Genomic DNA, 57,671 nt, shown 5'->3' with positions numbered 1-57,671 from the left:
ATTAAACCATTATCAAGTGGATTCAAAAATGACAATGTCGTCCACGAATACCCCATGAGCAAGCCAAAGCTGACCTGTAGCATAGGTAAGGAGATGGGTGTCCGCTTAAAAATAATAGGAAACAACGCCCCTAATAAAAAGGCGATGCCGCAGACCAATAAAAATAAGTTATAGTGTTCAATCATAACGTTCAATACGTCCCAATTATCTTGATCTAAAACAACCTGTATGAATGATAAACAGAGTCGCCATCACCAAGCCTTATCATGACGTTAAAATTTTTTTATTACCGCAAAAAAACGTTATTGAAACGTCTGCTACGTTGTTTTTTGGTGAAAAAAAAGCCTGCATCGCGCAGGCTTAGGATAATGCTAATAAATATGTCTTAAAAACGGGCCACTAAGATTTTTGGCTTAGCGCTCAACTTGACTCACATCGCGTACCGCACCCGTATCGGCACTGGTAGTCATGGCCGCATAAGCACGTAGGGCAGGAGAAACATGGCGCTCACGACTGACGGGTTTCCACGCATCGCGACCACGAGCTTCCATGACTTCGCGGCGAGCGGCTAATTCTGCATCGCTTACCTGCATATTGATAGTACGGTTAGGGATGTCAATATGGATAGTATCGCCTTCTTCAACCAGACCAATTGCACCGCCTTCAGCTGCTTCAGGGCTGGCATGACCGATCGAGAGTCCTGATGTGCCACCAGAGAAACGACCGTCAGTCAGTAGCGCACACTCTTTACCCAAGCCTTTAGACTTAAGATAAGTTGTTGGATAGAGCATCTCTTGCATACCAGGGCCACCTTTTGGACCTTCGTATCGAATGATGACCACATCGCCTGCAACGATATCGTCAGCCAATACCGCAGCGACGGCATCATCTTGTGACTCAAAGAGTCGTGCGCGACCAGTAAATACTAAAATACTGTCATCGACACCAGCGGTCTTGACCACACAGCCACGCTCAGCGATATTACCGTAGAGTACCGCAAGGCCGCCATCTGCTGAATAGGCATGTTGGGCACTGCGGATACAGCCTGACTCGCGGTTGACGTCAAGGTTTGACCATTCTTTTGACTGTGAGAAAGCTTCAGTGGTGCGTACGCCACCAGGTGCTGCTATATAGCGTGCGCGTGCCTCAAGATTGTCAGGATTCATGATATCCCATTTATCAATCGCTTCTTTCATCGTCGCACTATGAATGGTCGGCAAGTCAGTTTTCAGTAACCCTGCACGATCAAGCTCGGCCAACAAGGCAAAGACACCGCCAGCACGATGCACATCTTCCATATGGTATTTTTGCGAAGCAGGCGCGACTTTTGCAAGACAAGGCACACCGCGGCTTAAGCGGTCAATATCATGCATTTTAAAGTCAATTTCTGCCTCATTAGCAGCAGCCAACAGATGCAAAATAGTATTGGTCGAACCGCCCATGGCGATATCCAAGGTCATCGCATTTTCGAAAGCGGCTTTGCTGGCGATTGAGCGCGGCAATACGGAATCATCATCTTGCTCATAACGGCGCTTGGCAAGCGACACAATGGTGCGACCCGCTTCTAAGAATAGCTCGCGACGTAATGAGTGAGTCGCCAATAGCGAGCCATTACCAGGTAGTGCCAAGCCTAGCGCTTCGGTCAAGCAGTTCATCGAGTTTGCAGTGAACATACCAGAGCACGAGCCACAAGTGGGGCAAGCTGAGGCTTCAATCGCGGCGACATCTTCATCACTAATGCTGTCATCAGCGGCATCCATCATCGCATCGACAAGATCAAGCTTACGAACCGCACTGCCGTTACTGTCTTCATTATTGTGACTTTTACCAACCGTACTGGCTAGAATTTTGCCCGCTTCCATCGGGCCACCTGAAATAAATACCACTGGAATATTAAGGCGCATGGCAGCCATCAACATACCCGGAGTGATTTTGTCGCAGTTAGAGATACATACCAAGGCATCTGCACAGTGAGCATTGACCATGTATTCAACAGAATCCGCAATCAAGTCGCGACTCGGCAGTGAATACAACATACCGCTATGACCCATCGCAATACCGTCATCAACGGCAATAGTATTGAACTCTTTTGCCACGCCGCCTGCTTGCTCAATCTCGCGAGCGACCATTTGCCCCAAGTCTTTTAGATGCACATGACCAGGTACAAACTGGGTGAAGGAGTTGGCAATGGCAATAATTGGCTTGCCAAAATCGCCATCAGTCATACCTGTTGCACGCCATAGGGCACGTGCACCTGCCATATTACGACCACCAGTAGAGGTTTTTGAGCGATAATCCATGTGATATTCCTTACAAATAAGCGAGATTTATTAACGTGTGCAGCATCAGCTTTGATGCGGATAGTGTGCTTTTTATACAGAGTGAGTACTAGTGAATAATACTAATTCGTTACCATACCATTAGCTATGAATAACTAAAAATAATGCATAGACAATCATAAAGGAGTTGTGGTTAAAACACTACTCAAGGCGTTCTAAAATTGCCGTGTCAAACCATGGTAGCTCGGCTTTATCCGCTTCTAATTTGGCAATGACAGTTAATGCATGAGAGGCTAGTAGTTGTTGATAGTCAGCGCTAGCTTCAATAGTCAGTAGTGGCTCTTCAGTGTTGCCTTGCTCATCGATACTCATTAAAGTTTGCTTGTCGTTTTTATATAGAACATCAACGCGACCAAAAAACTGCCAGTCTTTAAAAGCGGCCGTCATCGCGTCTTCTGCATCTTTGGTATATATTTGCTGCGTCTCTTTGCCCGTATTGGTCCAATGTAGACGTACGGCTAACTGCAGTGCCTCACTAAAGACCACCAACGAGCCAATCACTTTGACATGCCAAGGACTGGACAATAAATCATTAGAAATATCTAAGAGAGTCGCGGCCTCAGCAGCAGTCATGGGTGTGTTAAATTGAGCGAGTAAGGTAGGTGTCAGCGGATGCGTCTGTTTAATAGCGTCATCCAAGCTATCATAGTGATATAAGAACGGCAATGGCAAGTCTTGCGTGACCGTCTTTTTGCTAATTTTGCAATTATGAATCCGCCAGCTAATGGTGGTATCTGTTAAAGCCTCTGCCAAGACAATCGTATTTGGATTTATCTTTAGGAGATTATTATTTTGAGTGTCACTTTGATCGCTACTGACAACAGCAATTTGTTCATCGCTTGCAGATGTAGGCGCATCTGTGTTGTCGTTGAGGTTATGAGTTAATAACGTATCTGTGTCATGCGATGTGGTGGTATTGTCTGATAATTGAGTCGGCAAGGCAGTCAAATTCATAACTCCAGCGTTAGCAAAATAGGGGGTTAATATAACATTTAATAGGGGATACTCGCCAATAAATTAGCGTGTTTGAATGGTCTGTCAGTACAAAAATAAATTTGATTTTTTCACTTATAGTCAGTGAAAAGTAATATCGATACATGACGCACTGCTGATATCAATTTTTCTTGCTTGCTGTGCCTGTGCAGACAGAGGCTACAAAAAATTAATATCAGCCGTATCGTCGCGTTTTTGGGGTATTTTGACTATATCTGCTGCTTGTACTTAACCTACATTTCGTCCACTATGTTGCAGATGGCATATTCACTACTCAAAATCATAAAATAACCAAAAGGAATGATAATGACTGAAGTTAAACAACAAGCTGATTATGACGATAACAACATTTTTGCCAAAATGCTAAACGGTGATATCCCATATCACAAGGTCTATGAAGATGATAAAACCCTCGCTTTTATGGATATCATGCCGCAAGCAGAAGGGCATGTATTGGTCATCCCTAAGCAAAAAGCCGTTGATTTGGCTGATCTTGAACCTGATTATGCCGCTGCAATACTAATGACATCCAAAAAGGTCATGCAAGCGCAGCGCCAAGTGTTTGATCGTGAGGGCGTTATTCAGATGCAGTTGAATGGATCACAAGCAGGTCAAACAGTGTTTCATTATCATGTGCACCTGATTCCATCGAGCATTCATGAGTTGGGTCGCCATGCAGTGACGCAAGCAGATCATGAAAAACTGGCGGAAATTGCCAAGCAACTTGCGGCAGTGATTGCTGCTCAATAATATATGTCTTTAACGAAGAATTTTTGAGAGTTCCAAAATAGATAAAAAGGTCGCTAGCAAGCGGCCTTTTTTGTTGCTTGGTAATAGTCATGTAACAATCGTTAAAGTCATGTTACAAGATAAGGGCTTAACTGGGGTTCAGGCAAAGAGTGTGATACAAATTATATTTTGTTAGGCATATCTGTTTCGTATTGCTTCTACGAATAACCTTTTCATAAAATAAAGCTGTATTAATTTGAGGATATCACTTTTTATGAGTAAATTACCTCGCTCTACTATCTTACTGCCAGTGTTTGTACCGGCTGCTGTCATCATGATTTTATTGGTGGTTGGCACTGCTGCAAATCCTGAAGCGGCGGGCGCACTATTCAGCACTGTTTTGACATTCACCACCAATACTTTTGGTTGGTTTTATATGTTGGCAGTCGCGCTGTTTTTAATGTTTATTATCGCGCTGGCATTTTCATCTTATGGCACTATCAAGCTTGGGCCTGATCATGCTGAGGCTGAATATAAATTCCTTGAATGGTTTGCCATGCTGTTTTCGGCAGGTTACGGCATTGCCTTATTATTCTTTGGTGTGGCCGAGCCAGTCATGCATTTTGCCAGCCCGCCATTGTCTGATCCGCAGACTATTGAGGCGGCAAAAGAAGCGATGCAGATTGCTTATTTCCATTGGGGTTTTCATATTTGGGCTATTTATGGGGTGGTAGGGCTATCGCTGGCGTATTTCTCTTTTCGTCATGGTTTACCGTTGTCGATGCGCTCCACGTTATATCCTTTAATTGGCGACAAGATTTACGGTCCTATTGGTCATACTGTCGATGTGTTTGCAATTGTGGGTACACTGTTTGGTATCGCCACCAGCTTAGGGTTGTCAGTCTCGCAAATTAACGCTGGCCTTAACTATCTGTTACCAGACCTCATTCCAGTTAATACCACCGTACAGGTCATTGCTATTGCATTGATTACCGCTGCTGCACTGGTCTCAGTGCTGGCGGGGATGGATAAAGGCGTCAAGCGGCTGTCTATATTGAATATGGTACTAGCGACTGCGCTGATGATTTTTGTGTTTGTTGTAGGGCCAACGGTCTTTATTCTAAATGCCTTTATGGAAAATACGGGCAGCTATTTGGGTAATATTGTCGAGCGCACCTTTAGCTTGCAAGCGTATGAAAATAGCGATTGGATCGGTAGTTGGACGTTATTTATCTTTGCTTGGACAATCGCATGGGCACCTTTTGTTGGTTTGTTTATTGCCAAAATTAGCCGTGGTCGTACCATTCGTGAGTTTGTACTTGGTGTCATGCTAGTACCAACGTTCTTCACTTTCTTTTGGTTTGCCGTATTTGGTGATACCGCATTGCACATGATTATGGTAGATGGTTATACCTCGTTAATTACTGAGGTACAAAACAACCAAGCGATTGCCTTGTTTAAACTGCTAGAAAACCTACCTTTCACTGAGTTTGTGTCTTCATTGACCATACTATTAATCATTACCTTTTTTGTGACGTCGTCAGATTCAGGTTCATTGGTTATTGATTCGTTAGCAGCAGGCGGTCGAAGTGATACGCCATGGTGGCAGCGTACGTTTTGGGTAGTGACCGAAGGGGCGGTGGCCGCTGCGTTATTGCTTGCCGGTGGCCTAACAGCACTCCAAACGGCTTCTATCGTTAGTGCCTTACCTTTCGCGATTATTATATTGATATCGATGTTTGGCATGTGGCGTGCGCTACGTATCGAAGGACATCGTAACCAGAGCTTGGGTAATGACAGCAAACTACCACCGCACCTGCTTAAGCCATCAGCATGGCGCGATCGTATCGATTACATCACTGATCAACCAACCCGTGATAAGGTTTTAAACTATATCAAAGAGGTGATTATGCCCTCAATGGTAGAGGTGTCAGCCAAATTTGCAGAGACAGGCTGGACGACTGATGTCAATTATGATGCGGTCAATAATCGCGCTGTGCTTGAGCTGCATCGCGGTGATGATGTCGAGTTTTGGTATGAAGTGCGCCTATCTGAACATGATGCGCCGGATTACCATACTGAAAGTACAGCAGGTGAGTTGCCACAAGAGCATCATCATCGTGCTGAGGTTTATCTGCGCCGTGGTGGTCAGACCTATGATTTGTATGGCTATGAGACAGAGTCCGTCATCAACGATATCATTGATCAGTTCGAGAAATATTTGCACTTCCTAAATGTGTCACCGGACAGTTTGCCGTGGCGTATGCAAGAGCACGATGATGACATTACGTTGGAGCAGGGCAGCGTGTTTGATAAATAGTTGGTTTGGCGCTTAAAGACTGATGTTTGTGGGTGCAAGTTATTCGAGTGAATCGCTTGCAATATGCGTATGAACCCTTAGAATAACGGCTTGATTTCATTGACCTGTTTTTATTAATAAGTAAGCCGTTATTTATGTCTATAGATATTTCAGTCTCTGAGACTCCGCAAACGCAGATTGCAAGCGATCATCCCTTATTGCAGCCGCTGAATATCGGCGGCTTGACGATTGAAAACCGTCTGATAGTCGCACCAATGGCAGGAGTCACAGATAACCCCTTTCGCCGTTTGTGTAAGTCATTTGGCGCAGGTCATGCCGTCAGTGAGATGATTATCGCTGATACCGCGCTTTATGCACGCAAAAAATCGCTATACCGTGCCAATTTCGATAATGAGATTGCCCCTATTTCTGCACAAATAGCGGGGGCAGAGCCAAACAAACTGGCAGAAGCGGCTCGTTATCAGATCGATAATGGCGCACAAATCATCGATATTAATATGGGCTGTCCCGCCAAAAAAGTCTGCCGAAAGCTGGCGGGTTCTGCCTTGCTTCAAGACGAAGATTTGGTAGCACGTTTGCTGGATGCTGCGGTAAATGCCGTCGATGCGCCCGTCACCTTAAAAACACGATTGGGCTATGAAAATGGGCGTGAAAACATTTTGCGCGTTGCAAAGCGAGCAGAGCAAGCAGGCATTGCCGCCATTGCCATTCATGGACGTACGCGCGAGGATATGTATACGGGTGAAGCGCGTTACGAGCTGATACGTGAGGTTAAAGAAAGCATCAGCATTCCGGTCATTGCCAATGGTGATATCGATAGTGCGCAAAAAGCGCAGCGTGTTTATGACTTGACGGGTTGTGATGCCGTAATGATTGGACGAGCGGCACAAGGTCAGCCGTGGATATTTCGCGATATTGAGCATTTTTTACGTACTGGCGAGCGTCTTGATGCGCCAAATGTTGGCGAAATCAAAGAAATTGTATTGGAGCATTTACAAGAGCTATATGACTTTTATGGTGAATACTCTGGCTGCCGAATCGCCCGTAAGCACATTGCTTGGTATACGACGGGCATTCCAAACTCTAATGCTTTTCGTCAAGCCATGTATGGTGAAGAGAGCACCGCTGGGCAGTTTCGTGTGGTCGAGGATTTTTTACAGGCTCACGAGTAAGGCATAAATAGCTATTGGCTATGAATCACTGATTACAACTCATCAGCATGCTTAGTTTTTGATGTCTTTTCAGGCACAGACTTGGAGTGTTGCCAAGGAAAGCGACCTTCTAGCTCGACTTGTAAAGATAAGCTTAAAAAAGTTCTAATGAGCACAATAAACCCCAGTACCAAAACACTGCGCAGCGTAGGCTCTGTAACGACAGTAGCCATAATGTCAGCAGCAATGAGCACTTCAAGCCCTAACAAAATGGACTTGCCAACCGTCTGTCTGATCTCGACGTAGGTGTCATGGGTGAAACGACCTGTTGAACGAACGCCTCTATAAAAAGCATAAAGCAGTCCAAAGAACATAATAAGAACACCAATGACTTCAACGATTTTGGCAATGAAATCAATATAACGAGCCAGAATTTCTACCAAGGTGCGTTCTCCTTATGATGCGTAAATTGAAAAAACAATTATAGCCAAAAAGCTGGGAAAAATGAGATGTTAAATTTGCAGCCCTTTTACTGGGGAGTGTGCTCAATCTAAACGAAAACGCCTAAATGGGTTAAAAATAGCTAAATCTTGCCAAACATCGTCAAATATAGTCAAAGTATCCTAAAAACGCGTCGGTATTGCTGATATCAATTTTTTTTAGCCTCTGTCTGCGCAGGCACAGCAAGCAAGAAAAATTGATGTCAGCAGTACGTGATGTATCGATATCGATTTTCACTGACTATAGCTGATGGATATCTCGATATTATCTACGCTAGCTTCTTTGTTTGGCTACCATTTACCTCATTTTCATCACTATTTTCAAAATGAGGACACACCCTAGTGGTTCGCAAAATTATTTTTATCGAATTTTACTGGTACTTTTTCGAGTAATTACAATGTAATTTTGGTATTCTAGAGCGGCACACTATTGGGAATATAATAAACAAAAAGGATTTTTTATGGCTACTCCCTCAAAAAAGGCAATTAGCAAAGCGGTTAAAGACAAACATATCATCATTACTGGTGCTTCAAGCGGTATCGGTGAACGTACAGCCTTTTTGCTTAGTGAATGCGGCGCTCATGTCATTTTATTAGCACGTACCGAAGAGAAGCTAAAAATAGTAAAAGAAAATATTGAGGAACTTGGCGGCAAGGCCAGTTATTATCCTTGTGACTTGACCAATATGGATGAGATTGAAAAAGTCAGCGAGCAAATTTTGGATGATTTTGGCCATGTTGATGTATTGGTCAATAACGCTGGTCGTTCAATTCGACGTTCGGTGCACGAATCTATTGATCGTTTCCATGATTTTGAGCGTACCATGGATATCAATTACTTTGGCGCTGTCAAAATAGTTCTTGGATTTTTGCCGACGATGATTGAACGTCAGACTGGTCAAATTGTTAATATTTCATCTATCGGTGTACTGGCAAACAGTCCGCGTTTTGCCGCCTATGTCGCCTCAAAATCGGCACTGGATGCCTTTAGTCGCTGCTTGGCTGCTGAAGTGAAAGGCGATAATGTCACGATTACCAATATCTTTATGCCATTGGTACGCACACCGATGATTGAGCCAACCAAGTTATACCGCTACATGCCTGCGCTGATGCCGGATGAAGCGGCGATGATGGTCGCAAAAGCGATTGTTCATAAACCAAACAGTATTGCCAGTAACATGGGTAAATTTGCATCTGCAACTTATTCGTTAGCACCAGCGATCAACGTTGGTATTCAATCGATAGGTTATCGTATTTTCCCAAGTACCCGCGCTGGACTGACTACCGATAAAAAACCAAACCTTGCTCAGCGTGCCTTTGCCAGAATTCTTCCTGGTGAGCATCACTAGAATAGAACTTTTATTAGCTCTGAATAATACGAAAAGGATACTGCGGTATCCTTTTTTAATGTCTTGAAAATAATAGTAGACAAAGTAGGGGTATTCTTTAGTAACTCTATGTTGATACTTCCTACTATTAAGGAGAGATCAAATCATTATTTGTTGCCACATGCTTTTTATTACAGCTTATGGGGATTGAAATTCAGTATATTTATTTCTTTACTCTAGTCAATTTAGATCGCTTCTACACGTACATCAAGTCACGTTTTAGATACTCGCAGTTCATATATTTAAATGATTTGACAGGCTTAACTTTTTATTGAGTAAGCCATCAAAACCTCCGTTATCCAAATCTATTTCATGCTTCTAGAATTATTAACATGAATATTATTCATGTTATATTTAAATAGTATCGTTTTTATTCATGTAATGTTTTAGGTATGATTCATCCCATACAGAAATTTAGTTTTATCTCAGTTAATGAGATTAGGGTAGGGGATTACCATGAAGAAACAATTTACATATTCCATCTCAAGCATTCGTTTTGATGAAAACTATCAACCTGCAGACAGCACACGTCTGACGACGAATTTTGCAAATTTGGCGCGTGGCGAGAGTCGTCAAGAGAATTTACACAAGACATTAACAATGGTAAACAATCGTTTCAACGATCTAGCGCATTGGGATAATCCGACCGCAGACCGTTATTCTGTTGAAGTTGATATCATTTCTGCCGACTTGGATATCGAAGGCAATGGTCATACCTTCCCAGTCATTGAGACTTTAAAAACAACGATTGTGGATCATAAGGAAAACAAGCGTATTGACGGTATGATTGGCAATAGCTTTTCCTCTTATGTGCGTGATTATGACTTTAGTATTGTGTTACCAGAACACTTTGCAAACCATCCAAAATCCGCGCCGCCAGAAGAGTTTGGCGATTTACATGGCAAACTGTTTCAACATTTATTGAACTCAGAGGCCTACCAAGCCAACTTTGATAAACAACCAGTGATTTGTCTGAGTGTGTCAAGCAGTAAAGTCTATCAGCGCACGGGCAATCAGCATCCTGTATTGGGGGCTGAATACAGACAAGATGGCGGCTCTTTGAACAAGGGGTCATTAACTGATGAGTATTTTTCCAAAATGGGCTTAGCAGTGCGCTATTTTATGCCTGCTGGTAGTGTGGCGCCTTTAGCATTTTATTTCGCGGGTAATTTGCTAAGTGATTACACTGACCTTGAGCTAATCAGTGCCATCAGTACCATGGAGACTTTCCAAAAGATTTATCGGCCTGAAATTTACAATGCCAACTCGACCGCCGCTCAGGTGTATCAACCAAGCTTAAAGTACCAAGATTACTCACTGACGCAAATTGTCTATGACCGCGAAGAGCGCAGTCAGATGGCAGTGACACAAGGTAAGTTTACGGAAGATGAATTCATTACACCGTATCAAGCTATCCTTGATGAGTGGGCGGCAAACTATGTGGTGACAAGCGAGACTTTTCAAAAAGAAGCGGTGCAAAAACGCGCTGATGATAAACAAGCTGCCTAGGGCGTGTCCTCAATTCAACCGATAGCGATCTAAATGGGCTAAAAGTGGTTAAATCTTGCCAAACATCGTCAACTAGCTAGGTAATATCTCGATATTATCTGCGCTATTTTCCTTGTTTGGCTGCCATTTACCTCACTTTCATCCTCATTTTTAAAATGAGGACACGCCCTAGCATAACCTCACTGGACACCAAAATAAAAAAATAAACATTATAGAAGATTAAAAACTATGAAACTATTATTACCGACATCGACAGCGGGTAGCTTACCAAAACCTTCTTGGCTTGCTGAACCTGAGAAAATTTGGTCACCTTGGGCATTAGAAGGCGAGCAACTGCTTGAAGCCAAACAAGATGCCTTACGTTTGACATTGCAAGAACAGCAGCATGCTGGGATTGATATCGTCAGTGATGGCGAGCAGACCCGTCAGCACTTTGTGACCACCTTCATTGAGCATCTAGATGGCGTCGATTTTGAGAATCGTAAAACCGTTAAGATTCGTGATCGTTATGAGGCCAGTGTGCCGTCAGTCGTTGGGGCGGTGAGCCGTCAAAAGCCAGTGTTTGTAGACGACGCTAAATTTTTGCGGGCGCAAACCGATCAGCCAATCAAATGGGCGCTGCCAGGGCCTATGACGATGATTGATACACTGTATGATGGTCATTATAAAAGCCGTGAAAAATTGGCTTGGGAATTTGCTAAAATTCTGAATCAAGAGGCGAGAGAGCTTGAGGCGGCTGGCGTGGATATTATCCAGTTTGATGAGCCTGCGTTTAATGTGTTCTTTGATGACGTCAATGACTGGGGTATCGCCACGTTAGAGCGCGCTATCGAAGGTCTAAAGTGCGAAACAGCGGTGCATATTTGCTATGGCTATGGCATTAAGGCCAATAATGATTGGAAAAAGACACTGGGTTCAGAGTGGCGTCAATACGAGCAAGCGTTTCCAAAATTGCAGCAGTCAAGCATTGATATCGTCTCGCTTGAGTGCCAAAACTCGCACGTGCCGATGGATTTGATTGAACTCATACGCGGTAAAAAAGTAATGGTCGGTGCTATCGATGTGGCAACCAATACTATTGAAACCCCTGAAGAAGTGGCAGATACCCTACGCAAAGTTCTACAATTCGTCGATGCAGACAAGCTCTATCCTTCGACCAACTGCGGCATGGCACCTTTGCCTCGCGAGGTAGCACGCGGCAAGTTAAAAGCGTTGAGCGAGGGCGCGGCAATCATTCGTCAAGAGCTGAGCGCTTAGTTACTGGCTCGCACTTATCAATAGGTGGGATAGGTCTAATCAAGTTTGTTTATTCGGTTTGATTGAAATACTGTGGGTAGGCCATCAAGTAGTCTTAATGCCATTTAGAAATAAGTCATAGCCAAATTTAGGAGTTCAGCGATGAGTAAAGATATGATTGAAGCCACCGACTTTAGAGATGCCATGTCGCTATTGACGACTGCCGTTAATGTGGTTACCACAAAAGGTAGCTCTGGTATTCATGGGTTTACGGCATCTGCGGTATGTAGCGTCACAGACACACCGCCTACCTTGTTGGTTTGTATGAATCAGACCTCTCGCTCACATGCCCACTTCCTTGAAAACAAAACGTTGAGTGTCAATGTATTAGGCGCACATCATGAGCCAATATCTAATGCCTTTGCCTCAAAATTAAGTTCGGAAGAACGATTTAAACAGGGCGTTTGGACTGAGTTAGCAACAGGTGCGCCTGTTTTAGAGGATGCGCTGGTCAGTTTTGATTGTGAGATTGAGGATATTCAAGAAGTCGGCACGCACAGTGTCTTTATGTGCCGTGTGGTCGCCATCAAGCACGCCGTATCACAAGGTGGTACTGATGAAAGTTTGGTGTATTTCAACCGTGCCTATCATCAAGTGGGTCAAATAGAAATTGCTTAAGCTGACTTTCTGACATTGATTATTTAATGGTCATCTAATTATTATTTAATGGTCATCTAATTATTATTTAATGGTCATCTAATTATTATTTAATGGTCATCTAACTATAGTAAGCTCAATATAAAGAAAATACAGTAAAACTGGAATGAATTTTTTGTAGCCTCTGTCGGCGTAGGCACAGCAAGCTAGAAAAATTTGTATCAGTTTTACGTTGTCAGATAACGTATCCATTCTATTTAGCATCGACTATAAAACTATCCTTTAACCGAGAAGTAACTATCCCGTGGAAATACTCATTTTTTTAATAATTGGTGCGCTAGCAGGATTTGCTGCAGGGCTATTTGGCGTGGGCGGTGGCACCATCATCGTACCACTATTATTTATCGTCTTTACCCAAATGGGCTACAGTCCTGACAATATCATGCATTTGGCGTTAGGGACATCATTAGCGACCATTATTGTCACCTCTATTAGCTCGCTCATGGCGCATAATAAAAAGGGCGCAGTCATGTGGCCGGTCTTTAAAAATCTGGCACCAGGTCTAGCGATTGGTTGCTTTTTGGGTGCGGGGATTGCAGGGCAAATATCTGGGCTATATCTCCAGCTTATTGTTGGCGTATTTTTGCTTTGGGTCGCCTATAAGATGTTTTTCGGTGGTAAAAAGCAGGTCGCTAGTCATTCTAATGATGTTAATCCAGAACTGCCGTCTAAGCCTAAGCAATTAGCAGCAGGCGGAGTTATCGGTGTCGCTTCTGCCATTTTTGGTATCGGCGGTGGCAGCTTAACCGTCCCTTATCTCACGCGTTATGGCGTGGTCATGCAAAAAGCCGTTGGCACTTCAGCAGCGTGTGGATTGCCGATTGCCATTGCTGGTGCGTTAGGCTTTATGATTTTTGGCATGCAGCAGCAAGTTGATGTGCCTAACACTATTGGCTTTGTCCATATTTATGCCTTTTTAGGCATTAGTATCATGAGCTTTTTTACCGCAAAAGTAGGCGCGAAAGTCGCGCATATACTATCACCAGCATTACTAAAAAAATGTTTTGCGATATTATTAACTGTGGTAGGGTTTTATTTCCTTTATAAAGGCCTGCTCTAAGTGCCTCGTAATTTTTTATTTAGCCAAATACTTGCCACAATATCCAGAACAATCCTGTCATTATGAAGATAATGATTAGCAACCGCTTTGCCCAATACGGCAAAAGCGGTTTTTTATAGCCCAAATCATTCAACTGGCTGTCGACACCTCGCTGTAGGCTTTTGAATCCTTGATCTGTTTGAGTGGTTTTCACACGGTTTTTTATTAAACGATCTGATTCTTCCTCTGTTTGCTCTCTATCAAAACTGATCGCCTGATTAGGAATACCTTGCTTATTGGCAATAGTATTTAATTTCTGCTGTTGTTTTACCTTTAGTGCCGTCTCATAAGCATCGATTCTACTCTTTGCTTCATCCATACTGATGTTTTCATCGGCTGCCAATGTTTTGATCGCCATCACCAAATTGTTTTTTTCAATCATCATGATGATCGCTTTTGGCAACTTTGTATTGACTGATTTTGCGCTAGGATCAGGATTAAACATGATTGTCCTTATTACAACATGAGAGTGTGAATAGGTCGTACGGTGGTTCATTATAACCATTTTCTATCAGCAAGATTCAAGCAAAAAAATACCGCAATCATAATAATGACTGCGGTATTTTAATAGTTATCTTTATCAGCATTTCTGCCAATCTTCGATAAATTATAGATCTTTCCAGCGTTGGATAGACTTTTTGATCACTTCTTTAGCTTCTGCAACATCATCCCAAGATTCAACCACTGTGCTACCTGGTTTTTTCAGGTCTTTGTAATGGCTGAAGTGGTACTCTAACTGGTTGATTAGCTGCTTTGGCAGATCAGCTAGGCTGTTGTAAGCATTTCCTGTGTCACGGTCATCAGCAGGTACGACAACGATTTTGTCATCCACTTCGCCATCATCAACGAACTTCATGACGCCGATTACTTTGGCTTTTAAGAAAATACCCGTTGGTAATGGCTGCTCAGTTAGCAATAACACATCTAGCTCATCGCCATCTTCGTCTAGCGTTTGTGGGATAAAACCATAGTTACAAGGTTTAGCAAAAATCTGTGGATCAATACGATCAAGCTCAAATACGGCCAATTCGCGATTCCACTCAATTTTATGGCTGCTACCAGCAGGGATTTCTACTACTACGTTGATAATGCCGCCATCTACGTCGCCGGCGTCCAAAATTTTGTTAAAATCTGCCATAAAATGCTCCAATTTTCTTTTGTTTTAAGTGTTTGAATAATCAATGATAGTCAAAGGATTGAGCTGGACAAGCAGTAAGATTATTACTGTGCCCGATTTGTGCTGCATGCAATTATAGCAAGTTTGGTCTGAATTTTCTCATAATGCTTAAGTCTAAGCGGGCAAGATATTATGCAAAAAAAGATTATGCAAAATGGCTTCAGAAAATCACTTGGGTGCAATTGCTCGTAGCTCAATCAGTCCAGCATGACGTTTGGCAATATTATCAATAAGCTTTTGGGTCACTTGCTCATAGCTCAGGGAATTATGTATGTGCTGAGCTATTTGCGCCTCTGGCTCTTCTTGTATGGTCAAAAAATCAGCCAAGCGTAGCATTTGCATGCCAGCGTAGCCGCAAGGATTAATGGCGTTAAAAGCCGATAAATCACAATTAATATTGAGCGCAATGCCATGATAGCTAAAACCATGCTTAATCTTAAAACCCAATGAGGCTATTTTGCCAAGCATGATTTTGTCATTCAAAGAAGTGTTCTGGGCTTGCGCATCAGTGTCAGTATCAGTATCAGTATCAGTATCTGCATATAAATAAACACCAGGTGCATCACGGCGAGCGTGGGCGCTGATATTATCACTGATAGATGACAATGAGTTCTGTAGACAGTTATTTACCACGTCCTCAATCGCTTGCTCTGCATGCGATACAAGATTGCGCACGCTCCAGCCTATACTGTCCAGATCAAATAACCAGTATACAACCAGCTGTCCATGACCATGCCATGTCACTTGACCACCGCGATCCGTCTTGATAATCGGGGTGTCAGTTCGTTGCAGGATATGTTCTTCTTTACCTGCTTGCCCAAGCGTGTAAACGTCGTTATGATCGACAATCCATAGCTCATCAGGCGTGCGTAAGCCTTGCTCTTTTTTGAGTGCGATACGCTCCAAGGTGCGCGCTAGCATAGCATCATGGGTAGAGACATAATCGGCGGCCGACAGCGATTTTGTAAGAAGGGTGTCGTGAGGAGAGGTATTGTGAGTCTGCTGCGTGACATTTTGCATAAGCGTGACTGTCTTATTGTTGTCTGGTGTAAAGTATTGGCGAATTTTGACTGGTGGCGAAAGTTCAACACGCCCCAATGCTGAGTGTAGCAGTTTTTGTGATTGCCGCCCAAATTTTAATAGATGCCTACAATTTTAATCGATACCTACTATAAAGCCTAAATATTAAAGAGAATATAATTAAAGAGACTATAAAAGGCGATATATCCTTTAAATGATGATTCAGTGCAGCTATTGTCTCTGTGACCGACACGTATTTTATACAAACCCAGCAGTCAATCAAAGACACTGTTCATTGCTTAGTCAATGCGCTACATTAAACAGCAACGAATGGAATCTTGTTAGTTCTTATAATGATATGCGCGCGTGCGGCTATTTCCGCTAGCGCTTAAAGACAAATATAGAGTTATCAATCAAATACAGCGTACTGACTCTAACGCTTATGACAAGGAAGATATATGACAGACAATAATCAGAACACCACTAATCAGGCGCATACCAGTACCGATAAAGCGCTTAGTATTATGACTACTATCGATGAGATGCAAGCGCAGTTCTCTAGATTGCAAGCATTGAGCCGTGCTCAGCCAATAAATGATTGGGCGACGCGGGAGACTCAACTAGACAACTTAGAGATGATGCTTAGCGATAACCAACATAACCTTGCTCAAGCGATTAGCGCAGATTTTGGCTATCGCAGTGAGTCTGAAACCCAATTTGCGGAGCTTGTTCCCAGTTTTACGGGTATCAGCCATGCCAAAAAGCATGGCAAAAAATGGATGAAAACACGTCGCGCTTCTATTTCAGCATTATACATGCCAGCTCATAACGAGATTCAGCCGCAGCCATTAGGTGTGGTTGGTATCATGGTGCCGTGGAACTATCCATTGTTCTTAGCCGTCGGGCCAATCATCGATGCGCTCACAGCAGGCAATCGAATCATGGTTAAGATGAGTGAGTCAGCACCGCAGTTCGCGCAAGTGTTTGCAGATCTCATCGCTCACTACTTTTCGCCAGATATGGTTTGTGTTGTATTGGGCGAAGTAGAGATCGCTGCCGCTTTTAGTAAGCTGCCTTTCGATCATCTATTGTATACCGGCTCTACTGAAGTAGGCAAAAAGGTCATGGCTGCTGCTGCGCCTAATTTGACCCCGGTTACGTTGGAGCTTGGTGGTAAGTCACCCGTTATCGTATTGGACGGTGCCAATCTAGAAGCGGCTGTCAATCGCGTGATGATGGGTAAAACGCTGAATGCCGGTCAAACTTGTATTGCCCCTGACTATGTCCTAATCCAGCGCAAAGATCACGAAGCGTTCATTGGCTTAGCAAAAGAGTGGATGCAAAATCATTATCCGAACATCAGCGAAAACCCAGATTACTCGCGTATTATCAATGGTGAGCAGTTTAAGCGTATCAAAGGTTATCTAGATGGCGTCTCTAGTGAAAATATTCATAAGATAACTGACGCAGACTATGATATCGAAACGCGGTTGATGCCACCAGTTATTATCAGTGAGCCTGCACCCGATAGTGATGTGATGCAAAACGAGCTGTTTGCACCGATTCTGCCGTTGATGCACTATGATACGCTCGATGATGCGATCGATTTCGTCAATGCTCGTCCACGTCCATTAGCGCTTTATGTGTTTGGTGAGCGTCACAGCGACATAGAAAAAGTACGTGACAACACGGTATCAGGTGGCTTAGCTATTAATGAAGTGATCCTGCATGTGGTGCAACACGACTTGCCGTTCGGCGGAGTTGGGCACTCAGGCACTGGCGCGTACCATGGCAAAGCTGGTTTTGAGCGTTTAAGTCATATGAAGCCTGTGTTTGTACAGAATAAGCTCAACGGCATGAATTTCCTATTACCACCTTATGGCGGCTTATTTAACAAAGCTATGGCATTTATGATGAAGTAAATGCTATGAGATTGTCGGTTTAATAACAATGGCATCTACGCAAGTAGGTGCTATTTTTTTGTCCAGAAAACAAAATTTTGACGATTATAGTATTTATTTTTGATGGCTTTATAATATTTTTTATACATAAAGGGAAAGCTGAACCTAGCTGATAGCTATCTATAATTATTCTCATATATCGCTACATTTCTTAATATTACTAGACGGTAGTTATGGTAAGTTTATATTTCTAATGAGAAATAAATATTGATTCCACATTCGCTATCAGTCAAGTGCTTCATAACTTGATATTGATACCTGACTTTGACATCGAAATAACTCATTTTAATAACGACATATAGGACATCTCATGCGCCAATGGATTGCGTTAAGTTTACTGTGTATGAGCGTGTTGTTACTGCCGGTCTCAGCGTCAGCCGCTTGCGCATCACCGATCAAATTTGGCGCGCTGACTTGGGAGAGTGGTCAGTTTACGACTGGGATACTCAAATATATTGCTGAGAGTGGTTACGACTGCACGATCGAAGAAGTACCTGGGGCAGGACCTGCACTCGAGACCGCATTGTCGCAAAACGATATTCAAATCATCGGCGAACAATGGATTGGGCGCTCACCGATTATGGAGCAGGCCATCAATGACAACAAAGTTGCGGTCATTGGCGATACGCTGCAGGGCGGTGCTACCCAAGGTTGGTACGTGCCGCAATACGTCATGGATGACAATCCGGGACTGCGCCGCTATCAGGATTTGCCTAAGTACGCAGAGCTATTCAAAGATCCAGAAGATCCTAGTAAATCACGGTTTATGAACTGTCCGTCAGGCTGGGCGTGTGAGATTTTTAATACTCGCCTGCTCAAAAATACTGGCTTGGACGCGGTTTTTAATAATGCCCATCCAGGTACTGGTGCAGCACTCGATGCTGAGATTGCCTCCGCCTTTGAACAAAAAAAACCGCTACTATTTTACTATTGGCAGCCAACGGGGCTCATCGCCAAATACGATTTTGCACCGCTAGCGTTCCCTGCCCATAAAGATGAGTGCTGGCAAGACTTGTTACTGGCTGATGGTACCTTGGATTGTGTCTCTGGCTTTCCTGTCTCCCCGCTTAAGATTGCTGCATCGACGCCTTTTATCAATGACAATCCTGAATTGGCAAGTGCCTTTGAAAAAGTACAGTTCACGCCAGACCAACTAAACAGTGCGATTTTAGAGATGAGTGAAAGCAAGCGCAGTGGTGATGAACAGGCGCTTGAGTTTTTACGTGCCAATCCAAACGTTTGGCAAGCGTGGCTACCCAAAGAAGTCGCTGAAAATCTTGCTGCCAATTTAGGTATTAATCTAACGAACGATGGCACAGGCAATACCAGTGTCAATGCACCGTTGAATGACGCCACCTCAAGTAACGCCTTCCTAGCACTAACCTCTAGCTTTCCGTCATGGTCCCTTGAGACGCCTCTTAATAAAGCCTTAGCGACTGTGGTTAGAGATTATGGTGATGTGTTTCGGAGTATCAGTAGCGTCACTTTGACCTATTTGTTGTTGCCTATTGAGCGCCTATTAACGGTAATTCCAGCATGGCTAATTATTGGTCTGGTGACCGTGTTGGCATGGTTCGGGGTGCGCAAAGTATGGTTTGCCATTGCTTGCGGGGCAGGACTGTTTTTAATCGGTGCATTTGGACTGTGGGGCGCTTTAATCGATACCTTAGCGTTATTGATCGTCTCAGTTTTAGTGACGGTGGTTATCGGGATTCCCATTGGTATTGCTATGTCGGGCAGCAGTCTGCTGCGAAAAATTGTCACGCCGATATTGGATGTGATGCAAACCATGCCAAGCTTTGTCTATTTAATCCCCGTGCTCATGTTATTCGGTATTGGTAAAGTGCCAGCATTATTTGCCACGATTATTTATGCTTTGCCACCACTTATTCGTTTGACGACGTTGGGCATCACGCAGGTCAATCATGAAATGATCGAAGCAGGGCGCTCGTTCGGTAGTACCCATTTTCAGCTACTCATTTGGATCAAGTTACCACAAGCGTTGCCCAGTATTATGGCGGGAATTAATCAGGCAGTGATGATGTCGCTTGCCATGGTCGTACTGGCGTCTATGATTGGTGCGCCGGGTCTGGGAGAAGACGTCTTGCAATCTATTCAGACGCTCAATATCGGTCAAGGACTACAGGCGGGTACGGCCATTGTCATTGTGGCGATTATCATTGACCGTATTAGCCAAGCTTTTGGTCAAGGAAAACGCGCGCGGCAAAAAACCATTGAAGCTGGCAAACGTCCTATCGGTTAAATAATAATGGGAATAGCTATGAATCATATCCAGTTAGAGAATATCAGCAAAATTTATAATGCTAATGAGTCGCAAGCACAATCAGTGTTGAAACTACTAGCAGATGGTATGGATAGTGTCGCTGTCAAAAAGCAGACTGGCTATTCAGTCGGGCTCTATGATGTTAATTTGGCGATTAAAGCGGGGGAGCTGCATTGCATCATGGGACTCTCAGGCTCAGGTAAATCGACCTTGATACGTCATCTTAACCGTTTGATTGATCCAACCAGCGGCAAGATATGGGTCGACACCACTATTAACTCTAAAACCCTGTCATCAAAAGCACAAGGCATAGCAAAAGAAAAGGCATCGACTGCTGCGGCACCAGTAACCGCTAATACAGACGAGATAAACAATACCAACTCAAGCGACTCTATTAATGTTCTAAAATTGGATGATAAGGCGTTACAGCAATATCGTCAGAATACCGTCAGCATGGTGTTCCAGCATTTTGGCTTGATGCCGCATATGACTGTCATACAAAATGTGGCTTATGGTTTACGTGTCCGCAAGATGAGCGTGGAAGCACGTCATGAAGTCGCGCGTCATTGGCTTAATGAGGTAGGGCTGCCCAATCTAGAGCACAGCTACCCTGATGAACTGTCGGGCGGTATGCAGCAGCGCGTAGGGCTGGCGAGAGCCTTAGCGACTGATAACCCGATTTTGCTGATGGATGAAGCGTTCTCCGCTCTTGATCCGCTTATTCGTGCCCAACTACAGGATCAGCTGCTTGAACTACAAGACCGTCTCAATAAGACCATTGTCTTTATTACTCATGATATCGATGAAGCGGTCAAAGTGGGTCAGCGTATTAGTATTTTAAATGGTGGTCGCTTGGTGCAAACGGGCACGCCTAGCGAATTAAGAGACAATCCTGCCGATGACTATGTCGCTCAATTTATGCGTGCTAAAGCCTAATAATGGATTTATTCACGTTGAGGTCACTCTGAACGTCTTTGTTATACCAATCTAAGCAGCAGCTTTTATAGACGTTTTTGATTATCGTATGATTTTTGCTGCTAGGGGTAGTCACGCCTGCAAAAAACAGCAAATATCGTTATACTGAACGGTCTTTTAAAGGCTCATGAGCATTTATTATTAGAAGCCCCAAGATATCTTTTAGTCAGTATCGCTTAGCTATTGAGCAATATGGATTTTTTACTTTTGCGTTTAAGGTTGTAACATGACGGTCACTTCTGCACCTATTATTACCTCGTTACTTGATAACGATTTGTACAAATTTACCATGCTACAAGCCATGTTACACCAGTTCCCGCAGACCCACGGTGTCTATCGATTTCGCTGCCGTAATAATAGTGAGGCGGTCTATCCACTAGCCGACATTAAAGAGCCGTTAGAGCAGCAATTAGATATGCTGTGTGAATTGCGCTTCTTAGAAGATGAACTGGAATATTTACGTGGGTTACGCTTTATCCGTTCAGACTTCGTTGATTATTTAGAGTTATTTAAACTTAAGCGCCGCTTTATTACCGTCAGTACAGACCGCAAAGGGCGCTTGTTGATCGATATCGAAGGGCCAATGATTCAGGCGATGTTCTTTGAAGTATTCGTGCTGGCAATCGTCAACGAGCTTTATTTTAATGCCTTATCGAGCCCTAGCGTGATAGAAGAAGGACAAAGGCGTTTGGATGACAAGGTTGCGCTGTTGCATCAGTATGCAAAGCAACAAAGTACAGATAAGCCACCTTTCATCGTTGCAGACTTTGGCACACGTCGACGCTTTAGCAAAAGCTGGCAGGCACATGTAGTAGAAACCCTGCACAAAGCTGAGCCAAAAATTGTTAGCGGCACCTCTAACGTGTATTTGGCAAAGCAGCTCGGGATGACACCAATAGGGACGATGGCGCATGAGTTTATGCAAGCTTTTCAGGCATTGGATGTGCGTTTGCGTGACTCACAAAAAGCCGCACTCGAATCTTGGGTACATGAATATCGTGGGGATTTGGGTATTGCGTTGACCGATGTCGTTGGCATGGACGCATTCCTGCGTGATTTTGATCTGTATTTCGCCAAGCTTTTCGACGGTTTGCGCCATGACAGTGGCGATCCTTATATCTGGGGTGATAAAGCCATTGCTCATTATCAAAAGCTAAAGATAGACCCTAAGACAAAGATTCTAACCTTTAGTGATGGTTTGACGCTTGAAAAGGCGTGGGAGTTGCATCAGTACTTCAAAGAGCGTATCAGAACCAGCTTTGGTATTGGCACCAATCTCACCAATGACATGGGCATCACGCCGATTAACATCGTACTAAAATTGGTGGAGTGCAATGGACAACCTGTGGCTAAACTGTCTGATAGCCCAGGCAAGACCATGATTAATAATGATACTTATCTTGCCTATCTGCGCCAAGTTTTCGAGGTTGATGAACCTGAGTAGATGCCATTTAGCTATTTAACTATCTAATTCCTCAGTTTTTACCTCTTCAGCAAAAGCCGCATCCAATGCTTGTTGTACGGCATTGATGCGTGTCTCGCAAACGCGGTAAGCAGCAATTGATTCTTCCACCGTGGTCATCAAATTGTCGATATCAGGCTCATCTTGTTGCTGCAATTCAGCCGCATTGGTTTTTAGAATATCGTAAGCCGCTTTAAAGGTTTTTGGAGCGGCTTTTTTGCGCTTGCGAGTAGGAGTCGTCATGGGTTTTCCTAATTTTTAAAGTAAAAGTAAAAGTAAGTAGATAAGTAATCGTTAGATATTATTATATGGTTCAGTTGGTGTCTCTGAGGTTTCTGTCGCTTTTTTCTCACTACTAACATCAACAATTTGAGCTTTAGCCTTGCCATCTTTTAAGACGATATAAATGGTTTGCTCAGGGGAGAGCTGTGTACTGCTGGTGAGTATCTGTTTGTCTTTATCATCAGTCAGCATGGTATAGCCTTGCTTGAGCACGCGAGACGGTCGGTGCAAAAGTACGATATCACGCAGATGGGCGCTATCACGGTGTGCCTGTATCAGCTGCTGCTGAGCGCTCTGCATGATGGTTTTTTGATAGATATCACTGTAGTTATGGGCGCTGGCTAATTGCTGATGTGCAAGGGTTTGCGTCTGTGTGTGTAACTCAGTTGTCAGTCTCGCCGCTTGCTTTACTTGCCGCTGCGCACTCTGCTGAATACTACGCCATGCATAGTCGCTGTCTTTTTGCAGGGCGGTTAATTGACCGATGGTGCGCGACTGCATTTGGCTCAATTGTCGCGCCGTTTGTTGCTCCGCGATATTGAGTTGACGCTGAGCAGCTTGTTTGATTTGCGCTTGATAATGTAAGGTCTGCGTGACCAGTTGCGCTAAATGGCTACTAATCGCCGCGATCACTTTGGATGGCGTGTCAAAGCTGCTGTGCGCCACTTCATCTAAGATCACTTTATCGCGCTCGTGACCAATACCAACCCAGACGGGGACAGGCTGTTCAGCGACCAATGCGGCAAGCTCGTAATCATTGAGGTAAGCCAAATCTCCCACCGCGCCGCCACCACGAATAATCACTAATAAGTCAGGCAGGCGCTGATAAGTATCTTGGAATTGTTGCTGAGCACTGACGATGGCTTGGCGAATCTCGCTTGGGGCATGATTGCCTTGGAAGGTCGCGTGATGGTAATGGAAGTGACAAGCGCCTGTACTCGCTAAGCGATCCGCATCGGCTTGAAAATCACCTAAACCTGCGGCCTTTTCGGGCGCAATCACGAGGACATGCTCGATATCAAAGGGCGCAGGTAATTGTTGATTAAGCTGCAATAAGCCTTCGCCAGTCAAGCGATCGACCATCTCCGCATATTGCCGTGCCAAATCCCCTAAGGTATAGCTGGGGTCAATATCTTCAATGGTAATAGAGAAGCCATATTGTGCGTGAAAACCTGCGGAGACTTTGAGTAATACGGTCAAATCGCGCTCAAGAGGCATGCCAGTCGCTCGCTCAAACTTTGCCAATACGCGTGCAGCTTTAAAGCGCCAAAGATTGCCACGGCAGCTGGCGACTACTTTGCCTTCCTCATCTTTTTCAGCCAACTCAAAGTAATAATGCCCGCCTTTGCTAGACAGATTACGAATTTCAGCCTTCACCCATACGCGGTGGTCAAAGGTTTGTTTGATGACCATCTCAACCGCTGATAAATAGTCACTCAAACGCAAGACCGTATCTTCTAAATGATCTTCCTGCTCTGCCAGTTCGGCCTCCAGCGTCGCTAAATCCTTGGCAGGTGCTAACACTTTTGCTGGTTTGGTATTTGAAAGATTGGGTTTGCGCATAATAGTAGACCAAGGGTTTTGAAAACAAGTGTTCTAAAAATAAGGATTCTAAAAACAAGGATTCTAAAAACAAGGATTCTGAAAACTAAGAAACTGAATAGGGGGTGTAGAAGATTAAACAGGGTAGTTTACCTCAAAAGTGTAGCTACAAAAAGCAAAGCCAGTAAGTCAGCGATCAATATATTATTTTCATCGCTGATTTACTGGCCAAACCCTATTATATTTTACACCAAATACCGTTATTTTTATTGAATACAAGGCAAAGCTAGGGCTACTTAATTATTTATCAACTCATTCATTTAGCTTCAAAGTTTAGTAGAATGCTTTAACTTTGCCAGTTGATAATGGTTCTTTTATTGGCATCGGAAGTTGATTTTATACTCATAATCATCATCGCGTGACAAATTGGGTGAGCCCGTGCCAAAGATAGAACCGATAACCGCACTCGCTTGTCCGACCATACGACCCGTGCGCTCATCTAAAATACCATTATAAGCAACTTTGTCATCAACGATAATCACTTGTTTGCTGCGACAAGTGTTTTTGGCACTATCAAGCGCATTTTGCTGAGCTTTTACTTTGCTATCCGCTATCCCAGTAGTCTCGTAAATAGAGTTGGCACGTTGAATGACTGGTGAGGAAGGCGTGCTCTGGCAGGCACTTAAGATAAGAGCCGTCGCCACAGTAGCAGTGATGGTGGCAGTTTTATTAACAGTATTCATAAATTATTCCTCTTTTCTATAAATTAATCATAAAAACTAAAGACAAGTAGGGCAAGTATTTTGTTCATTAAAAGACAGACTAAATCTAACCTATTACAGTCTGGGGTGTCTAGGCAGTTATTGTGTTCGGTATTGCGCTTGTATTACATGCTGCAATTTAGCCATTTTAAGACCACTAAATGTATCCATGTGCTAATTGATGACACGCCCTAAGTGTTCCAAGCTATTAGCTATGATAAAACCATGTGCACTTGCCACAAACCTGAGGCGTACACAGCAAATCACTTGAAATAAAAATCATATCTAGGATAATTGAGGTATTCATTTTTAATTATTAAGTAATTTTATGCCATTAATTCCTGCTCCTGCTGGCGTGCTCGAAGTTGACACGCTATGGCAACAAGACAATCCTAACGATCCGAATACCGACACGGTGGCGCTGCTTTGTCATCCCAACCCGCTGTTTGATGGCACGATGAACAATAAAGTCGTCACTACAATGTACCGCTTTGCGCGTGATAACGGTATGCACGTGGTCCGTTTTAACTTTCGCGGTGTCGGTCAGTCGACTGGCGAGCATGATTATGCGGAAGGTGAGGTGGTGGATGCAATGACCGTGCTACAATGGATTGCAGAACAAACCAATGCGCGCAAGCTATGGCTTGGCGGCTTTTCTTTCGGTGGTTACGTGATTGCGCGTGCGGCTGAGCAGGTGCTCGAAGCCTCTCATGTTTGGGGGTTAAGTGATTTTGAGATTACTAAGATTGCTCTTATCGCTCCGTCTGTTGAAAAAAACGACAGCGAAGATTTAAGCTTGCCAGCTGACAGAACCTTTGAGATATATGGCAATGCTGATGAAGTGATTGATCCTGATAATATGCAGAAATTTGCAGAACGCTTAGGTCTAGCAGTCAGTGTCGTGGACGGCGCTGGACATTTTTTTCACGGTCGCTTATCTGAGTTAAAAAAACTGTTGCAACAGCATAGTTTTGATGATCATTGAAGATCAATTAACCTCATAAGTTTCAACACCTGACGTAGTATCAGTCCGTAGGGACAGCACTCTTTTATGCCGCTTCCTTGTTGAAAATAGGCGCTTAGAAATATTGCCTTACTGTCTCTAACGTCGAATCGCCTGAAAAATAGTCAGTGTCATGATCGAAGGATCAAACACGCCCTAATATTTACCTTTTTAAATGATGAGTCGTATTATGAGTTTATCTCCATTGCAACGTTACGAGCAAGCCGTCAGTACCGATGAGTTTACTCGAGATGAGCAGCAATATCAGGCCATGAGCTATCTTGATGAGCTACATCACCAGCTCACCAGTCGCGTGGAACAAAAAAAAGGCATTTTTAGTTTTTTAAAATCTAAGCCGACTGCCCCAAAAGGTTTGTATATGTGGGGCGGTGTTGGACGTGGTAAGACATGGATGATGGACATGTTTTATGATTCTTTGACGATTGATCGCAAGATGCGCCTTCATTTCCATCATTTTATGCAGCGCGTTCATCGTGAACTAAACGCCATACAAGGCGAAAGTAACCCACTAGAGAAAGTGGCTGACATCATTTACAAAGAAGCAGTCATTATCTGCTTTGATGAGTTCTTTGTCTCTAACGTCTCTGATGCGATGATTTTGGGCGATCTCTTTACCATGCTATTCAATCGTGGTATTACATTGGTCGCTACCTCAAATATTGAGCCAGCAGGACTTTATAAAGACGGTTTACACCGCGATCGCTTTATGCCCGCGATCGCTGAAGTTGAGCACCATACCGCCGTGATGAATATTGACTCCGGTATCGACTATCGTTTGCGCGTGTTGCAGCAAGCAGAGCTGTATGAATCGCCCATGACCAAAGCCAACCACCATTGGTTGGCCAACCGTTTTGCGAGTTTATCTAATAATCAAAAAATCAGTAATGAGCCGATTACTATCAATGGTCGTCAAATTAAGATTAATGCTCGCACTGAAGATGTTTTATTTTGCGACTTCCGTCATTTATGTATGGAGCCACGTTCGGCTGCTGATTTTATTGAACTCGCGAAACAGTTTAGTACGGTCTTAGTCGATTCAGTACCATCACTGGACGATGATCTGCGTGATCCGACACGGCGTTTCGTTTATTTGGTCGATGAGTTTTACGATCGCCGCGTAAAATTACTGATTCGAGCAGAGCAATCAATTCTTGAGCTGTATCAAGGCGAAAAACTGGCGTTTGAGATTGAACGGACGCGTTCGCGCTTGCTTGAGATGCAGTCAGAAGATTATTTAAAAATGGAGCACCGTGTCGAAAATGCAGATGCGGCTTGATGGTATAGTCGATTCAATTTAAAAGTAGTACAAGGCAACCAAGTGTAGATGTATATCAAATACTTCAAGCGAGGTTAACGCAGTAACACTTTTATAGTGGAATGACTATATGATCACTATTTAAAGTGAGAGGGTAAAGGCTGCTTGATGTTTCGTTTACGGTTTTACGATTGTCTAATCATATTTATAACGGGATAATCTGCTGATATAAACAGTAGCAGTCAATATCAATAATAAATAAGGGTGAATAATGAATAAGTCTGACGAAACTAATTCTACAAAAGACAATCAAGTAAAGAAAAATGAAAAAATATCAATTAAAGCACTAACGACTGAGAGTACGCCATTTACCAGCGACGAGCTCATTCACTGGATCAATTCAAGACGTAGCGTGGGTAACTTAGATCTTCCTGCACCAACGCGCGCTCAGATTGAAGAAGCGATTGAGTGTGCTACGACCGCGCCTGATCACAAAAAACTGCGTCCATGGCGTTTTATCGTGACTGCGGGCGATGCTCGTCATGATTTAGGGCGTGCCCTTGTCGAAGCAGCAAAAGCAAAGGCGACAGAAGAGGGCGAGGTGCTCTCTGAGAAGACAGTGCAGAAAACGCAGACGATGCCGCTGCGTGCACCAGTTGTGATTACCGTGGTTACTCAGATGCAAGAACACAAAAAAGTACCGCATTTCGAGCAAATGTTAAGTGCAGGCGCTGCGGTTCAAAATCTTATTCTGGCTTTAAAAGCGCAGGGCTTTAGCACAGTATGGCGCACAGGCTTACTGTGTAACGAACCTGCTATAAAAGCATATTTCGGCGTAAGTGCAGATGATTATGTCACGGCTTTTGTTTATACTGGCACCAGCCCTAAAGACGAACCCACACGCAAAGCTATTGATATCGAGCCGCTGGTCCGCTTTGAGCCATAAACATATTTGAGTGCTACCGAGCTAAGATTGGTTACTTATTAAACATAACTGGTCTCAGTAGCTGTCCACTAAAGATATTATTAATAATAAGTCAGTCAATACGGATAAATGCATATGACAAGCGCTAATGACAGCAATACCAATGCCAACAAAGATACCAATGAAAATAGTAGCAACGAGAGTAATAAAGCAGCTGACAAACAAAACAGTCTGTTGTCGGGTATCATTGGACGAGCTAGTAAATCTGGTATTGGCCGTAAGAAGCTAGATCCTAGTGCGGTAGAGTCTGCGGTGGCAAAAAACATGGCAGAGATTCATAGTAATCCTACCAAGCTGCGTTTGGCATTTTTGGGCGGTGGTAGTTTTGGTACAGCGATGGCGAACCTAGCCGCGCGTAATGGTTGTGATACCACGCTGTGGGTTCGTAACAAGCGTACCGTCAAGGCGATGCAAAAAACGCAGATGAATAAGAAATACCTGCCCGGTCACAAGCTTGATGACCGCTTGAAGTACAGTCATGATCTAGCGTCAGCAGTCAAAGATACCGATATTATTTTTATTGCAGTACCAGGCTTGGCCTTTCGTGAAACGCTGAAAAACATCGCGCCCTTTATCAGTGGGCAGTCTATTGTGTCGCTAACGAAAGGCATGGAAAAAGACACTTTTGCCATGATGAGTGATATTATCAAAGAGGTGTTGCCTGAAGTGAATTTTGGCGTTATGTCAGGGCCCAATCTTGCTATAGAAATTATGAAAAATATGCCGTCTGCGACAGTGATTGCGAGTGAGTCTGAACCACTACGTCATGCTGTACAAGCAGCACTGCATAGTGCCTTCTTTAGAGTGTTCGCCAGCGATGATATTCGCGGTGTTGAGCTGGGCGGGGCGCTCAAAAATATCTATGCTATTGCAATGGGTATGGCGGCTGCCTACGAAGTGGGTGAGAACACCAAAGCCATGATATTAACCCGTGCGCTGGCTGAGATGAGTCGTTTTGGTGTCGAAGCCGGTGCCAATCCACTGACGTTTTTAGGGTTATCAGGTGTTGGTGATTTATACGCAACCTGCAGCTCAGAATTAAGCCGTAACTACCGCATCGGTAATATGCTTGGTCGTGGCATGAGTATCGATGCCGCCGTCAAAAAGCTGGGTCAGACTGCTGAAGGCGTTAATACTATTCAGCAAGTCCACGAAAAAGCGACCAAAGACGGTATTTATATGCCGATTACCCATGCACTTTATGCGGTTATTTATGAAGATAAAGCCGCATTAGGTGTGGCGCTTCATTTGATGGAAGCGGGATTTCGTAGTGACGTCGAGTTCGTGATGGCTCATGACCATAGCAATGCTGCCCTTACTGCGCAAATGAAAGCTGCTAATAGTACCTCTAAAAACGAGAGTAGCGATAAAGACAGCGACTCTAAGTAAAATGATTGCTAGAAATGTGTATTGCTGAAAATGTGTAAGGTCAGGCCGTGGCAAAGCAGGTTATAGAAAGACAGCTGATAAAAAGGCAAGCTATAGACAAGGAAAGTTATGAAAATTATACTAGTGCGTCACGGTCAAGCAGAAGACGAAACGCGTCCAGATAGCGCTCGTCAGCTGACCAATTTTGGGCAGCAGCAAGCCGCGCAAACTGCAGAATATATCACGACCAATTATAAGCCCGATCGTTTTATCGTGAGTCCTTATGATAGGGCGCAGCAAACGTTAGCAGAGCTGCAAGTGCGTGCGCCTACAATACCAGCGACAGTACAAGATAATATTACGCCTTCTGACGATGCTCATAGTGCATTTACCGATATAGCAAAAATTGAGGCTCAGTGTCTCGTGGTGGTGTGTCATATGTCTATCGTCGCCAATCTCGCCGGCTTATTAACGGGTGATTATCCGGAGTCGTTTTCTTTGGCAGAAGCACGAGTATTTGAGATGGATTTCATCATGTCTGGAATGGCAACTGAGGTCGATCGTTTTGTACCTGAGCAACCGTATTGATATCACTTTTCAATTGACTATTTGGTATTAGGGCGCGTCCTCAATTCAAGCGATTGTATCTAAATGGGCTAAAAATGGCTAAATTTTGCCAAATATCGTCAAATAGCTGATTAATATCTCGATATTATTTGCGCTATTTTCCTCATTTGACTGCAATTTATCTCATTTTTATGACCGTTTTTAAAATGAGGACACGCCCTAGTGATATTATTCATCATGATCCTCTTTAAAATATTAAGATGTTTTAAACATAAACATAAACATGGTCATGGGCGCTTACAGAACGTATAAGTTTGTTATTTTACGGCTTTGATAATTAAGGACACACTTGGTGTTACATGTTTGGTTAAGAGCGCAGCACAGTCCGCTAGCTGTCTGGCATGAAGACGTACAACAATGGCAGTCAGTTGCTGGCTGGCAACAGTTGCATGACATTTATAGCAGCTATAAATCCAATAGCCATAAAACAGTCTGTTTGTACTTTCCGTCAAGCCACTTATTACAAGTGGATACCGAGCTTAATGGTACTCAGCTGAAGCAATTGGGTAATACCGGTAAGCAGTATCTATTTGAAGAGACGTCCTTGACCCCTGTTGAGCAATTGGCAATACGGCAAACCAGTCTTGCTGATAGCCAGTATTTATATGCGCTCGCGCAGGGTGATATTGAGGCATGGCAGCAAAGTGCCAAACTTGTCGGTATGAGTATCGCGGCATTACTGCCTGACTTTTTATTATTACCAGTGCCAGAAGAAGGCGCAGGGCAGCAAATCACTCTATATCAAGATGACCAGACGATGTTGCTACGCCAATCATTATATCAAGGAATGGCGGTCAGCTATTTACCGTTGATTTTTGAGCGCTTTCCGCAGTTGAGTGAAGTGACTGTGGTGCCAAGCATTGAAGCTTTTGGTAATATCAATTTTTCAGACCTTGATGCTACAAAATCTGATCCTAGTATCGATTTGCAAAACCCAGTAACGACCACCGATTTTTCGGCACAAACAGCCGCGCTTATCGCAGATCATCAGCTGCTATTGACTATGTTAACCAGTACGCCAAAGCCGATTGATAGCCCTGAACGTCATGCGCTTAATTTCTTTATCAAATCAACCGATTCGCAATTATCGCCTTATCTACGTGTGGCAATGATGGTAGCGCTGTCAGCCCTAGTGCTGCAAATAGCGACAGATGGGGTGCAGTTTTACCAATATAATCAAGCGACGGTGGCAACAAAGACAGCGATTACTGATCAATATCAGTCTTGGTTTCCTGATGAACGTCTAAATCCCCGAACCAATTTGACCACGCAAATGGCGCCAAAACTGGGTACCAATGGTCAAGCATCCCCACACATAGCCGTGCTATCACGCATATCACCACTGATTAAGCAATCCTCCTTAAAGGCACAGTCTTTGGTTATGCAACCATCCGCGCTCAGTTTTATTTTGATTGCGCCTGACCGAGATAGCCTTGATAAATTTGCCAATACCCTGTTCACCCAAGGATTAACGGCCAAGTTAGAACGGGTAAATAGCAATGAGCAAGGGCAGTTTAGTGGGCAAATTACTGTGAGTATAAATGAAGAAGGTACTACGCCAGAAAGCGTTGGTGCAGATAAGGTAGCAGCATCTTAAGCTCGCTGAGAACTTCAACTTCTTATGACTGATATATTTTTGATGACAATAAGTATTATAGTAGTCACTTGATCGCAAACTATTGGCAATAAAGGTTAGAGAATGAAACGATTACAGCGCCGTGCCAAACGTAGCACCACCGCACCTAAAGCAAGCGCTTTTTCAGAGCGGGTGAATAGTTATCAAAATGTCCTATCATCACGCTGGCAGGCATTGTCTCCACGCGATCAATTAGCATTGGCCATATTGTCTGCTTTTCTGCTGTTGTTTGTGGGTGGCTACGGCGGTTATACGGTTCATCAAGCTGCAAGCGATAGCAAAGGCGAGTATCAAGAGCAAGTTGCCGATTATTTTTGGCTGCGTGCGCAAGCAGGTAATATTGATAGTAATACGGTCAATACTGTAGATGGGGCAGCCGCTATGCCACCTGCCAGTACTGTCAGCGCGCTGTTAAATACTTCGGGTATTACAGATGCACAAGTAGTCGCGGCTGGCGATGCAATTCAACTGAGCTTTACCAATGCCAGTCAGGCGGTTGTGAGTGCGGCACTCGGTAAACTTGAGCAGCAAGGTTGGCAATTTACTCAGCTCTCGATGCAACAGGACGTGACCACCAAAGCCATTGAGGTACAAGCGACCGTCACTTCTTAAAAGTATAATCAATTCTATCTAAATCAGACTTCCTTATATCCAAATTATATTGAACCGATGATACGCTTAGGATTTTCTGCATAAGAAAAGTCACAGCGTAAACCGTGTTTTATTAAAATTACTTTCACCCGCTGTTATTGCTTCATATTTTGAATTGAACTTCATTGAAAAACATCCTATCCGACACAATTAAAGTTTTAGGGCACACTTTAGTGATAGGCATTTTCTATAAACTATTTTCTATAAAATGTTTTCCTGAGCTTGAATGGATAAGCATCTGCGTCAACAGACTAATGTGAAAATTAAGACGTCTGATTATAATATGACCTGTTAAGGATCAAGACACATGATAAACGATAATATAAGCGGCAACATGAGTGACAGTAAACGCCGTTCTTTGACCACTTATAATCACATCACCTATCTATTGTATGTGATCAGTTATTTTACGGCTGGTCTATTGTGGATTGTGCCGATTATCATGAATTATGCTAAGCGCCACGATGCGGACGGCTCATGGCTCGCCACACATTTTGATTGGCAAATTAAGACATTTTGGTACAGTATCGTCTGGTTTATCATAGGCATTTTTATCATCACGTTTGCTTTGGGTGGCTTTGGCGTCAGCATGCTTGCTGATAGCAGCAATATAGCCATTGGTTCATTTTTATTGGTCAGTGTTGGTTTTATTATTATGGGCCTTACCTTTATTTGGCACCTTTATCGTATTATACGAGGTTGGATTGCCTTAACAGATGGGCGACCTGTGCCATAATATAGTCAATCTTATATAATTTTGATACGGTGTTTAGCAGCGCTTATTGACCTTTTGGAATAGAAATTTGCTGTATGAAACTTTGGTCTTATTTCTGTTAAGCTGATATAATCGCTGCGCTTAACCTATTTCGTTTTTCTCATTCATCATTGCTTTTCGAGCAGGGTCTGTCGTTACTATGTCTTATGCCTTACTTCGCCCTTTTTTATTTAAGATGGATCCTGAACACGCCCATGAGATGACTTTATCTTTATTAGATAAAGCTCATAAAGCGCGTGCTTTAGGTTTGGTATATGGTCAGTCGATGCAGCCCACAGACTGTATGGGATTACAATTCGATAATCCAGTCGGTCTTGCAGCAGGGTTGGATAAAAACGGCGATTATATCGACGCACTTGCCGAGCTTGGCTTTGGCTTTATAGAAGTGGGTACGGTCACGCCAAGACCACAAATTGGTAATGATAAGCCACGACTATTTAGAATCAAGCAAGCCGATGCTATTATCAATCGTATGGGTTTTAACAATCAGGGCGTTGATTATCTGATTGAAAACGTCAAACGCTGCAAATACAAAGGTAATATCGGCATCAATATCGGTAAGAATGCCAGTACGCCAGTGGAACAAGCCGCTGATGATTACGTCTATTGCTTAGAGCGGGTTTATCCACACGCTTCCTATATTACCGTCAATATCTCATCGCCAAATACCAAAAACTTACGTGATTTGCAGAGTGGTGAAGCGTTGACTCAGCTACTTGATACGATTAAAAACCGTCATAATCAATTGGCAACAGAGTATGGTTTTTATGTGCCATTGGTCTTAAAAGTAGCCCCTGATTTAGAGCCGCTACAAGTGGATTATATTGCACAGCAGTTGTTAGATTTTGAGATTGATGGTTTGATAGCTACTAATACTACATTGAGCCGCGTCGGTGTCGAAGACTTGCAAGATGGTGACCAAGCCGGTGGCCTATCTGGTCGTCCAGTGAGCCACATTAGCACCCAAATTTTACAACAATTCTCTGATCAGCTGGATGGTAAAGTGGCTTTGATTGGCGTGGGTGGTATTGATAGCGGTGCCAAAGCGGTTAAAAAGATTGAAGCAGGTGCCGATATGGTACAGCTTTATACTGGGCTGATTTATCGAGGTCCTGGGCTGGTACAGTCTTGCCTTCAAGCGATTGGTGGCTATTACGATGCCATGGAAGGTTAGACAACCCCTAAAAATGAGGCGTTATATATGAGTGGTCTAGACATCGTGATTGCTATTGTGGTCTTGATTGGCCTATGGCGTGGCTTTCAGGTAGGACTCATTAAGACGGCAGTAGGTCTGGTAGGCTGGTTTATTGCTCTCATTGCTGCCACGCGCTTGGCAGGCTCAGTTGCTCCGCAATTATCAGGTGTTGTACAAGCTCCCGTCTTACAAATGGCAATGGCTTTTTTAATCGTTGTGATTGTTATATTAGCGATTATGCACCTAGTGGCTTTTGTATTCTCAGGCGTGCTAAAAACCTTGCGTTTGGGCGTAGTGGACAAAATGGCAGGTGGTGTCCTTGGGGCAGCCAAAAATGTATTGATGGTGTTGGTTGTGCTTAGTGTTAGCGCACCACTATTGGTACAAATGCCGCAATGGCAAACCTCGGTGCTCGCGCCTGAACTATTGCCTTATGCACCGATGGGCAAAGCTTTAGTCTCAGATGTGCTTGGTATGGCTTGGGATCAAGTCAACCAGTCTTAATGCTTAGAACTTGCCTTAGACTTATTCTTTGTTCCTAAAGCCTGCATTTCTAACATGCCAAACTTACATATATTTTGATATTACCAATTAAAATTCCAAAGACTGTAACTTCAAAGCTTGTGTTTTTAAAGCATTATTTTCTAAACAATGCGATGCCAAAAATCATGACTGCGTCTTTGTAATTCATCCTTGATAAAAAGTTATTTGATAGCATTTAGGGTTCATAAATTCCGATTTATGAATGATTGATGACTTTGCCGACTATACATCAGCAAGGAAGTTGTCATCAATATTTTAAGCTTAAGCAACATCATCAGGTCAGCGGCAAGGGTTAGATAGCTGTTCTTTATAAAACACTGTCAAGATTATGCCGTTATTGTTTTACTAATGTGTGGTTCAAAATAGGATATAACTATGTGTGGAGTCATTGGAGTTGCAGCTCATGAGCCAGTTAATCAGATTCTTTATGATGGCTTAACAATGCTACAGCATCGTGGGCAAGACGCGGCAGGTATCGTGACTTTGCAAGATGGTCGGCTTTATTTGCGTAAAGAAAACGGCATGGTACGTGACGTTTTTATGAATCGCCACATGATGAAGCTGGTTGGTAAGTTTGGTATCGGTCATGTGCGCTACCCGACGGCAGGCAGCTCAAGCAGTGCAGAAGCTCAGCCGTTTTATGTCAACTCACCCTATGGTATTACGCTGGCACATAATGGTAATTTAACCAATGCTGAAAGCTTGGCTAAAGCCTTGTACAAAGAAGACCGTCGTCATCTGAATACCGACTCAGATTCGGAAGTATTGTTAAATGTACTTGCGCATGAAATGCAGAATTTGGGCAAAACACATCCAACAGCTGATGATATTTTTGAAGCGGTAAAAGCGGTCTACAGCCGCTGCGAAGGCGCTTATGGTGTCGTTGCCTTGATTACTGGTCATGGCTTGCTTGCTTTCCGTGATCCAAACGGTATTCGTCCGCTCATCTTTGGTGAGCGTTTGGCAGCCAATGGCGGCACAGAATATATGGTTGCCTCAGAATCAGTTGCATTGACTGGCTCTGGATTTACTATTATTCGTGATGTTAGACCTGGTGAAGCGATTTTTATTGATTTAGACCATCAACTGCATACGTATCAGTGCGTTGAGCAGCAAGAGTATACGCCTTGTATCTTTGAATACGTCTATTTCGCTCGTCCAGATTCTATTATGGACAATATCTCAGTCTATAAATCGCGTCTGCGTATGGGTGAGAAGCTTGGTGATAAAATTCTTGCAGAATGGGGTGAGGATCACGATATCGATGTGGTTATTCCTATTCCGGATACTTCGCGTACTTCAGCGATGGAGCTGGCGCTTAAGATGAATATCAAGTACCGTGAAGGGTTTATGAAAAACCGTTATATCGGTCGTACCTTTATTATGCCAGGCCAGCAGCAACGCAAAAAATCAGTACGTCAAAAGCTTAGCGCTGTACCGTTAGAGTTTAAAGGTAAAAACGTTTTACTGGTCGATGATTCAATCGTTCGCGGCACCACTTGCCATGAAATCATCCAAATGGCGCGTGATGCAGGTGCACGTAAAGTATTCTTTGCCAGTGCAGCGCCACCCGTAAAATATCCAAACGTGTATGGCATCGATATGCCAGTGCGTAGCGAGCTTATTGCTTCAGGACATAGCGTTGAAGAAGTACGTAAAATCATTGGTGCTGACCGCTTGATTTTCCAAGACTTAGACGATTTGATCGAAGCGGTAAAAGACACCAAACACAGCAAAGTCGAAGGGTTTGACTGTGCGGTATTTAATGGTTGCTATATTACTGGGCAAATCAATGAAGCCTATCTTGAGCATCTGCAAGAGCAGCGCAGTGATACCGCTAAGACTGGCAAAAAAGGCGTACAAATAGTGGCTGATACACCCGTAGATATGATGGGTGTCGAAGAGCTTTAAGCCGCTAAATACTTAAATTTCTGTATATAAAAAGGCTGGATTCTTGATAGAATCCAGCCTTTTTTATTGCTTAAAATAAGAGATATTCTGTGAAAAACCGCTATTTATGGTAAGAGGTGACATTGGGAATATATATAGCGCTTTATTGGCAGGATTACCACATTAAATCATCTGGAATTACATAGGCGGCATAAGGATCGTCATCCGCTAACGCATTGTCTGAGGTATCGTTAGACACCACCATAAAGCCTTCCAATTTTGTATCTATACGATCGGCTAGAGGGCGAGGAAGCAGGGCATAGCTTTCTTCCAAGCGTGCAATGACCACATGACCGGCCACGATTTGATCATATAATTTTTGCGTGATAGAGATTTTTTTGACTTTAGCATGATCAACGAATTGATAATTGACCTCACCCTGTGTATCGGTGATTTGATGCTGTCTAATCATTTGGACGATATTGGCCTTTAGCATTTTCTCTTCTAAAAGCTGCTGTTTTTCTTGATTGAGCTTCTGATCCTTTTCCAGCTTTTTTGCTTGGGCTTCCGCCAACGCTTTTTTAGCTTCCACATTGGACACATCACCAGTACGTTTGGCATGTTCAGATTGCTTACTTATCTTTTTGGCTTTTTTGCTATCAACCAATCCCGCTTTTAACAGTTGAGCTTGTAGGGCATTCTTGGCCATAATTTTATTACCTAGATGATAAAAATAAAAACTAAATAGTAGCAAATTTTGCGGCAGTGTGCCGTTAATTCATTGCAGACAGTAAAAGTGCGTATTGTTGTATGAAACATAATATAGTCGATACTAAATAAAATGGGTGCACGACATTATGATGCGTGACTGGCACAAATTTTTCTTGCTTGCTGTGCCTACGCAGACAGAAGCTGCAAAAAATTTATACCAGTCACGCTGTCTCTTTTTATATTGACCTGACTATAAGTAGTTATTAGCGATTAAGCCAGTTGAGTAAATAGCCAAAGCAAACCATTAATCGCAGCAATGCCGACAACCATGCTGACCAATAATTGACGGCTCAAATGATAGACCAATAATACCAGAAGTAAAGCACCGATTTGTGCCATTAGTAAATGCAGCTCTGCACTTTGCAGGCCAGTGCGCGCTGATAAATCTTGGTAAGAGAGGCTGGTCAAAACAAGCAGCACCATCACGGATAACGGCAAGCTTTCATTCAAGCGATGTAACCATGGCGTATCCAGCAGATTTTTGGGTATCAAGGCGGGAAGGGCGCGAGTGATAAAAGTAACAGCAGCCATGGCAAAGGTAGCAAAAATTAGATAACTACTGGTCATGACTTCCTCCTGTTAAGCTGCGTTTGGTCCAGAACCCGCGTGCCAAAATCATTAGCATACAAATGCTAATCGCGACCAATAACAGCCAGTTGCTAGTAAATAAGGAGGCAACGGCTAAAGCAATTACGGCAATACCGATAGGGAAATAGCGCTTGATGCTCTGAAATTGCTCATAAGCTAAAATTACAAATAGACATACTAAGGCAAAATCCAAATGTGGTATTAAGTCACTGAGCGTGCTACCTATCATCACACCAAGCGTACTCGCTAGCACCCACCAGCTTTGATTAAACAAACTAATAGGTAAGATCAGAGCTTGTCTCGACTCATTGGGTAAACTGGTCATGACTGAAAAAGTCTCATCAGTCAGGGCAAATAAGCAGTATGTTTTAGCAAGTTTTTGTTTCGGTAAATACTGTAGCAATGGCATGCCATAAAATACGTGACGCAAGTTAATAGCAGCAATATTTGTCGCAATATTACCAATCGGTAGACCGGCACTTAGCATGGGCAAACAGGCGTATTGCGCCGCGCCCGCATACAAGATAATACTGAGCATAATCGTCGCCCACACAGGGATGCCAGCAACTTGCGCCAGCACACCAAAGGCGATGCCCGCAGGCAGATAGCCCATCGCGACTGGCAGGCTCTTCTTAAAGCCTTCTGTCCAATTATAGTGAGCCGCTTGTTGATGATTTAGTTCATTTGAATGAGTAGTCACATGACATCCTGATTTTTCTGACTGTATTTTTATAATTGATGGTCGGTCTTTATTTGATAAGACTAAGAAAGTCCTATTTTTTAGGTAAATAAATCTTTAGATCATCCATGCTAAACATTGGGCTGTAATTTTGCATAGCTACCGGTTTGATGTGCACGGTATAAAAATCCGCCAAGAATAATAAGTCTTAGCAGCAACAAACACCAGACGCTAAGCCAGATACCAGTTATATCCCACTGCTGATAGAGTAGCCAACTCAGTGGGAAAAAGACCACTGCCAATATAAGGGCGGCGTTACGAATGACATTACCCGCCGTTAAGCCAAAGAATATGCCGTCTAACCAATAAGCACCAACGCCGACCAGCGGTAATAGCACTGCATAAAGATGGTAGTCATAGGCAAGGGCAAAGACCGGTTCAATATTGGTCATAAGCTGCAAATAAGTTGGCATGGCAAGCCACCATAGTGCACTTAGCATGATGGCAAGCCCATAGCTGACTACGCCAGTACGTTTGACGATAATACGAAACCGTGGCCAGTCACGTCTTCCAGCTGCTTGACCGCTCAGGGTCTCAGCAGATACTGCTACGCCATCAAGGGCGAAGGCTGAAATGCTCAATACTTGCAATAAAATAGCGTTGGCAGCCAAAATTACATCACCACTTTGCGCAGATAAACGAGTGATCCAAGCAAAGCTTAACGTTAAGATCAGCGTACGAATAAAGATATCTTTATTAAGCGAAAATAGCCTAAGCATTTTTTCTTTCGCAAAATGCTTAGGATCAGATGTAAACAGCGCCGTCCAAGATATCTGCAGATGTTGACGGCTCAACCATAAGGCCAGTAACACGCCAGACCAAAAGGCGATAGTAGTACCTAGTGCCACACCAACTAACCCCATTTGCAGTCCGTAGACAAAGAATAGAGTGAGAATAATATTAAGTAGGGCGATAAAGCCTTGTTGGTAGAGCATGTAACGTGTCTTACCTTGACCCGCAAACCAGCCTATAAATGCAAAATTCATTAGCTCAGCGATGACGCCCCAAAAACGTACGTCCAAATAAGTCTTGGCAGCAAGGCCACTGTTAGGGTTGGCAGATAAGGCTCTTAAGCCAAAATCAATCAACCATGGTTTTGCCAGCAGTAATAGTGCGCCGATGATGAATGCTAATAATAAGGCACGTTGCAAAATAGACAGCAGTGGTGAAGCAATCAGACTTGACTGCTTTGTCGTCGTTTTTTCAGCACTGTCAGCATGGCTGACTGATTGTCCCAACGCTTGAGCTGATAGTCCAGATGAAGCGTACTGTAAGAAGTTAAAACTGACGAGTAACAAAGACAATAACTGTATGGCCAACCCCATACCAGCAAGCTTAGCAGTGTCATTCATATTACCGACAATGGCGGTATCAATCACGCTTTGTAGCGGCATCGCCAAGTTAGCCAACAATACCGGTAATGCGATGGCGATAATACGCGTATAACGAGTATCAATCGGCGGTATGGAGCGTGATGGCGTGACAGTTGGCATTGGTGGCTCGTTTATACTTAATGGCTATGGTTGTAGCAGTATATAAAGATAAAAGCACCCAACACTCATTAGTTATGAGTCAGGTGCTTTTATTTGTAGCTTACTTCCGTACAGTGAAAAACGGATTATAAGCTTGTTTGAATACTCTTTTATTTAAAGATTAACTTAGGGTCTATTGAACATTCAAATATTAGGACTGCTGATCGCTAAAATCGCATCAAACGTTTTATCAAATCAGGCGTAAACCGACGATAATGTCGAGACCTTAGCTAGGTTTACAACAACGTTTGGGGTGATTTTAGTATCAGCCTTTCAGGGCAGGGCTATTTTTTGCCAATACATGGCGAAATTGTCTAACCTAGAACGACTAGGCGTCAAAAATTTCACTGCGTATTGTCTAAAAAATAGCCACTGCCAGTTCCACATTTGAATACTCAACAGACCCTAACTAAGTTGCTTTAAATATTGTCTTGTTCAAACATTTTTGGGTCATTAAAAGTGACGATTTCTTCTTCAAATTCAGGCTTAACCTTGACCACGAAATCATCACGAGATAGCCCCATACGTAGTGGAATAGAGCTTGCGATATACGTTGATGAATAAGTACCAGCCAACAAACCGATGAACAGTGCTACCGAGAACCAATAGAGGCCGTCACCGCCCAAGAACAGCATGGCTAAAACAACCAGTAATACAGTTGAGATAGTCATAATGGTACGACGTAACGTTTCTGTTAATGACAAATCAATCGTTTGACGCGGTGTAATACCACGGACGCGGCGGAAGTTTTCACGAATACGGTCATAGACAACAATCGTATCGTTCAAGGAATAACCGATCAAGGCTAAGATAGCCGCCAAAACAGTTAAGTCAAACGGAAAGCCAAATAGGGCAAAGACACCGATGGTCACGATAGCATCGTGGAAGAGTGACAGCACCGCACCTAGAGACAGCTTGAACTGGAAACGTAGCGCGACATAACCAAGCATACAGACCAAGGCTAAAACCAGTGACATAACAGAGTTTAAGTAGACTTCATTACCTACTTGGCTACCAATGATATTCACATTACTGATTTCAACCGTATTATTAGGCAATGCTAACGCGGCACTAAGACTGGCATTGAGTCCGTCAATATTGTCAGACTGAGGTGGCAAACGTACCAGTAACTCTTGACGTGTGCCAAGATATTGTACGACAGCATCATCAAAGCCATTATCAGCCAAGGCTTTGACCACTTCTACTTGCTCAGCAGGCTGCTCATAACGTACATCTGCTGAAACACCACCGGTAAAGTCTAAACCTAGATTTAGACCATTAACGGCAATCGCGATAATACTACCAATCACCATGAGTAACGATAAAATAGCCATCGGCTTTTCTATCTTCATAAAGGGAATGATACGTTGATTACCAACGGCTTTGATACCGCCTTCAGCTTGTGCAGCAGCGTCCTCAGCGGCATCACTCATTAATTGAGTCTGGTCGACAGGCGTACTTGTCTGTGTTGTCAATTCTTGAGTATTTTGACCGCCACGACGCGTTTTGCTTTTGTCTGATTTCGCCGTCGTAGGATTGTTGGTTTTAGTATTACTACCTTTACCATCACGACGCGGTTTGTTACGGCGGCGCGTACTGTTACTGTTTGAATCGCCATTTGAGCCATTTCGATCTGGATTATTTTGCTGTTCTAGAGGATTATTCTTATCGATCGCCATATGTTTCTCCTAACCGATGCTCAGACGTTTGATAGATTTACGTTTACCGTAAGCAATTTGTACCAGCGCACGCGTTACCAAAATCGCGGTAAATAGCGAGCTGACAATACCAATCGCTAAGGTGATCGCAAAGCCTTTAATCGGACCTGTACCAATCGCAAATAAGATAAAGGCGACCAATAAGGTAGTGATGTTGGCATCGAAGATACTACTAAAAGCGCGATCAAAACCCGCCACAATGGCAGATTTTGGCCGGACGCCATTTGCCAGCTCCTCACGTATCCGCTCAAAAATCAGCACGTTGGCATCGACCGCCATACCAATGGTTAAGACGATACCGGCAATACCGGGTAGGGTCAGTGATGAGCCTAAAATTGACATAATAGCGATGATGATAATGACGTTAATCGCTAGCGCCACGTTGGCAATGACCCCAAACAGACGATAGAAAATAATCATGAACGCAAAGACTAACAAGTAACCAACTTGCGTAGAGAAGAGACCTTTATCGATATTTTCTTGACCCAGTGAAGGACCAATGGTGCGTTCTTCTACAAAGTACATCGGTGCGGCTAATGCGCCTGAACGTAGGAGTAGTGCAAGTTCTGCTGCTTCTGCACTACTATCAAGACCAGTAATGCGGAAAGAGGAGCCTAGTACGGCTTGAATATTGGCACGATTGATGACTTTAGTTTCAGCATAAGGCGTACGTACTTCGACCGTTTCGCCAGTCGCTGGGTCTTCTTCGTAAGTGATTCTTTGCTTATTTTCAATGAATAGGACGGCCATTTGCTTGCCAACAGCAGTACGTGTGGCGTTTTGCATCAGCTTACCGCCAGCACTATCCAGCGTAATACTTACTTCAGGTGAGCCGCTCTCATCAATACCCGTCTGTGCATTAGTGACTTTATCACCTGTGACGATAGATTGACGCTCTAGCAATACTGGTGGACCATCAAGCGTCTCAAACGGGAATGCTTCGGTACCAGCAGGAGGAATGCCACCTGTGTAGTTTTCACTGTCCTCAGCCACCATACGGAACTCAAGGTTCGCTGTGCGTCCAAGGACTCGTTTTGCTTCTGCGGTATCTTGTACACCAGGTAATTCAACGACGATACGACTCGCGCCTTGTGATTGTACCAAAGCTTCGGTGACGCCAAGTTCAGCAATACGATTGCGTAGGGTTGTTAAGTTTTGATTGACCGCATAGCTATTGATTTCGTCTAGCGTTGCATCGTTGTACACCAAAATCAGGGCAGGGCCTTGGTCATCAATAGAAGACTGTAAACTAAAAGTATTGCTCATCGAGCCTTGCAAGACATTTTGCGCACGATTACGGGTGTCTGTATCAGCGAAATGTAGCACGATGCCTTGGTTTTCAGTTTTGATGCCTTTGATCGCAATACGTTCAGCCCGCAGGTCACGGCGTACATCACGGCTGGCACTGGTTAGGCGTTGATCGAGAGCCTTATCCATGTCAACTTCTAGCACAAAACGCACACCACCACGTAAATCAAGACCGAGCTTCATCGGTCTAGCACCGATATCACGTAGCCATTGCGGGGTTGTCTGCGCTAAGTTGAGCGCGACCACATAGTCCTCGCCCAAGTTCTGACGCAGTACTTCCTGTGCTTTGAGCTGATCGACTGGGTTATCAAGACGTACCAGCGCGCTGTTGCCCTCAAAGGTGCCGTCATGATTGTTCAAACCAGCGTCTTCGAGTAAGCTTTGAGACTGGGTCAAGATACCATCAGACAGCTGCGTACCTGCTGCTGCACTAGTAATCTGTACCGCAGGTTCATCAGGATAGAGGTTAGGAGCAGCATACAGACCGGCAATGATTAGCACGACGGTAATAAGTAAGTATTTCCAAGCGGGATATTGCATAATCACTTCTTTAAGTTGATAAACTATTGGCGACGCAGGCCACAAGTTAGCAGATGGGAAGTTAGTGAGAGCAATGGTTGAGTGCTTATTTAGCAGCCGTCATGATGCACCATTGCGATCATCCGCGATGATAATAAAACGTAAAAAGGTAAAGCGAAAAGTGACCGTAAATCAGATACGGTCACTTTTATAGCGGTTGCTTTTATAGCTATGACAACTATTCATTAATTATTATCAAAGCTATTGACAATAATTAGACGCTTTCGATAGTGCCAGCTGGCAATACTGAAATAACAGAAGCACGCTGTACTTTGATATCTGTATTATTGTTTAAGCTAACGACTGCATAATCGCCTTCTAATGCTTTGATACGACCCATTAGTCCACCAGCAAAGATGATTTCACTACCGACTGTCAACGCATTGACCATAGCACGGTGTTCTTTAGTGCGCTTAGATTGAGGACGGATCACTAAGAAGTAAAAAATTGCAAAAAAAGCAACAGGTAATAAGATTTGACCAAATAGTGATGCAGCACCGGCAGTTTCGGCAGCATGGGCCGCTTGGATAAATAACAACATAATCTCTCTCAGTGAGTCATAGATAATAATAAATTAAACGCATAGTAACAAAAAATCCTAGACTTGGTAACTGTTAATCATAGGCTGAGGATGTTTTTCTTAACGTACTGGCATACTAGCAGTCAATATTTATCCCTACAATCTCTTTGGTGTATAAAATAGGGTGTTGTGAAGTGGAGACTGACTTGGAATATCTAAGGGTTAAATTCATGCAAACTATGCCTCAACACCATCAGAATTATGCAACATAATAAGTATGGTCAAGACAATACTATTAAAACTATCCGCTTTAAGCACCCAGTTACATTAAAACTATCCGCTTAAAAACAAATAGCGACTTATTGTGCATTCACATCATCAGTGCTACTATCAAAAGACAATGATTGCCTGTATTTAGTGCGCTCTACTATTAGGCTATAATTGTATCTAATAGAAGGTATGAGAGCAGCATTACTTGACCATTTAGCACGATCCAGTTTTTTATCATAGATGGTTTGCTGTCTGATGTAGTCTGCTAATTATCTTTTTCGATTCCTTTTTTCTCTTTTATGTTTAGGTTACCTAACTTGTCCACCACTTTTATGTTTATACCTCGTTTGTGTCGTCCACGCGCTTGTCGTAAAGACGTCTCTGCTGAACCTCCCCCGACGATGCGCTATTTACAGCGTCTTAGTCTTACTAAATCAGTCTCTAGGCTGTCGGCACTACTAGCAATGCTGATGTTCTTATTGCCTCATTCCGCTTTTGCAGCGGGGGGCGTAGTAACAGAAAGTCTAGTAGCAGAACCGACTGCTGCCAGTGTACTGCTGCTCATATTGTTTGTGCTGATCGCTATTGGTATCTCGTTTATTTGCTCTCTGGCTGAATCTGTTTTGCTGAGCATGACACCATCCTATATTGCGGATGTTCAAGAACGCAATCCAAAAAAAGCAAATATGCTAAGACGATTAAAGGTCGATAATATCGATCAGTCGTTGGCCGCTATTTTGACCTTGAATACAGTGGCTCATACGTTAGGTTCTATCGGAGCGGGTGCTCAGGCTACGATCGTGTTTGGTAGTGCTTGGTTTGGGCTATTTTCTGCCATTATGACGTTGGCTATTTTGTTTTTATCTGAAATTATCCCAAAGACACTTGGAACGGTATATTGGCGTCAGTTAAGTGGCATGGTCGCTTACTTTGTGCGCGGTATCATTTTACTGCTTTATCCGCTTATTTGGATTTCGGAGCGGCTAACGAAACTGCTGGTACGTGGCAAAGAACCACAAGCATTTAGCCGTCGTGAGTTTGCTGCGCTTGCTAGTATTGGTGAAGAGTCTGGACAGATCGACCCACTAGAATCTCGAATTATTCGCAATTTACTCGCATTTGGTGCTATTAAAGTCGAAGATATCATGACGCCGCGCTCGGTGATGTTGGCGTTTGAAGAAAACAAAACCGTGGCTGAATTGCTGGTTGATCGTCCTAAACTGACTTTTTCACGACTGCCGATTTATGATGGCGACTTGGACAATATTACGGGTTTTGTCTTAAAAACAGATATGTTGTTGGCGAAAGTCAATCATGCGATGCATAAGCCGTTGACTCAGTTCAAACGTGATATCACCTTTGTATTTTCAAAGATGAAGTTATTTGATTTATTGGAGCTCATGCTAAAAAATCGTATTCATATCGCTATTACCGTGGGTGAGTACGGTGAAGTAAAAGGCTTGGTCACCTTAGAAGACGTGTTTGAAACGTTATTGGGTCTTGAGATTGTGGATGAGATAGACCGCGTTGAAGACATGCAGGCGTTAGCACGGCAAATGATGGACAGACGCGTAGAGCGTTTGGGCATGAAACTGAGCGATGATGAGCAGTATGAAGACAGTAATACAGAGAGTAAGTTATAGCGTTATCATTGATGCGCCAGACATTGGGCTTCTGAGTCATGACAGTGCAGTTGACGTATGGTCAGTGCTTTAGAGCAATAAGTGCTGTAGGGTAATAAAGCTGTAAGGCGTTCATAGTAAAGTGATATTCGCAATAATTACACAGGGTGTCACATGGCTGTGAGAATTGAGTGATAGGCTAAAATCACTAACAAAGTATGCTGTTAAAAGTTTTAAGCAAACGCGTTAATAAAAGGTTAGCGTCCAGCGGGGCGTTATATTTGTCATATCTTTTTATATTGAACTGACTATAGCCATCTATAATTAAATAGTAAATAGGTGCTAAACGTCAATTAATGCCAACGACAACAACGAAAACGGTATCGTTAAGGATTATCATGAAACGACTATGGGGAAAAGGGCTGTTGGCTCTATTGCTAAAAAGTGCTGGCGCAACAGCAGCGGTTGCTGTGGCAAGCACCGTAAGCATCACTGCGCAAGCCGCGACCATGACCGAAGATTTGGTACAAAGCTATGCAGCAGCCATGAAGTCATCAGCGAATAATAAAAGCATCAATCAAGTCGCCGGTCTTGTCTCTGACGATGCGCTGATTTCATTATCAAGAAAAGGTAAGTCTACCAGCTTAGATAAAGATGCCTACTTAAAGTTACTGCAAAACAGTTGGAATGACACGTCCAATTATCGCTACGATATTTCTGTAGATAACGTTGTCATCACTGGTAATCAGGCCAAGGCTAATGTTACGACCAATGAAAGCTGGGTAAAAGACGGTCGCAATGTGTCTTTTGTCACGACCTCGCGAGTGACTTTGACGTTGTCTACTGGCAATGCAGTTCTGCTACGCGCTGTATCACAAGTGGCTATTAATTAAGAATTCAGTACTTATAGTTAGTACTTATAACCAGTAGTTATGGCTTAGCGTGCATGTTCAGCGCTGAGCTATAAAAAAGATGATAATTATTCAAAGCTATATTAGTTACCAGTTCGAACGTGCAATTTTTATGCATGTCGTCGTAACTTCTAGAGTATCGGCTGATTATTATCTTTTATATTAGGCTAGTGTTTGCTTAACATTGCATACTATACTAGCCATCAATATTACCTTATCAATTCTTGTCGTTAGGAAACTTCCAATACCATGTCTAATGTGCTCTCAAACTCTCGCTCATTTATTGCCTTACCATTGACGCTTGCGGTAACGACTTTACTTATCAGTGCTTGTAGTAATACGTCAGCGGTAAAAAATAAGGGCATGACCAACAGCTCAGCTGTGGTTACCAAACGTCCTGCCAATCAAGTCGCTAACCCAAGCACTAATGCTGATTATTCAACGGCATTTTTGGATGCTGAAAGCTTAGATGAGCTGGCGGATTTGCTAGAAGCGACCGACATGACGATGGTTGAAGGCAATAAGCTTGCTATTCAACAGTACGGGGACTTATGGAATCGCCTACGTGCGGGCTATCGCATGAATGGTGGTCAGCCTGTTTATAACCAGCGTATCGAAGGGCAGAAGGGTTGGTTTACCAGCAGACAGGACTATCTAAATCGCTTAACGGCGCGTGCCAGTCGCTATCTATACCATACCGTACGAGAAGCTGAGCGTCGTAATATTCCCACTGAACTTGCGTTACTGCCCGTGATTGAGAGCTCCTATGATCCAAGTGGTACCAGTAGTGCTGCTGCGGCAGGTCTATGGCAGTTCATTCCAAGTACGGGTCGTATTTATGGTCTAAATCAAAGCAGTAGTTATGATGGTCGCCGTGATGTCATCGAATCAACGCGCGCGGCTTATGACTTTTTGACAGCTCTACATAATCAATTCGGTAGTTGGGAGCTGGCATTAGCCGCTTACAATGCTGGCCCTGGTCGTGTGCAAAAAGCAATCGATGCCAATGCGGCTCGCGGTTTGCCAACTGACTATTGGTCACTCAGATTACCGACTGAGACCATGAACTATGTACCGCGCTTTTTGGCAGTGGCTGAAATTGTGGCCAAACCTGAGCAATATGGCGTTTATCTGCCCGCTATCGCTAACCGCCAGCATTTCCGTAGTGTGCCAGTGAACTATGGCGTTAGCTTAGCCGAAGTGTCACAAGTGACAGGCGTTAGTTATGATGAACTAGAAAGGCTGAATACGGCACTGACGTCAGCCCGTGTTGATTCTTCAGGCCCGCAGCGTATTATCATTCCGAATGATGTGAGTCTCAATACTGACGCAAAATTAAGCTCGTTAAGAGGCAACGGTAGTAGCAATGTCATCGCTACCAGCAACACGAATCCTAACGCACCAACGACACCAAGTTACAATAGCAAGCCCTATACCGGAACGTCATTGCCTTCTACAGGCAGTGCGCTTGCAGATTATGCGGCGAGCGCCAGTGTGCCTCAGCAAACGACCAGTTATATTTCACCATCAGTCACGCCGACGAGCAGCTCTGTCTATAGCAACAATGCTGTGCGTACTGAGCCGCCTTTGACCACGGCAGAAACCAACAAAATCAATGCAGAGCTCAAAAGCAGCAACAGTTTACCGACTACTTCTGCACAGATTACCCAAAACAACACTATCGTCCAAGAGCCACCGCTAAGCAAAGAAGAGCGCGACTTTATTGCCAATCAAATTCGAAGCAATACTGCTGAGACCAATGTCATCAATGCGGATGGTAATATCAATCTTTCTGCAGTACAGACACAGCAGTCTATTTTAGAAGCACGCGGTGAAGAGAAAAAGCTGAGTTTTCCAAAGACATCAGTGAGTAAGCCAAAGCCACAAGGCACACGTACCACTTATACGGTAAAACGTGGTGATACTTTATCAAATATCGCCAGTCGTGCTGATGTAAGCTGGCGTGATATCGCTGAATGGAACCAAATAGATGCCAGCGCTAAGCTATTGTCTGGCAGTACGTTATACTTGTATAGTGCTAAAACTATTGAGCCATTAAGCAGCAGTAGCGCCACCGCAGCAAGCCAGCCTGAGAGTTATGTGGTACAAGGTGGCGATACCCTAATTGGTACGGCCAACCGCTTTGGTTTGTCTGTGACACAGTTAGCAAGCTACAATAACTTAAGCAGCCGTGCTGACTTACTTAGAGGTCAAAAGTTGTGGTTGATACCAGGTAAGGTGACCGCTCCAGCAAGCACACCTGCTGCGCCATCGACTAAACCAAGTAAGTCGTCGACTGCGACCAAAAACTATAAAGTGAAAGCAGGTGATGGGCTAATTGCCCTAGCACGCCAATTTAACATCTCAACTGAAACCTTGGCGAGCCTTAATAACATTGGTACGACTGATTCACTGTATGTGGGTCAGACACTGAAAGTACCGGCCAGCGTTGACTTTAATTCTACTAGTAACAGCATTAGTGCCAGTAGTTCGACTAGCCGTGCAAGCTCTTCAGTATCAACGACCAACTATAAAGTAAAATCAGGTGATACCTTGATTGGTATTGCGAATAGTGTGGGGGTCAGTGCGGCAGAGTTGGCTGCGGTCAATAGCAGTTTTGATGCTAAGGCACGTCTACAACGCGGTCAAACAATTAAAGTCCCAGCGTCTAAAGAGTTGGTTGATCGTCAGTTGAATGATAAGTCGGTCAGTTATAAAGTGAAATCAGGGGATACCTTAACGGGTGTCGCTCAACGTTACAATATCGGTTTGGGTGATTTGGCAGCAGCCAATAATTTAAAAACCAACTCCAATTTGATATTGGGTCGCACCATTACCATTCCTGCTAGCGGTAGCGCTCCTGCTACTAGCAGCAATCAAAGCAGCAGCAGTTCTGCCAGTACTACGGCTAGTACATCAAGCAGTAATGGCAAAAAACTGGGCGACACTGAGAGCTATAAAGTGAAATCAGGCGATGGTTTAATCGCGCTGGCGCGTCAGTTTGGCGTTTCAGTCGAAGATTTGGCGGCGACCAATGATCTTGCGACCAATGCTCAGCTACAACGTGGACAAACCATCAAAGTGCCTAAAGTAACAGTCAGCTATACGGTTGGTTCAGGGGATAGCTTGATTGGTTTGGCTCGTAAATATGGCGTATCAACGCAAGAGCTTGCTGATATGAATAAAATAAAAGCCGACACCATGCTACAGCGCGGTCAGCGTTTGACCGTCCCCAACCGTTGATTTTAAAGAAGCTCTAACCAAAAAAGCTGCTCTATATAAGAGCAGCTTTTTTTTGTCTATTCTAGGATGAGACAATGGACATAAATGGTTAAGGGATAAAACTATTGCTCAAGTTGTGCCATGACGTCAGCAGAGAAATTCACATTGCTATAAACTTCTTGTACGTCATCGATGTCTTCTAGCATATCAATCATTTTCATAACTTTTTCGGCATCATCCACATTGTCTATCTCAGCAGTGGTTGAGGGCGACATGGTCACTTCCGCATTGTCAGAGATGAGACCTGCAGCATTAAGTGCATCTTTGACTTGACCGAAAGTTTCCCATTCGGTGATGACCAGCAAGCTATCACCATCATTTTCGATATCAAGCGCACCAGCATCTAGGGCGACCAACATCACTTCGTCTTCTAAGCTTGTATCATTAAAAGTGATTTCACCGCGCTTAGTAAACAGATAGGCCACTGAGCCTGAGGTGCCAAGATTACCCTCATTTTTGGTAAACGCGTGGCGTACTTCGCTGACGGTACGGTTGAGGTTGTCAGTCATGGTTTCGACCAGCACCGCCACACCGCCAACGCCATAGCCTTCGTAGCTGACTTCTTCCATGTTTTCGTTATCACCGCCGCCCGTACCGCGATCGACAGCACGGTTGATCGTGTCGCGGGTCATATTGACTGATAATGCTTTTTCAATAACGGCACGCAAGCGTGGGTTTTTGTCAGGGTCGGGGTCACCTTGCTTGGCAGCAGAAACAATTTCACGAATAATCTTGGTAAATACTTTACCTTTTACCGCATCTTGACGGGCTTTACGGTGTTTAATATTTGCCCATTTTGAATGGCCTGCCATATGACATCCTTAAATTTTTACGTGGTATTTATGGTGTGAATAAAAAGAGTATGAATGATGATTTTTGACACTTAACGAGCTATTTTAATTATATGATTGACCTGTTTTTCTAAGGTAATTGGCTTACTTACAAGTTAACAATTTGTATGTCGTTCGCAGTGCTTTTTTGCTACACTATTATTCTTTGTATTATGGCTACCTATATAACTATCTATCAGATCTGATAATAGCTATTGGTACTCATAAGCTGTCGCGTATTATAAACCACTTTTGCGCATTTTGACCAATCTTAGCTTGTTCCTGCTAGCCTAAATCGTTCGGTTTTTTAAAACCATTGATCTTGTGACTCTATTGATTCTATGAAGCAACCAAATAACGAAGCTATTACTCACTTACGTAACCGCATTCATATCATTGTCGAAGGCACAGATACCCGTATGGGTAAGCTTTTCGATGTTGTATTATTGATAGCGATTTTGACCAGTGTTGGTGTTGTGATGCTGGATAGTGTGTTATATATGCGTTTGCAATATGGTACGCTGTTTTTTTATGCAGAATGGTTTTTTACCATTTTATTTACCATTGAGTATGCTTTACGCTGGTTTTCAGCACCCAATCGTTTTCGTTATGCCTTTAGTTTTTTTGGGATAGTAGATTTATTATCCGTTCTACCCAGTTATTTAAGTCTATTGTTCGTGGGCGTACAGTACTTATTGGTCATACGTATTTTACGTATTTTGCGCATATTTCGCGTACTCAAACTTAAAGCCTATATGCAACAAGCGGGCTTCTTGGCCTCGGCACTTAGAACCAGTCAGCAAAAAATCACCGTGTTTTTCTTATCACTGGTTTTATTGGTAACGATTTTTGGCTCGATTATTTATGTGGTAGAAGGTCCCGAAAACGGCTTTACCAGTATTCCGCTTTCTATCTATTGGGCGGTCGTTACCATGACCACGGTCGGTTATGGTGATATGTCACCTAAAACACCGTTAGGTCAAGCGATTGCGAGCATGGTCATGATTACGGGTTATTCGATCATTGCGGTCCCAACGGGTATTTTTACCTCTGAGCTGGCTCGGAATATGCGCCCACAACTCAATCCAATCACCTGCCCGAATTGCGGAAAATTTGGCCATGCAGTCAGTGCCACTTTTTGTGATCGCTGCGGCCATGCATTGCATGTGTAATGCACACTCGTCTTTCTAATTAGGTCAACTAATTGGTTATATATTGAGCGACCAGCGATGACAGATCGATCTCGACACCTAAATTGACCAAGTTCCAATATTGTCCTGATACGGTGCGATCCAGCATCATCGTCGTGGCTGAAGGTTGAAATTGCCCAAAGTATTTTAATGAGGTGCGCATTTGGCTGATTGCTTCGTGATGAACTTGGCTGCTGCCAAAATCAAAAGCCCCTTCTTGATAAGGTGCAATGGAGAGCGGCTTCATCCCAATAGCCAGCCACTTTTCATAGAATTCACCTGGTACATTTTTATCATCCTCACGGCGAATATCAAGAGCGATTAAGTCTTGCTCAAGTGCGGTGACATCACCTTTGACAGCATGTTGCGCGAAGCGGCGAAATAATTGAACATCACTATGGCTATAGCTGCGAATGCCACCAAAGTCGTAAGCCACGACACTGCCGTCATGACGAAACGCAAAGTTACCGGGGTGGGGATCACAGTGCATGCGATATAAGCCAAACAGTTGGCCGGCAGTAAAATGAAATAGACGCTCAGCGATTTTCTGTTTAATCTCATTATCCCACGTTGCGGCGACTGTCAACGTTTCACCCATCTCTTCCGTCAACGTTAAAATTCGCCTAGTAGAATGGCTATTGACGACTTTAGGAATAATAAGCCCTTCGTCCTCAGCATGAAAAGCACCAAAGACCTGTAGGTTGTGGGCTTCTTTGACATAGTCCAATTCATCGTGCAAGCTTTGGCGAATCTCGTTAAAGAGTTGCTCTTGTAATTGCTTGCTCATGTTTAGAACGCCAGCGATTTTCAGTGCCATGCGGACTTGCTTGAGATCGCTATCACAGTTTTCATCCACGTCGGGGTACTGTACTTTGACGACGACTTTTTGCCCAGAAGGTAAAATAGCCTTGTGCACTTGTCCAATGGAAGCGGCGGCAAATGGTGTTTCTTCAAACATGGTAAATAGCTGATCAACAGGGGCTTTGAGCTCACGTTCGATTTGTGCCCGTATTTGCGCATAAGGCATGGGCGGTGCATCTTTTTGCAACTTCTCTAAAGCGGTCGCCACTTCAGGGGGAAACACGTCTTTATATTGTGAGGCGATTTGTCCCACTTTCATCACCGCACCTTTCATCTCACCAAGCGTTTCGGCTATCTGAATACCCACATCTTGCATCAATTCTGAGCGTGCCTGCAGACGTTTTTCTTCGTCACTTGAGAGGTGCCTTAATGAGTTTTTAGCTGCTTTTCCAGCAATACTGGCTGTCATACCAGCCAGTTTCATAAAGCGTTTTCCGGACGATTTTGCCATTCATATCACCATGCAGGGGTTTATTTATCAAACCATAATTTTATTATTTTGAGTAAGCAATTGCTGTTTGACTCGTGTGCTAAAGATAAGGTTGTCTTGCGCGAATGAGTTTTTTCTTTCTGTATGATTTGCTCAATATATTTGAGCAGCTTTACTATAAATATCCACTATAAAGCATTAATCGGTCAGGTTTATCGCATACATATTAGTTAGCCAATAATCCAATGCCATCTGATAGCCCCTATGTCCTAAGCCACAAATGACACCTGTTGCAATATCGCTTAAATAAGAATGCTGCCGAAAGGCTTCACGGGCGTGCACATTAGACAGATGCACCTCGATAAAAGATTTTTGTGTGGCCAATAAGGCATCGCGTAGGGCAACCGAGGTGTGAGTGAATGCAGCAGGATTGATAATGATGGCGTCTACTTGTGCCGCTCTATCTGCCAGCAATCCGTGATGCTGAATGTCATCAACGAGCGTACCTTCGTGATTTGATTGTATGCAAATCAGCTTAACACCATAATTGGCCGCGCGGTCAATTAAGTGCTGCTCAATATCAGCCAGCGTCGTATGACCATAAATATCCGGCTCACGCTTGCCCAGTAAATTGAGATTGACCCCATTAACCAATAATAATTTATGGGTTAACACTATTTCTGTTGATTGACTAGCAGGTTCTGATGTCGCTGCTGACTGAGAAGAGGTCGTCATAATGCTCTCTATCGCTATTGGATGGTATGGATAATTGATAAGTTAATAATCAGTAGTAGGATTCAAAAATCAAGAAATGACGCGCTAAAACCAATCTTATTTCATTATGATAACAGCTTGCCAGTAAGGTTATAAAAAAATTACATGAAAAATCAATCTAAGTTTTAAAAACCATACTAAAAGTCTTTATGTTGCTAAAAACCCGTGCTATGATATTTTTTAAGCAATCTATATTACGAATTTGTTACTAGTACTCTAATACCATCAACGCGAGCTTTATATAAGCTGTCTAAAGTAAGTTATAGGGAATATAAAAGCTATTTTGGTATTAGTAAAAGGTAATGGCGAAACACTGCAATCTACAGGGTTCAGCTAAGTATATATTCAGACGATAGTGTTTAACGTAGTAAGGTTTAATTCTGATTTCACAATCTTAGACCCCGTTTATATGCAATGTTGCAAAGGAATTTGGGGCTAAGCGACTTTTTTAGGAAGTAAATTATGTCAGCTCGTGAGCAAGGTATCGTAAAGTGGTTTAATGACTCAAAAGGCTTTGGTTTCATTCAACGTGATAGCGGAGAAGATATTTTTGTCCATTTTCGTGCGATCCAAGGTGATGGTTATCGCTCTCTAAAAGATGGCGAAAAAGTTGAATTCAGCGTTGTCGAAGGTGATAAAGGCCTTCAAGCTGAAGAAGTCAGAAAAACAGAAGAGTAGTCGAGACAGTCATTAGCGCAGTTTAGTTGCAATGTCTGGATAAACTACTGATATACTACTGAGTCAAGCCCGTCTTATCTTACCTATGTTGATTTTAATTCATCATTATGGGTGAGGGTAGGCATCGGGTTTGGCTTTTTTTATGCTTACCAATGCATGATTTTTATTGTTATTGGTAGCGATATACAGCGAGGCTAAGGCTTAGCATAAGCTTGTCACTGATTGAAAAATACAAGCAATTCATATAAAAGGATGATTTTTTGAGTAACTTCACAACGTTTACTGATTTACCACTCTCTGCACCGACCTTACGCGCGGTAAGTGATTTAGGTTTTACTGAATTGACCCCTATTCAAGCGCAGATATTACCGCACACCTTGGCAAATCAAGATGCTATCGGACAGGCACAAACGGGTACTGGTAAGACGGCAACGTTTTTGTTAACTATTATGGAAGCATTACTCAAGCGTCCTTTTACCAATGATGAAGAGCGCTATCTAGGTGAGCCACGTGCAGTGATCATGGCACCGACCCGTGAGCTTGCACAGCAGATATTTGACGATTGTATTGCTCTGACCAAATATACTTCGCTACACAGTGTTTGTATTATGGGTGGCACAAATTATGAAACCCAGCAGCACGAGCTTGACCGTCAATATGTTGATATTTTAGTGGCGACACCTGGTCGTCTGATTGATCTGGCCAATAAAGGCATGGTCTATTTGGATCGAGTAGAAGTGCTGGTACTAGATGAAGCAGATCGCATGCTGGATATGGGTTTTATTCCAGATATCAAGCGCTTGGTCGGTCGGATGCCTTCTAACACCGATCGCCAAAGTTTATTATTCTCTGCCACTTTCAACCAAGATGTGATGAACTTAGCGTATCGTTGGTTACATGAGCCGCAATTTGTCGAAATTGAGCCTGAGCATAAAACCAGTGAATTGGTCGATCAACACTTTTATCTATTAACAGAAGATCAAAAATTAGAAGCTTTGCAGCGTATTATCAGTGATGCCGCTGTCGATAAAGTCATTGTCTTTGCCAATCGCAAAGACCAAGTGAAGCGTCTCTATCACAAGTTGCGTCAAGGACATAAAATTGTGATGTTATCAGGCGATGTCATTCAGCAAAAACGCGAAAAATACTTGCAGCGTTTTAAAGATGGTCATGCTTCTATCTTGGTCGCCACCGATGTCGCAGGGCGTGGTATTCATGTGGATGATATTAGCCACGTGGTCAATTATACCTTGCCTGATCAGCCAGATGACTACGTACACCGCATTGGTCGTACGGGCCGTGCTGGACAGACTGGTATCAGTATTAGCTTCGTTAGCGAAGATGATGCTTTTAACTTGCCTGCGTTAGAGAAGCACTTAGATACCAAGTTTACGCTTGAGCAATGGCAGGAGTAATTGGTCTAACTTAGGATTTATCTTGATATAGTCAGTTCAATATAAAAAAGAGACAGCGTGACTGATATAAATTTTTTGTAGCCTCTGTCTGTGTAGACACAGCAAGTAAGAAAAATTTGTACCAGTCACGCATTTTATAATGTCGTGTATCTATTTTATTTAGTATCGACTATAGCTTTGTATGTCCCATCCTAGAATAGGTTGAGGGTTTATGAGAAGTCAGATACTTAGCAGTATCTGACTTTTTCTTTGAGTACTG

At 43.4% G+C, this 57,671-nt stretch carries 49 protein-coding genes (1 of these 49 running past the window's edge); 29 read left to right on the top strand and 20 right to left on the bottom strand.

All coding sequences use genetic code 11. From position 1 onward, the window contains the following. From JMY08_RS06870 to JMY08_RS06860, 3 genes are all read right to left on the bottom strand, one after another. Window positions 1-185, bottom strand: the beginning of a protein-coding gene (locus JMY08_RS06870) for a cation:proton antiporter (RefSeq protein ID WP_201592511.1). 1,063 nt of this gene lie to the left of the window's left edge; only the first 185 of its 1,248 coding nucleotides appear in the window; its start codon is at window positions 183-185; its stop codon lies beyond the left edge, outside the window. 228 nt (window positions 186-413) lie between these two features. Continuing rightward, a complete protein-coding gene (ilvD, locus tag JMY08_RS06865) occupies window positions 414-2,300 on the bottom strand; it encodes a dihydroxy-acid dehydratase (protein ID WP_201592510.1) in 1,887 nt (628 codons plus the stop codon). A 180-nt stretch (window positions 2,301-2,480) separates the two neighbouring features. After that, window positions 2,481-3,293, bottom strand: a complete 813-nt coding sequence (locus tag JMY08_RS06860; protein ID WP_201592508.1) for a hypothetical protein — start codon at window positions 3,291-3,293, stop codon at window positions 2,481-2,483. A 345-nt stretch (window positions 3,294-3,638) separates the two neighbouring features. Between JMY08_RS06860 and JMY08_RS06855 the strand changes: the two genes are divergently transcribed. The 3 genes from JMY08_RS06855 to dusB all read left to right on the top strand — a co-directional run bounded on the left by JMY08_RS06855 (window position 3,639) and on the right by dusB (window position 7,553). Next, window positions 3,639-4,082 carry an HIT family protein gene (locus tag JMY08_RS06855; RefSeq protein ID WP_201592507.1) on the top strand — a complete coding sequence of 148 codons (444 nt, stop codon included), beginning with the start codon at window positions 3,639-3,641 and terminating at the stop codon, window positions 4,080-4,082. A gap of 253 nt (window positions 4,083-4,335) precedes the next feature. Then, entirely contained in the window at window positions 4,336-6,381 is a 2,046-nt protein-coding gene (locus JMY08_RS06850) for a BCCT family transporter (RefSeq protein WP_189581574.1), read from the top strand. A 134-nt stretch (window positions 6,382-6,515) separates the two neighbouring features. Then, the gene (gene dusB / locus JMY08_RS06845; protein ID WP_201592506.1) at window positions 6,516-7,553 is read left to right on the top strand and encodes a tRNA dihydrouridine synthase DusB; all 1,038 of its coding nucleotides are present in this window, start codon (window positions 6,516-6,518) and stop codon (window positions 7,551-7,553) included. A gap of 32 nt (window positions 7,554-7,585) precedes the next feature. Here dusB and JMY08_RS06840 read toward each other — a convergent pair whose 3' ends face one another. Then, window positions 7,586-7,975, bottom strand: coding sequence for a DUF1622 domain-containing protein (locus JMY08_RS06840; protein WP_201592504.1), 390 nt, complete (start codon window positions 7,973-7,975; stop codon window positions 7,586-7,588). 518 nt (window positions 7,976-8,493) lie between these two features. Here JMY08_RS06840 and JMY08_RS06835 point away from each other — a divergent pair. The 5 genes from JMY08_RS06835 to JMY08_RS06815 all read left to right on the top strand — a co-directional run bounded on the left by JMY08_RS06835 (window position 8,494) and on the right by JMY08_RS06815 (window position 13,942). After that, window positions 8,494-9,381 carry an SDR family NAD(P)-dependent oxidoreductase gene (locus JMY08_RS06835; RefSeq protein WP_201592502.1) on the top strand — a complete coding sequence of 296 codons (888 nt, stop codon included), beginning with the start codon at window positions 8,494-8,496 and terminating at the stop codon, window positions 9,379-9,381. Window positions 9,382-9,876: 495 nt separating this feature from the next. After that, window positions 9,877-10,929, top strand: coding sequence for a DUF1852 domain-containing protein (locus JMY08_RS06830; protein WP_201592500.1), 1,053 nt, complete (start codon window positions 9,877-9,879; stop codon window positions 10,927-10,929). Between the two features lie 228 nt (window positions 10,930-11,157). Further along, a complete protein-coding gene (locus tag JMY08_RS06825; protein ID WP_189581590.1) occupies window positions 11,158-12,186 on the top strand; it encodes a methionine synthase in 1,029 nt (342 codons plus the stop codon). 153 nt (window positions 12,187-12,339) lie between these two features. Then, complete coding sequence (locus JMY08_RS06820; protein ID WP_201592579.1) at window positions 12,340-12,843, top strand: flavin reductase; 504 nt, start codon at window positions 12,340-12,342, stop codon at window positions 12,841-12,843. Between the two features lie 283 nt (window positions 12,844-13,126). Further along, window positions 13,127-13,942 (top strand): sulfite exporter TauE/SafE family protein, encoded by an 816-nt coding sequence (locus tag JMY08_RS06815; RefSeq protein WP_201592498.1) that lies wholly within the window; start codon window positions 13,127-13,129, stop codon window positions 13,940-13,942. Window positions 13,943-13,961: 19 nt separating this feature from the next. Here the strand turns inward: JMY08_RS06815 and JMY08_RS06810 are convergent, their stop codons facing one another. From JMY08_RS06810 to lipB, 3 genes are all read right to left on the bottom strand, one after another. Beyond that, entirely contained in the window at window positions 13,962-14,426 is a 465-nt protein-coding gene (locus JMY08_RS06810) for a hypothetical protein (protein ID WP_201592495.1), read from the bottom strand. 162 nt (window positions 14,427-14,588) lie between these two features. Next, window positions 14,589-15,119, bottom strand: a complete 531-nt coding sequence (locus JMY08_RS06805; RefSeq protein ID WP_110923013.1) for an inorganic diphosphatase — start codon at window positions 15,117-15,119, stop codon at window positions 14,589-14,591. Between the two features lie 207 nt (window positions 15,120-15,326). Continuing rightward, entirely contained in the window at window positions 15,327-16,178 is an 852-nt protein-coding gene (gene lipB, locus JMY08_RS06800) for a lipoyl(octanoyl) transferase LipB (RefSeq protein WP_201592493.1), read from the bottom strand. A 458-nt stretch (window positions 16,179-16,636) separates the two neighbouring features. On the opposite strand from lipB, the gene JMY08_RS06795 reads away from it, so the two are divergent. The 4 genes from JMY08_RS06795 to pncB all read left to right on the top strand — a co-directional run bounded on the left by JMY08_RS06795 (window position 16,637) and on the right by pncB (window position 22,842). Next, entirely contained in the window at window positions 16,637-18,100 is a 1,464-nt protein-coding gene (locus JMY08_RS06795; RefSeq protein ID WP_201592490.1) for a coniferyl aldehyde dehydrogenase, read from the top strand. 349 nt (window positions 18,101-18,449) lie between these two features. Beyond that, window positions 18,450-20,402, top strand: coding sequence for a glycine betaine ABC transporter substrate-binding protein (locus tag JMY08_RS06790; protein WP_201592487.1), 1,953 nt, complete (start codon window positions 18,450-18,452; stop codon window positions 20,400-20,402). A gap of 18 nt (window positions 20,403-20,420) precedes the next feature. Continuing rightward, window positions 20,421-21,359 carry an ATP-binding cassette domain-containing protein gene (locus tag JMY08_RS06785; protein ID WP_201592484.1) on the top strand — a complete coding sequence of 313 codons (939 nt, stop codon included), beginning with the start codon at window positions 20,421-20,423 and terminating at the stop codon, window positions 21,357-21,359. Window positions 21,360-21,624: 265 nt separating this feature from the next. Beyond that, window positions 21,625-22,842, top strand: coding sequence for a nicotinate phosphoribosyltransferase (gene pncB, locus JMY08_RS06780; RefSeq protein ID WP_201592481.1), 1,218 nt, complete (start codon window positions 21,625-21,627; stop codon window positions 22,840-22,842). 15 nt (window positions 22,843-22,857) lie between these two features. On the opposite strand, the gene xseB is transcribed toward pncB, so the two are convergent. The 3 genes from xseB to JMY08_RS06765 form a co-directional block, all read right to left on the bottom strand. Continuing rightward, on the bottom strand, window positions 22,858-23,103 hold the full coding sequence (xseB, locus tag JMY08_RS06775; RefSeq protein WP_010198302.1) for an exodeoxyribonuclease VII small subunit: 246 nt from the start codon (window positions 23,101-23,103) through the stop codon (window positions 22,858-22,860). A 51-nt stretch (window positions 23,104-23,154) separates the two neighbouring features. Beyond that, window positions 23,155-24,705 (bottom strand): exodeoxyribonuclease VII large subunit, encoded by a 1,551-nt coding sequence (xseA, locus tag JMY08_RS06770; protein WP_201592480.1) that lies wholly within the window; start codon window positions 24,703-24,705, stop codon window positions 23,155-23,157. A 353-nt stretch (window positions 24,706-25,058) separates the two neighbouring features. Continuing rightward, window positions 25,059-25,427 carry a hypothetical protein gene (locus tag JMY08_RS06765; RefSeq protein WP_201592478.1) on the bottom strand — a complete coding sequence of 123 codons (369 nt, stop codon included), beginning with the start codon at window positions 25,425-25,427 and terminating at the stop codon, window positions 25,059-25,061. Window positions 25,428-25,773: 346 nt separating this feature from the next. Between JMY08_RS06765 and JMY08_RS06760 the strand changes: the two genes are divergently transcribed. The 11 genes from JMY08_RS06760 (at window position 25,774) to purF (ending at window position 37,415) form a co-directional block, all read left to right on the top strand. Then, window positions 25,774-26,430 carry an alpha/beta hydrolase gene (locus tag JMY08_RS06760; RefSeq protein WP_201592476.1) on the top strand — a complete coding sequence of 219 codons (657 nt, stop codon included), beginning with the start codon at window positions 25,774-25,776 and terminating at the stop codon, window positions 26,428-26,430. 208 nt (window positions 26,431-26,638) lie between these two features. After that, complete coding sequence (gene zapE, locus JMY08_RS06755; RefSeq protein WP_010198312.1) at window positions 26,639-27,745, top strand: cell division protein ZapE; 1,107 nt, start codon at window positions 26,639-26,641, stop codon at window positions 27,743-27,745. Window positions 27,746-27,995: 250 nt separating this feature from the next. After that, a complete protein-coding gene (locus JMY08_RS06750; protein WP_201592475.1) occupies window positions 27,996-28,670 on the top strand; it encodes a nitroreductase in 675 nt (224 codons plus the stop codon). A gap of 114 nt (window positions 28,671-28,784) precedes the next feature. Continuing rightward, on the top strand, window positions 28,785-30,098 hold the full coding sequence (locus JMY08_RS06745) for an NAD(P)H-dependent glycerol-3-phosphate dehydrogenase (RefSeq protein WP_194618657.1): 1,314 nt from the start codon (window positions 28,785-28,787) through the stop codon (window positions 30,096-30,098). A gap of 108 nt (window positions 30,099-30,206) precedes the next feature. After that, the gene (gene sixA, locus JMY08_RS06740; RefSeq protein ID WP_201592474.1) at window positions 30,207-30,665 is read left to right on the top strand and encodes a phosphohistidine phosphatase SixA; all 459 of its coding nucleotides are present in this window, start codon (window positions 30,207-30,209) and stop codon (window positions 30,663-30,665) included. Window positions 30,666-30,996: 331 nt separating this feature from the next. Next, complete coding sequence (gspL, locus tag JMY08_RS06735; RefSeq protein ID WP_201592577.1) at window positions 30,997-32,301, top strand: type II secretion system protein GspL; 1,305 nt, start codon at window positions 30,997-30,999, stop codon at window positions 32,299-32,301. Between the two features lie 102 nt (window positions 32,302-32,403). Beyond that, entirely contained in the window at window positions 32,404-32,952 is a 549-nt protein-coding gene (gene gspM, locus JMY08_RS06730) for a type II secretion system protein GspM (RefSeq protein WP_201592473.1), read from the top strand. A 346-nt stretch (window positions 32,953-33,298) separates the two neighbouring features. Next, window positions 33,299-33,727, top strand: coding sequence for a DUF4870 family protein (locus JMY08_RS06725; protein ID WP_201592471.1), 429 nt, complete (start codon window positions 33,299-33,301; stop codon window positions 33,725-33,727). Between the two features lie 178 nt (window positions 33,728-33,905). Beyond that, complete coding sequence (locus JMY08_RS06720; RefSeq protein WP_201592469.1) at window positions 33,906-34,940, top strand: quinone-dependent dihydroorotate dehydrogenase; 1,035 nt, start codon at window positions 33,906-33,908, stop codon at window positions 34,938-34,940. 27 nt (window positions 34,941-34,967) lie between these two features. Further along, complete coding sequence (locus JMY08_RS06715) at window positions 34,968-35,465, top strand: CvpA family protein (RefSeq protein WP_010198340.1); 498 nt, start codon at window positions 34,968-34,970, stop codon at window positions 35,463-35,465. 414 nt (window positions 35,466-35,879) lie between these two features. Then, a complete protein-coding gene (gene purF, locus JMY08_RS06710) occupies window positions 35,880-37,415 on the top strand; it encodes an amidophosphoribosyltransferase (protein WP_194618648.1) in 1,536 nt (511 codons plus the stop codon). Between the two features lie 154 nt (window positions 37,416-37,569). On the opposite strand, the gene JMY08_RS06705 is transcribed toward purF, so the two are convergent. From JMY08_RS06705 to yajC, 7 genes are all read right to left on the bottom strand, one after another. Continuing rightward, window positions 37,570-38,103, bottom strand: a complete 534-nt coding sequence (locus JMY08_RS06705) for a DUF2058 domain-containing protein (RefSeq protein ID WP_201592467.1) — start codon at window positions 38,101-38,103, stop codon at window positions 37,570-37,572. Between the two features lie 272 nt (window positions 38,104-38,375). Beyond that, window positions 38,376-38,732, bottom strand: coding sequence for an AzlD domain-containing protein (locus tag JMY08_RS06700; protein WP_201592464.1), 357 nt, complete (start codon window positions 38,730-38,732; stop codon window positions 38,376-38,378). Next, on the bottom strand, window positions 38,722-39,453 hold the full coding sequence (locus tag JMY08_RS06695) for an AzlC family ABC transporter permease (protein ID WP_201592461.1): 732 nt from the start codon (window positions 39,451-39,453) through the stop codon (window positions 38,722-38,724). The genes JMY08_RS06700 and JMY08_RS06695 overlap by 11 nt, the downstream gene beginning before the upstream one ends. Before the next feature lie 110 nt (window positions 39,454-39,563). Next, a complete protein-coding gene (locus JMY08_RS06690; protein WP_201592460.1) occupies window positions 39,564-40,985 on the bottom strand; it encodes an MATE family efflux transporter in 1,422 nt (473 codons plus the stop codon). Window positions 40,986-41,443: 458 nt separating this feature from the next. Beyond that, a complete protein-coding gene (gene secF, locus JMY08_RS06685; RefSeq protein WP_201592459.1) occupies window positions 41,444-42,703 on the bottom strand; it encodes a protein translocase subunit SecF in 1,260 nt (419 codons plus the stop codon). A 9-nt stretch (window positions 42,704-42,712) separates the two neighbouring features. Next, on the bottom strand, window positions 42,713-44,590 hold the full coding sequence (secD, locus tag JMY08_RS06680) for a protein translocase subunit SecD (protein ID WP_010198348.1): 1,878 nt from the start codon (window positions 44,588-44,590) through the stop codon (window positions 42,713-42,715). A gap of 253 nt (window positions 44,591-44,843) precedes the next feature. Continuing rightward, a complete protein-coding gene (gene yajC, locus JMY08_RS06675; protein ID WP_189581667.1) occupies window positions 44,844-45,170 on the bottom strand; it encodes a preprotein translocase subunit YajC in 327 nt (108 codons plus the stop codon). Between the two features lie 581 nt (window positions 45,171-45,751). Here yajC and JMY08_RS06670 point away from each other — a divergent pair. The 3 genes from JMY08_RS06670 to JMY08_RS06660 all read left to right on the top strand — a co-directional run bounded on the left by JMY08_RS06670 (window position 45,752) and on the right by JMY08_RS06660 (window position 51,195). Continuing rightward, window positions 45,752-47,062, top strand: coding sequence for a CNNM domain-containing protein (locus JMY08_RS06670; protein WP_194619584.1), 1,311 nt, complete (start codon window positions 45,752-45,754; stop codon window positions 47,060-47,062). A gap of 377 nt (window positions 47,063-47,439) precedes the next feature. Next, window positions 47,440-47,934: a hypothetical protein gene (locus JMY08_RS06665; protein ID WP_201592458.1), complete on the top strand. Its 495-nt coding sequence runs from the start codon at window positions 47,440-47,442 to the stop codon at window positions 47,932-47,934. 267 nt (window positions 47,935-48,201) lie between these two features. Then, window positions 48,202-51,195, top strand: coding sequence for a LysM peptidoglycan-binding domain-containing protein (locus tag JMY08_RS06660; RefSeq protein WP_201592457.1), 2,994 nt, complete (start codon window positions 48,202-48,204; stop codon window positions 51,193-51,195). 101 nt (window positions 51,196-51,296) lie between these two features. Here the strand turns inward: JMY08_RS06660 and JMY08_RS06655 are convergent, their stop codons facing one another. Then, the gene (locus JMY08_RS06655; protein WP_194618640.1) at window positions 51,297-52,046 is read right to left on the bottom strand and encodes a YebC/PmpR family DNA-binding transcriptional regulator; all 750 of its coding nucleotides are present in this window, start codon (window positions 52,044-52,046) and stop codon (window positions 51,297-51,299) included. A gap of 359 nt (window positions 52,047-52,405) precedes the next feature. Here JMY08_RS06655 and JMY08_RS06650 point away from each other — a divergent pair, with 359 nt between their 5' ends. Beyond that, the gene (locus tag JMY08_RS06650) at window positions 52,406-53,236 is read left to right on the top strand and encodes an ion transporter (protein WP_010198359.1); all 831 of its coding nucleotides are present in this window, start codon (window positions 52,406-52,408) and stop codon (window positions 53,234-53,236) included. 28 nt (window positions 53,237-53,264) lie between these two features. Here JMY08_RS06650 and JMY08_RS06645 read toward each other — a convergent pair whose 3' ends face one another. Both JMY08_RS06645 and aroQ read right to left on the bottom strand, forming a co-directional pair. Next, window positions 53,265-54,566 carry an ABC1 kinase family protein gene (locus JMY08_RS06645; protein ID WP_201592456.1) on the bottom strand — a complete coding sequence of 434 codons (1,302 nt, stop codon included), beginning with the start codon at window positions 54,564-54,566 and terminating at the stop codon, window positions 53,265-53,267. 177 nt (window positions 54,567-54,743) lie between these two features. Next, window positions 54,744-55,280 carry a type II 3-dehydroquinate dehydratase gene (gene aroQ, locus JMY08_RS06640; RefSeq protein ID WP_201592455.1) on the bottom strand — a complete coding sequence of 179 codons (537 nt, stop codon included), beginning with the start codon at window positions 55,278-55,280 and terminating at the stop codon, window positions 54,744-54,746. A gap of 501 nt (window positions 55,281-55,781) precedes the next feature. Here aroQ and JMY08_RS06635 point away from each other — a divergent pair. Further along, window positions 55,782-55,997 carry a cold-shock protein gene (locus JMY08_RS06635; protein ID WP_010198374.1) on the top strand — a complete coding sequence of 72 codons (216 nt, stop codon included), beginning with the start codon at window positions 55,782-55,784 and terminating at the stop codon, window positions 55,995-55,997. 260 nt (window positions 55,998-56,257) lie between these two features. Beyond that, window positions 56,258-57,412, top strand: a complete 1,155-nt coding sequence (locus tag JMY08_RS06630; protein WP_194618637.1) for a DEAD/DEAH box helicase — start codon at window positions 56,258-56,260, stop codon at window positions 57,410-57,412. Window positions 57,413-57,671: the final 259 nt, after the last annotated feature.

Origin of the sequence: Psychrobacter sp. Pi2-51 (assembly GCF_904846665.1) — a bacterium.
In the GTDB taxonomy this organism is placed as follows: Bacteria; Pseudomonadota; Gammaproteobacteria; order Pseudomonadales; family Moraxellaceae; genus Psychrobacter; species Psychrobacter glaciei.
This window is presented reverse-complemented; position numbering and strand designations above follow the sequence as displayed.

Bases quoted from the DNA above. Each gene is read 5' to 3' on its own strand.
- ilvD (WP_201592510.1), bottom strand. From the start codon at position 2,300: ATGGATTATCGCTCAAAAACCTCTACTGGTGGTCGTAATATGGCAGGT.
- JMY08_RS06860 (WP_201592508.1), bottom strand. From the start codon at position 3,293: ATGAATTTGACTGCCTTGCCGACTCAATTATCAGACAATACCACCACA.
- JMY08_RS06855 (WP_201592507.1), top strand. From the start codon at position 3,639: ATGACTGAAGTTAAACAACAAGCTGATTATGACGATAACAACATTTTT.
- JMY08_RS06850 (WP_189581574.1), top strand. From the start codon at position 4,336: ATGAGTAAATTACCTCGCTCTACTATCTTACTGCCAGTGTTTGTACCG.
- dusB (WP_201592506.1), top strand. From the start codon at position 6,516: ATGTCTATAGATATTTCAGTCTCTGAGACTCCGCAAACGCAGATTGCA.
- JMY08_RS06835 (WP_201592502.1), top strand. From the start codon at position 8,494: ATGGCTACTCCCTCAAAAAAGGCAATTAGCAAAGCGGTTAAAGACAAA.
- JMY08_RS06830 (WP_201592500.1), top strand. From the start codon at position 9,877: ATGAAGAAACAATTTACATATTCCATCTCAAGCATTCGTTTTGATGAA.
- JMY08_RS06825 (WP_189581590.1), top strand. From the start codon at position 11,158: ATGAAACTATTATTACCGACATCGACAGCGGGTAGCTTACCAAAACCT.
- JMY08_RS06820 (WP_201592579.1), top strand. From the start codon at position 12,340: ATGATTGAAGCCACCGACTTTAGAGATGCCATGTCGCTATTGACGACT.
- JMY08_RS06810 (WP_201592495.1), bottom strand. From the start codon at position 14,426: ATGTTTAATCCTGATCCTAGCGCAAAATCAGTCAATACAAAGTTGCCA.
- JMY08_RS06805 (WP_110923013.1), bottom strand. From the start codon at position 15,119: ATGGCAGATTTTAACAAAATTTTGGACGCCGGCGACGTAGATGGCGGC.
- lipB (WP_201592493.1), bottom strand. From the start codon at position 16,178: ATGCAAAATGTCACGCAGCAGACTCACAATACCTCTCCTCACGACACC.
- JMY08_RS06795 (WP_201592490.1), top strand. From the start codon at position 16,637: ATGACAGACAATAATCAGAACACCACTAATCAGGCGCATACCAGTACC.
- JMY08_RS06790 (WP_201592487.1), top strand. From the start codon at position 18,450: ATGCGCCAATGGATTGCGTTAAGTTTACTGTGTATGAGCGTGTTGTTA.
- JMY08_RS06785 (WP_201592484.1), top strand. From the start codon at position 20,421: ATGAATCATATCCAGTTAGAGAATATCAGCAAAATTTATAATGCTAAT.
- pncB (WP_201592481.1), top strand. From the start codon at position 21,625: ATGACGGTCACTTCTGCACCTATTATTACCTCGTTACTTGATAACGAT.
- xseB (WP_010198302.1), bottom strand. From the start codon at position 23,103: ATGACGACTCCTACTCGCAAGCGCAAAAAAGCCGCTCCAAAAACCTTT.
- xseA (WP_201592480.1), bottom strand. From the start codon at position 24,705: ATGCGCAAACCCAATCTTTCAAATACCAAACCAGCAAAAGTGTTAGCA.
- JMY08_RS06765 (WP_201592478.1), bottom strand. From the start codon at position 25,427: ATGAATACTGTTAATAAAACTGCCACCATCACTGCTACTGTGGCGACG.
- JMY08_RS06760 (WP_201592476.1), top strand. From the start codon at position 25,774: ATGCCATTAATTCCTGCTCCTGCTGGCGTGCTCGAAGTTGACACGCTA.
- zapE (WP_010198312.1), top strand. From the start codon at position 26,639: ATGAGTTTATCTCCATTGCAACGTTACGAGCAAGCCGTCAGTACCGAT.
- JMY08_RS06750 (WP_201592475.1), top strand. From the start codon at position 27,996: ATGAATAAGTCTGACGAAACTAATTCTACAAAAGACAATCAAGTAAAG.
- JMY08_RS06745 (WP_194618657.1), top strand. From the start codon at position 28,785: ATGACAAGCGCTAATGACAGCAATACCAATGCCAACAAAGATACCAAT.
- sixA (WP_201592474.1), top strand. From the start codon at position 30,207: ATGAAAATTATACTAGTGCGTCACGGTCAAGCAGAAGACGAAACGCGT.
- gspM (WP_201592473.1), top strand. From the start codon at position 32,404: ATGAAACGATTACAGCGCCGTGCCAAACGTAGCACCACCGCACCTAAA.
- JMY08_RS06725 (WP_201592471.1), top strand. From the start codon at position 33,299: ATGATAAACGATAATATAAGCGGCAACATGAGTGACAGTAAACGCCGT.
- JMY08_RS06720 (WP_201592469.1), top strand. From the start codon at position 33,906: ATGTCTTATGCCTTACTTCGCCCTTTTTTATTTAAGATGGATCCTGAA.
- JMY08_RS06715 (WP_010198340.1), top strand. From the start codon at position 34,968: ATGAGTGGTCTAGACATCGTGATTGCTATTGTGGTCTTGATTGGCCTA.
- purF (WP_194618648.1), top strand. From the start codon at position 35,880: ATGTGTGGAGTCATTGGAGTTGCAGCTCATGAGCCAGTTAATCAGATT.
- JMY08_RS06705 (WP_201592467.1), bottom strand. From the start codon at position 38,103: ATGGCCAAGAATGCCCTACAAGCTCAACTGTTAAAAGCGGGATTGGTT.
- JMY08_RS06700 (WP_201592464.1), bottom strand. From the start codon at position 38,732: ATGACCAGTAGTTATCTAATTTTTGCTACCTTTGCCATGGCTGCTGTT.
- JMY08_RS06690 (WP_201592460.1), bottom strand. From the start codon at position 40,985: ATGCCAACTGTCACGCCATCACGCTCCATACCGCCGATTGATACTCGT.
- secF (WP_201592459.1), bottom strand. From the start codon at position 42,703: ATGGCGATCGATAAGAATAATCCTCTAGAACAGCAAAATAATCCAGAT.
- secD (WP_010198348.1), bottom strand. From the start codon at position 44,590: ATGCAATATCCCGCTTGGAAATACTTACTTATTACCGTCGTGCTAATC.
- yajC (WP_189581667.1), bottom strand. From the start codon at position 45,170: ATGTTGTTATTTATCCAAGCGGCCCATGCTGCCGAAACTGCCGGTGCT.
- JMY08_RS06670 (WP_194619584.1), top strand. From the start codon at position 45,752: ATGTTTATACCTCGTTTGTGTCGTCCACGCGCTTGTCGTAAAGACGTC.
- JMY08_RS06665 (WP_201592458.1), top strand. From the start codon at position 47,440: ATGAAACGACTATGGGGAAAAGGGCTGTTGGCTCTATTGCTAAAAAGT.
- JMY08_RS06660 (WP_201592457.1), top strand. From the start codon at position 48,202: ATGTCTAATGTGCTCTCAAACTCTCGCTCATTTATTGCCTTACCATTG.
- JMY08_RS06655 (WP_194618640.1), bottom strand. From the start codon at position 52,046: ATGGCAGGCCATTCAAAATGGGCAAATATTAAACACCGTAAAGCCCGT.
- JMY08_RS06650 (WP_010198359.1), top strand. From the start codon at position 52,406: ATGAAGCAACCAAATAACGAAGCTATTACTCACTTACGTAACCGCATT.
- JMY08_RS06645 (WP_201592456.1), bottom strand. From the start codon at position 54,566: ATGGCAAAATCGTCCGGAAAACGCTTTATGAAACTGGCTGGTATGACA.
- aroQ (WP_201592455.1), bottom strand. From the start codon at position 55,280: ATGACGACCTCTTCTCAGTCAGCAGCGACATCAGAACCTGCTAGTCAA.
- JMY08_RS06635 (WP_010198374.1), top strand. From the start codon at position 55,782: ATGTCAGCTCGTGAGCAAGGTATCGTAAAGTGGTTTAATGACTCAAAA.